This window comes from Enterobacter cloacae complex sp., from assembly GCF_900322725.1.
In the GTDB taxonomy this organism is placed as follows: domain Bacteria; phylum Pseudomonadota; class Gammaproteobacteria; order Enterobacterales; family Enterobacteriaceae; genus Enterobacter; species Enterobacter quasihormaechei.
Window position 1 is genome coordinate 4,454,382 of the sequence record NZ_LT991957.1, and the last position, 56,060, is coordinate 4,510,441.

The 56,060-nt window shown below is 53.9% G+C and carries 59 protein-coding genes and 2 pseudogenes (2 of these 61 cut by a window edge); 21 read left to right on the top strand and 40 right to left on the bottom strand.

Annotated features, from left to right (window positions below):
* On the top strand, positions 1-28 hold the final stretch of the coding sequence (nifJ, locus tag DBR02_RS21830) for a pyruvate:ferredoxin (flavodoxin) oxidoreductase (RefSeq protein WP_107535441.1). 3,497 nt of this gene lie to the left of the window's left edge; only the last 28 of its 3,525 coding nucleotides appear in the window; the start codon falls outside the window, past its left edge; its stop codon occupies positions 26-28.
* Between the two features lie 387 nt (positions 29-415).
* Positions 416-1,525 carry a porin OmpC gene (gene ompC / locus DBR02_RS21835; RefSeq protein ID WP_107535442.1) on the top strand — a complete coding sequence of 370 codons (1,110 nt, stop codon included), beginning with the start codon at positions 416-418 and terminating at the stop codon, positions 1,523-1,525.
* 34 nt (positions 1,526-1,559) lie between these two features.
* Here the strand turns inward: ompC and DBR02_RS21840 are convergent, their stop codons facing one another.
* The 3 genes from DBR02_RS21840 to DBR02_RS27125 all read right to left on the bottom strand — a co-directional run bounded on the left by DBR02_RS21840 (position 1,560) and on the right by DBR02_RS27125 (position 2,389).
* Complete coding sequence (locus DBR02_RS21840) at positions 1,560-1,982, bottom strand: GFA family protein (protein WP_107535443.1); 423 nt, start codon at positions 1,980-1,982, stop codon at positions 1,560-1,562.
* A gap of 3 nt (positions 1,983-1,985) precedes the next feature.
* Positions 1,986-2,183: a hypothetical protein gene (locus tag DBR02_RS21845; protein ID WP_107535444.1), complete on the bottom strand. Its 198-nt coding sequence runs from the start codon at positions 2,181-2,183 to the stop codon at positions 1,986-1,988.
* Between the two features lie 74 nt (positions 2,184-2,257).
* On the bottom strand, positions 2,258-2,389 hold the full coding sequence (locus DBR02_RS27125) for a hypothetical protein (RefSeq protein WP_255507681.1): 132 nt from the start codon (positions 2,387-2,389) through the stop codon (positions 2,258-2,260).
* A gap of 33 nt (positions 2,390-2,422) precedes the next feature.
* Between DBR02_RS27125 and DBR02_RS21850 the strand changes: the two are divergent.
* Together DBR02_RS21850 and ttcA are read left to right on the top strand one after the other, a co-directional pair.
* A pseudogene (locus DBR02_RS21850) lies at positions 2,423-2,668 on the top strand (tyrosine-type recombinase/integrase); the annotation flags it as partial.
* Between the two features lie 49 nt (positions 2,669-2,717).
* Complete coding sequence (gene ttcA / locus DBR02_RS21855) at positions 2,718-3,653, top strand: tRNA 2-thiocytidine(32) synthetase TtcA (protein WP_107535446.1); 936 nt, start codon at positions 2,718-2,720, stop codon at positions 3,651-3,653.
* 42 nt (positions 3,654-3,695) lie between these two features.
* Here ttcA and dbpA read toward each other — a convergent pair whose 3' ends face one another.
* The 6 genes and pseudogenes from dbpA to DBR02_RS21880 form a co-directional block, all read right to left on the bottom strand.
* Positions 3,696-5,069: an ATP-dependent RNA helicase DbpA gene (gene dbpA, locus DBR02_RS21860; RefSeq protein ID WP_107535447.1), complete on the bottom strand. Its 1,374-nt coding sequence runs from the start codon at positions 5,067-5,069 to the stop codon at positions 3,696-3,698.
* 57 nt (positions 5,070-5,126) lie between these two features.
* A complete protein-coding gene (ynaL, locus tag DBR02_RS26630; RefSeq protein ID WP_154817044.1) occupies positions 5,127-5,279 on the bottom strand; it encodes a proline-rich small protein YnaL in 153 nt (50 codons plus the stop codon).
* A gap of 275 nt (positions 5,280-5,554) precedes the next feature.
* The gene (gene zntB, locus DBR02_RS21865; RefSeq protein WP_102751095.1) at positions 5,555-6,538 is read right to left on the bottom strand and encodes a zinc transporter ZntB; all 984 of its coding nucleotides are present in this window, start codon (positions 6,536-6,538) and stop codon (positions 5,555-5,557) included.
* Between the two features lie 90 nt (positions 6,539-6,628).
* Entirely contained in the window at positions 6,629-7,759 is a 1,131-nt protein-coding gene (locus tag DBR02_RS21870) for a methyl-accepting chemotaxis protein (RefSeq protein ID WP_107535448.1), read from the bottom strand.
* A 314-nt stretch (positions 7,760-8,073) separates the two neighbouring features.
* A pseudogene (locus DBR02_RS27025) lies at positions 8,074-8,289 on the bottom strand (hypothetical protein); the annotation flags it as partial.
* Between the two features lie 178 nt (positions 8,290-8,467).
* Positions 8,468-10,084: a peptide ABC transporter substrate-binding protein gene (locus tag DBR02_RS21880; protein ID WP_107535449.1), complete on the bottom strand. Its 1,617-nt coding sequence runs from the start codon at positions 10,082-10,084 to the stop codon at positions 8,468-8,470.
* A gap of 183 nt (positions 10,085-10,267) precedes the next feature.
* On the opposite strand from DBR02_RS21880, the gene mpaA reads away from it, so the two are divergent.
* Complete coding sequence (gene mpaA, locus DBR02_RS21885) at positions 10,268-10,981, top strand: murein tripeptide amidase MpaA (RefSeq protein ID WP_107535450.1); 714 nt, start codon at positions 10,268-10,270, stop codon at positions 10,979-10,981.
* Here mpaA and ycjG read toward each other — a convergent pair.
* Entirely contained in the window at positions 10,972-11,937 is a 966-nt protein-coding gene (ycjG, locus tag DBR02_RS21890) for an L-Ala-D/L-Glu epimerase (RefSeq protein WP_107535451.1), read from the bottom strand. The two genes, mpaA and ycjG, sit on opposite strands and share 10 nt — an antisense overlap.
* Positions 11,938-12,043: 106 nt before the next feature.
* On the opposite strand from ycjG, the gene tpx reads away from it, so the two are divergent.
* Complete coding sequence (gene tpx, locus DBR02_RS21895) at positions 12,044-12,550, top strand: thiol peroxidase (protein ID WP_063452311.1); 507 nt, start codon at positions 12,044-12,046, stop codon at positions 12,548-12,550.
* Positions 12,551-12,584: 34 nt separating this feature from the next.
* Here the strand turns inward: tpx and tyrR are convergent, their stop codons facing one another.
* The 3 genes from tyrR to DBR02_RS21910 all read right to left on the bottom strand — a co-directional run bounded on the left by tyrR (position 12,585) and on the right by DBR02_RS21910 (position 16,684).
* The gene (gene tyrR, locus DBR02_RS21900; RefSeq protein WP_063452310.1) at positions 12,585-14,126 is read right to left on the bottom strand and encodes a transcriptional regulator TyrR; all 1,542 of its coding nucleotides are present in this window, start codon (positions 14,124-14,126) and stop codon (positions 12,585-12,587) included.
* A 111-nt stretch (positions 14,127-14,237) separates the two neighbouring features.
* The gene (locus DBR02_RS21905; RefSeq protein WP_107535452.1) at positions 14,238-15,290 is read right to left on the bottom strand and encodes a YcjF family protein; all 1,053 of its coding nucleotides are present in this window, start codon (positions 15,288-15,290) and stop codon (positions 14,238-14,240) included.
* Positions 15,287-16,684, bottom strand: a complete 1,398-nt coding sequence (locus tag DBR02_RS21910; protein WP_107535453.1) for a YcjX family protein — start codon at positions 16,682-16,684, stop codon at positions 15,287-15,289. The genes DBR02_RS21905 and DBR02_RS21910 overlap by 4 nt, the downstream gene beginning before the upstream one ends.
* A 155-nt stretch (positions 16,685-16,839) precedes the next feature.
* Between DBR02_RS21910 and DBR02_RS21915 the strand changes: the two genes are divergently transcribed.
* Entirely contained in the window at positions 16,840-17,850 is a 1,011-nt protein-coding gene (locus DBR02_RS21915) for a LacI family DNA-binding transcriptional regulator (protein ID WP_107535454.1), read from the top strand.
* A gap of 33 nt (positions 17,851-17,883) precedes the next feature.
* On the opposite strand, the gene DBR02_RS21920 is transcribed toward DBR02_RS21915, so the two are convergent.
* The 15 genes from DBR02_RS21920 to pspA all read right to left on the bottom strand — a co-directional run bounded on the left by DBR02_RS21920 (position 17,884) and on the right by pspA (position 32,304).
* Positions 17,884-18,798: an OmpG family monomeric porin gene (locus tag DBR02_RS21920; protein ID WP_063866586.1), complete on the bottom strand. Its 915-nt coding sequence runs from the start codon at positions 18,796-18,798 to the stop codon at positions 17,884-17,886.
* 66 nt (positions 18,799-18,864) lie between these two features.
* Positions 18,865-19,947, bottom strand: coding sequence for an ABC transporter ATP-binding protein (locus DBR02_RS21925; protein ID WP_107535455.1), 1,083 nt, complete (start codon positions 19,945-19,947; stop codon positions 18,865-18,867).
* A gap of 13 nt (positions 19,948-19,960) precedes the next feature.
* Entirely contained in the window at positions 19,961-20,626 is a 666-nt protein-coding gene (gene pgmB, locus DBR02_RS21930; RefSeq protein ID WP_107535456.1) for a beta-phosphoglucomutase, read from the bottom strand.
* Positions 20,616-22,895 carry a glycoside hydrolase family 65 protein gene (locus DBR02_RS21935; RefSeq protein ID WP_107535457.1) on the bottom strand — a complete coding sequence of 760 codons (2,280 nt, stop codon included), beginning with the start codon at positions 22,893-22,895 and terminating at the stop codon, positions 20,616-20,618. The genes pgmB and DBR02_RS21935 overlap by 11 nt, the downstream gene beginning before the upstream one ends.
* Positions 22,889-23,947, bottom strand: a complete 1,059-nt coding sequence (locus tag DBR02_RS21940; protein ID WP_107535681.1) for a Gfo/Idh/MocA family protein — start codon at positions 23,945-23,947, stop codon at positions 22,889-22,891. The genes DBR02_RS21935 and DBR02_RS21940 overlap by 7 nt, the downstream gene beginning before the upstream one ends.
* An 11-nt stretch (positions 23,948-23,958) precedes the next feature.
* Positions 23,959-24,747, bottom strand: coding sequence for a sugar phosphate isomerase/epimerase family protein (locus DBR02_RS21945; protein ID WP_107535458.1), 789 nt, complete (start codon positions 24,745-24,747; stop codon positions 23,959-23,961).
* Between the two features lie 17 nt (positions 24,748-24,764).
* Positions 24,765-25,817 (bottom strand): zinc-dependent alcohol dehydrogenase, encoded by a 1,053-nt coding sequence (locus tag DBR02_RS21950; RefSeq protein ID WP_063866580.1) that lies wholly within the window; start codon positions 25,815-25,817, stop codon positions 24,765-24,767.
* Between the two features lie 28 nt (positions 25,818-25,845).
* A complete protein-coding gene (locus DBR02_RS21955) occupies positions 25,846-26,688 on the bottom strand; it encodes a carbohydrate ABC transporter permease (RefSeq protein ID WP_107535459.1) in 843 nt (280 codons plus the stop codon).
* The gene (locus DBR02_RS21960) at positions 26,675-27,556 is read right to left on the bottom strand and encodes a carbohydrate ABC transporter permease (protein ID WP_102750156.1); all 882 of its coding nucleotides are present in this window, start codon (positions 27,554-27,556) and stop codon (positions 26,675-26,677) included. The genes DBR02_RS21955 and DBR02_RS21960 overlap by 14 nt, the downstream gene beginning before the upstream one ends.
* 21 nt (positions 27,557-27,577) lie before the next feature.
* The gene (locus DBR02_RS21965) at positions 27,578-28,870 is read right to left on the bottom strand and encodes an ABC transporter substrate-binding protein (protein ID WP_107535460.1); all 1,293 of its coding nucleotides are present in this window, start codon (positions 28,868-28,870) and stop codon (positions 27,578-27,580) included.
* A gap of 13 nt (positions 28,871-28,883) precedes the next feature.
* Positions 28,884-30,581: a sugar phosphorylase gene (locus DBR02_RS21970; RefSeq protein WP_107535461.1), complete on the bottom strand. Its 1,698-nt coding sequence runs from the start codon at positions 30,579-30,581 to the stop codon at positions 28,884-28,886.
* 184 nt (positions 30,582-30,765) lie between these two features.
* Complete coding sequence (pspD, locus tag DBR02_RS21975; protein ID WP_063866575.1) at positions 30,766-30,990, bottom strand: phage shock protein PspD; 225 nt, start codon at positions 30,988-30,990, stop codon at positions 30,766-30,768.
* 12 nt (positions 30,991-31,002) lie between these two features.
* A complete protein-coding gene (gene pspC, locus DBR02_RS21980) occupies positions 31,003-31,362 on the bottom strand; it encodes an envelope stress response membrane protein PspC (RefSeq protein ID WP_107535462.1) in 360 nt (119 codons plus the stop codon).
* Complete coding sequence (gene pspB, locus DBR02_RS21985; RefSeq protein ID WP_107535463.1) at positions 31,362-31,586, bottom strand: envelope stress response membrane protein PspB; 225 nt, start codon at positions 31,584-31,586, stop codon at positions 31,362-31,364. Before pspB ends, pspC begins: the two co-directional genes overlap by 1 nt.
* A gap of 49 nt (positions 31,587-31,635) precedes the next feature.
* Positions 31,636-32,304 (bottom strand): phage shock protein PspA, encoded by a 669-nt coding sequence (gene pspA, locus DBR02_RS21990; protein WP_063452293.1) that lies wholly within the window; start codon positions 32,302-32,304, stop codon positions 31,636-31,638.
* A 166-nt stretch (positions 32,305-32,470) separates the two neighbouring features.
* On the opposite strand from pspA, the gene pspF reads away from it, so the two are divergent.
* The 6 genes from pspF (at position 32,471) to sapF (ending at position 38,822) form a co-directional block, all read left to right on the top strand.
* A complete protein-coding gene (gene pspF, locus DBR02_RS21995) occupies positions 32,471-33,454 on the top strand; it encodes a phage shock protein operon transcriptional activator (protein WP_107535464.1) in 984 nt (327 codons plus the stop codon).
* An 88-nt stretch (positions 33,455-33,542) separates the two neighbouring features.
* The gene (sapA, locus tag DBR02_RS22000) at positions 33,543-35,183 is read left to right on the top strand and encodes an ABC transporter substrate-binding protein SapA (RefSeq protein WP_107535465.1); all 1,641 of its coding nucleotides are present in this window, start codon (positions 33,543-33,545) and stop codon (positions 35,181-35,183) included.
* The gene (sapB, locus tag DBR02_RS22005; protein ID WP_063452290.1) at positions 35,180-36,145 is read left to right on the top strand and encodes a putrescine export ABC transporter permease SapB; all 966 of its coding nucleotides are present in this window, start codon (positions 35,180-35,182) and stop codon (positions 36,143-36,145) included. The genes sapA and sapB overlap by 4 nt, the downstream gene beginning before the upstream one ends.
* The gene (sapC, locus tag DBR02_RS22010) at positions 36,132-37,022 is read left to right on the top strand and encodes a putrescine export ABC transporter permease SapC (RefSeq protein ID WP_063452289.1); all 891 of its coding nucleotides are present in this window, start codon (positions 36,132-36,134) and stop codon (positions 37,020-37,022) included. The genes sapB and sapC overlap by 14 nt, the downstream gene beginning before the upstream one ends.
* Positions 37,022-38,014: a putrescine export ABC transporter ATP-binding protein SapD gene (sapD, locus tag DBR02_RS22015; RefSeq protein ID WP_063866571.1), complete on the top strand. Its 993-nt coding sequence runs from the start codon at positions 37,022-37,024 to the stop codon at positions 38,012-38,014. Before sapC ends, sapD begins: the two co-directional genes overlap by 1 nt.
* A 1-nt stretch (position 38,015) precedes the next feature.
* A complete protein-coding gene (gene sapF, locus DBR02_RS22020; RefSeq protein ID WP_003856838.1) occupies positions 38,016-38,822 on the top strand; it encodes a putrescine export ABC transporter ATP-binding protein SapF in 807 nt (268 codons plus the stop codon).
* Here the strand turns inward: sapF and DBR02_RS22025 are convergent.
* Entirely contained in the window at positions 38,819-39,409 is a 591-nt protein-coding gene (locus DBR02_RS22025) for a TetR/AcrR family transcriptional regulator (protein ID WP_107535466.1), read from the bottom strand. The two genes, sapF and DBR02_RS22025, sit on opposite strands and share 4 nt — an antisense overlap.
* Before the next feature lie 133 nt (positions 39,410-39,542).
* Between DBR02_RS22025 and DBR02_RS22030 the strand changes: the two genes are divergently transcribed.
* From DBR02_RS22030 to osmB, 7 genes are all read left to right on the top strand, one after another.
* Positions 39,543-39,959 (top strand): RidA family protein, encoded by a 417-nt coding sequence (locus DBR02_RS22030; protein ID WP_107535467.1) that lies wholly within the window; start codon positions 39,543-39,545, stop codon positions 39,957-39,959.
* A 260-nt stretch (positions 39,960-40,219) separates the two neighbouring features.
* Positions 40,220-41,008 (top strand): enoyl-ACP reductase FabI, encoded by a 789-nt coding sequence (gene fabI / locus DBR02_RS22035; RefSeq protein ID WP_003856831.1) that lies wholly within the window; start codon positions 40,220-40,222, stop codon positions 41,006-41,008.
* Between the two features lie 152 nt (positions 41,009-41,160).
* Positions 41,161-42,147 (top strand): CMD domain-containing protein, encoded by a 987-nt coding sequence (locus DBR02_RS22040; RefSeq protein WP_107535468.1) that lies wholly within the window; start codon positions 41,161-41,163, stop codon positions 42,145-42,147.
* 88 nt (positions 42,148-42,235) lie between these two features.
* Positions 42,236-44,170 (top strand): exoribonuclease II, encoded by a 1,935-nt coding sequence (locus DBR02_RS22045; protein ID WP_107535469.1) that lies wholly within the window; start codon positions 42,236-42,238, stop codon positions 44,168-44,170.
* A 407-nt stretch (positions 44,171-44,577) separates the two neighbouring features.
* Positions 44,578-44,760 (top strand): YciZ family protein, encoded by a 183-nt coding sequence (locus DBR02_RS22050; protein ID WP_063867062.1) that lies wholly within the window; start codon positions 44,578-44,580, stop codon positions 44,758-44,760.
* Positions 44,761-44,797: 37 nt separating this feature from the next.
* A complete protein-coding gene (yciT, locus tag DBR02_RS22055; protein WP_107535470.1) occupies positions 44,798-45,550 on the top strand; it encodes a DNA-binding transcriptional regulator YciT in 753 nt (250 codons plus the stop codon).
* A 262-nt stretch (positions 45,551-45,812) separates the two neighbouring features.
* Positions 45,813-46,031, top strand: coding sequence for an osmotically-inducible lipoprotein OsmB (gene osmB / locus DBR02_RS22060; RefSeq protein WP_017384212.1), 219 nt, complete (start codon positions 45,813-45,815; stop codon positions 46,029-46,031).
* Positions 46,032-46,135: 104 nt separating this feature from the next.
* On the opposite strand, the gene yciH is transcribed toward osmB, so the two are convergent.
* The 5 genes from yciH to pgpB form a co-directional block, all read right to left on the bottom strand.
* Positions 46,136-46,462, bottom strand: a complete 327-nt coding sequence (gene yciH, locus DBR02_RS22065; RefSeq protein ID WP_107535471.1) for a stress response translation initiation inhibitor YciH — start codon at positions 46,460-46,462, stop codon at positions 46,136-46,138.
* Positions 46,462-47,199, bottom strand: a complete 738-nt coding sequence (gene pyrF / locus DBR02_RS22070) for an orotidine-5'-phosphate decarboxylase (protein WP_107535472.1) — start codon at positions 47,197-47,199, stop codon at positions 46,462-46,464. Before pyrF ends, yciH begins: the two co-directional genes overlap by 1 nt.
* Positions 47,200-47,383: 184 nt before the next feature.
* Complete coding sequence (gene lapB / locus DBR02_RS22075) at positions 47,384-48,553, bottom strand: lipopolysaccharide assembly protein LapB (protein ID WP_063452279.1); 1,170 nt, start codon at positions 48,551-48,553, stop codon at positions 47,384-47,386.
* Positions 48,554-48,559: 6 nt separating this feature from the next.
* Positions 48,560-48,868, bottom strand: a complete 309-nt coding sequence (locus DBR02_RS22080) for a LapA family protein (protein WP_006810839.1) — start codon at positions 48,866-48,868, stop codon at positions 48,560-48,562.
* 148 nt (positions 48,869-49,016) lie between these two features.
* Positions 49,017-49,784 (bottom strand): phosphatidylglycerophosphatase B, encoded by a 768-nt coding sequence (gene pgpB / locus DBR02_RS22085; RefSeq protein ID WP_063866562.1) that lies wholly within the window; start codon positions 49,782-49,784, stop codon positions 49,017-49,019.
* A 197-nt stretch (positions 49,785-49,981) separates the two neighbouring features.
* On the opposite strand from pgpB, the gene ribA reads away from it, so the two are divergent.
* Positions 49,982-50,572: a GTP cyclohydrolase II gene (gene ribA, locus DBR02_RS22090; RefSeq protein ID WP_013096372.1), complete on the top strand. Its 591-nt coding sequence runs from the start codon at positions 49,982-49,984 to the stop codon at positions 50,570-50,572.
* 37 nt (positions 50,573-50,609) lie between these two features.
* Here the strand turns inward: ribA and acnA are convergent, their stop codons facing one another.
* From acnA to topA, 6 genes are all read right to left on the bottom strand, one after another.
* A complete protein-coding gene (gene acnA, locus DBR02_RS22095) occupies positions 50,610-53,285 on the bottom strand; it encodes an aconitate hydratase AcnA (RefSeq protein WP_107535473.1) in 2,676 nt (891 codons plus the stop codon).
* A 165-nt stretch (positions 53,286-53,450) separates the two neighbouring features.
* Complete coding sequence (gene ymiC / locus DBR02_RS27030) at positions 53,451-53,552, bottom strand: small membrane protein YmiC (RefSeq protein WP_063452276.1); 102 nt, start codon at positions 53,550-53,552, stop codon at positions 53,451-53,453.
* A gap of 134 nt (positions 53,553-53,686) precedes the next feature.
* Positions 53,687-53,851 carry a hypothetical protein gene (locus tag DBR02_RS26700; protein ID WP_162301170.1) on the bottom strand — a complete coding sequence of 55 codons (165 nt, stop codon included), beginning with the start codon at positions 53,849-53,851 and terminating at the stop codon, positions 53,687-53,689.
* An 8-nt stretch (positions 53,852-53,859) separates the two neighbouring features.
* A complete protein-coding gene (locus DBR02_RS22100; RefSeq protein ID WP_216858842.1) occupies positions 53,860-54,000 on the bottom strand; it encodes a YmiA family putative membrane protein in 141 nt (46 codons plus the stop codon).
* Positions 54,001-54,336: 336 nt separating this feature from the next.
* Positions 54,337-55,311, bottom strand: coding sequence for an HTH-type transcriptional regulator CysB (cysB, locus tag DBR02_RS22105; RefSeq protein WP_006810844.1), 975 nt, complete (start codon positions 55,309-55,311; stop codon positions 54,337-54,339).
* A 186-nt stretch (positions 55,312-55,497) separates the two neighbouring features.
* Positions 55,498-56,060, bottom strand: the 3' portion of a protein-coding gene (gene topA, locus DBR02_RS22115) for a type I DNA topoisomerase (protein ID WP_063866559.1). The gene runs 2,035 nt beyond the window's last position; only the last 563 of its 2,598 coding nucleotides appear in the window; the start codon falls outside the window, past its right edge; its stop codon occupies positions 55,498-55,500.

Sequence of the window (56,060 nt, forward strand, 5' to 3'; positions counted from 1 at the left end):
GAAAGCGGAAAAATCCACCAGCGAATAACCTTTATGCCCGGCTTGTCCGGGCATTTTTTTGCCATAAAAAAAGCCCGATGCATGCGCACCGGGCGAATCCAAAGATCGGTGAAAATTGTCTCAATCTTCTGAACAGTATTCACGGTAATTATGGATGAAAAAATCTTAAAGGCATATAACGCCGTGAAGATTACCTTGTTTACCCCGTAATTAATAATTTTTATTTTGTATCTGTCGCTGTAATTTATTCACGGCATCAATCATCATTTCAGTCGCATTATTTGTTTGAGATTTTACTTAACCCGTAACAATTATAATTTATTCATCCGCCATCAGAGTGATTTAGCATGGGACAGCTTTCCAGTCCGGAAAGTTCACGAAGTAATAAAAAAATAACCGCAAAGGAATAATCCAAATGCAAAGAAAAGTACTGGCACTGATGATCCCCGCTTTGTTAATGGCTGGAACCACTCACGCAGCTGAAATTTATAATAAAGACGGCAATAAACTGGATCTGTATGGCAAAGTCGATGGTCTGCATTATTTCTCTGACGACGCGTCGAAAGATGGCGACCAAACCTATATGCGTCTGGGTTTTAAAGGTGAAACCCAAATCAACGACATGATGACCGGCTACGCGCAGTGGGAATACAACATTCAGGCAAACAACACCGAAGGTTCTGACAATCAGTCATGGACGCGTCTGGCCTTCGCGGGTGTGAAGGTGGGCGACTATGGCTCCTTCGATTACGGCCGTAACTATGGCGTACTGTACGACGTAGAAGGCTGGACCGATATGCTGCCTGAATTTGGTGGCGATTCTTATACTTATGCCGACAACTTTATGACCGGTCGTGCCAATGGCGTTGCGACCTACCGTAACACCGACTTCTTTGGTCTGGTGCAGGGCCTGAACGTTGCGGTGCAGTATCAGGGTAATAATGAAGATGCCAGCAACAATCAGGAAGGCACCAACAATGGTCGCGATGTGCGTCATGAAAACGGTGATGGTTACGGTATCTCCGCCACCTATGATTTCGGCATGGGCTTCAGTGCGGGCGCCGCATACGCCTCTTCTGACCGTACCAACGATCAGGTAAATTACACCACTGCGGGCGGCGACACTGCGGATGCATGGACCGCAGGTCTGAAATACGATGCCAACAATATCTACCTGGCGGCAATGTATTCCGAAACCCGTAATATGACGCCGTACGGTGACAATGCGGATGCGGTAGCAAATAAAACGCAGAACGTAGAAGTCACTGCGCAATATCAGTTTGACTTTGGCCTGCGTCCGGCTATTTCGTATTTACAATCCAAAGGCAAAGATCTGGGCAATGGCCAGGACGATAAAGACCTGGTGAAATATGCTGACGTAGGTGCTACCTACTATTTCAACAAAAATATGTCCACCTATGTTGATTATAAAATCAACCTGCTGGATGAAGATGACTCATTCTACAAAAACAACGGCATTGGTACAGATGACGTTGTCGCATTGGGCCTGGTTTATCAGTTCTAATGGTATCAGCCCGCAGAAATCTGCGGGCTAACGTTTAATGATGTTTCGAGGCTTCTTTACGGAATGAGAGGTAACCAACCACCCCGCTGTCACCATCCATGGGATGATTTACCCCATCCATCACCACCACTTCCGGGAAGTCGAATGGCGTGACATTTTCGAGGCAGGCGACATTGACACCGTATTCGTTGGGATTGGAGCGTCGTTGATGGAACGTGTAAATACCGCAGACCGAGCAGAAGAAATGGCGCGCAGTGCCGGTGTTGAAGCGGTACTCAGTGAGCCTGTCTTCCCCCTGTATCACCTTAATGCCCGTCAACGGCGCAGATACGACTACCGCCCCACGCATACGACAAAATGAGCAGCTACAGCGGCGTGCGGTATTCAGGCCGTCTGTCAGCTCAACGGTAAACTGTACCGCCCCACAATGGCACTGTGCTTGCCGAATTTCAGCCATCGCTTAAACCCCTTTTCTCACTAACTCAGCTGCTTTTAAAAAGACTTCATCTTCGACACCATCCCCCTTCTGCCTGCCGAGCCTGACCAGCTCATCGATAATACTTTGGCGGTTGATGATCTTCTGTGATGAAACCAGCCCAATAACGGCGGCACCAATCGCCAGCCCAACTAATCCTGTCTGTTCGTCTTTATTCTTCATGGTATCGTAGATAATGGAAAGCTAAGAGGTGCTGTACATTTTGTTAAAACCGCCTTCGTGAAGGCGGCTTGTCATCACTCTGGATCTTTATCGCCCGATTCAGGCGCTGAGCCAGGATCGTCTTTGGACTTACTTCCATCCTTTTCCGGATTATCCGGGATGGGGTTAAAATCAGGATGGTCACCATTAACTGGTCGGTCAGTCATTTTCACCTCCGTTTTATTACTGCGTAAGCTTTAAGTGTAGACAACCCATTCGCCTTGTGGGACTCAATTGTAAAACGTGCTGGCATTCGTCGCTGCAATCCGTACCATACACGGCACACTTTCGCATGCTGGTTTTTACCGGCAGCCGCAAACCCGTCTTTTATTGCTAACCAGATGGGGCACGATAATGCGCAGATGGTGTATGAAATCTATGCTACATGCAGAGAAGAGATGAACAGCGAACAGGTGGAAAAGCGGGATACGAAGCTGACGCTTTGAAATCGTTTTCCTCGCCTTGTGCCCCATTTGAGATCTGAGTAACAAATAAATGCAAGAAAATCAAGAAATTAACAAGAAAGAACAGTACAACCTGAATAAACTGCAAAAGCGACTGCGCCGCAACGTGGGCGAAGCCATTGCAGACTTCAACATGATTGAAGAAGGCGATCGCATCATGGTCTGCCTGTCGGGCGGTAAAGACAGCTATACCATGCTGGAGATCCTGCGTAATCTTCAGCAAAGCGCACCGGTGAATTTTTCCCTGGTCGCGGTTAACCTCGATCAGAAACAGCCGGGCTTCCCGGAGCATATTCTCCCCGAGTATCTGGAGAACCTGGGCGTTGAGTACAAAATCGTAGAAGAGAATACCTACGGAATCGTTAAAGAGAAGATCCCAGAAGGCAAAACAACCTGCTCGCTCTGCTCACGTTTGCGTCGCGGCATTTTGTACCGCACCGCAACAGAACTGGGTGCTACAAAAATTGCGCTTGGTCATCACCGGGACGACATTCTGCAAACGCTGTTTCTGAACATGTTCTACGGCGGAAAAATGAAGGGCATGCCGCCGAAGCTGATGAGCGATGACGGCAAACACATTGTGATCCGCCCACTCGCCTACTGCCGCGAGAAAGACATTGAGCGTTTCTCTCAGGCTAAAGCCTTCCCTATCATTCCATGCAATCTGTGTGGCTCACAGCCGAACCTGCAACGTCAGGTCGTTGGCGACATGCTTCGTGACTGGGATAAACGCTATCCGGGCCGTATCGAAACCATGTTTAGCGCGATGCAGAACGTGGTGCCTTCGCACCTGGCCGACGTTGAGCTGTTCGATTTTAAAGGCATTAACCACGGTTCAGAAGTAGTGAATGGCGGGGATCTGGCCTTTGACCGCGAAGACATCCCGATGCAGCCTGCCGGCTGGCAGCCGGAGGAAGAAGAGGCACAGTTCGATGAACTGCGCCTGAACGTGGTGGAAGTGAAATAACCTGACAGCGTCTCAGACACTGCTTCTGAGACGCTTTTTTCCTTACTTCAGCAGCCGAACGCGGCAGGTTTTCCCTTTAATCTTCCCGCCCTGCAACTGTTTCCAGGCCTTGTGGGCAACCGACTGGCGAACCGCGACGTAGACATGTGCAGGATGAACCGTGATCTTGCCAATATCTGCCCCGTCGAGACCGATATCTCCTGTTAACGCCCCCAGAACGTCACCGGGACGCATTTTGGCTTTTTTACCGCCGTCGATGCAAAGCGTGGCCATTTCCGCCGCCAGCGGAGCAACGCTGGTGTTCACCGGGGCATTTACCCAGTTGAGTTTAAGTTGCAGCATTTCCGCAAGAATATTGGCGCGCTGCGCCTCTTCAGGGGCGCAGAAGCTGATAGCGAGACCGCTGTTACCCGCACGCGCGGTACGTCCGATGCGGTGGACATGCACTTCCGGATCCCATGCCAGTTCGAAATTCACCACCAGCTCAAGCGATTTGATATCAAGGCCACGGGCTGCCACATCCGTTGCAACCAGCACGCGAGCGCTGCCGTTTGCGAAACGCACCAGCGTTTGATCGCGATCGCGCTGCTCCAGATCGCCATGCAGCGATAACGCACTCTGCCCGGCATCGTTCAGGGCATCGCACACCGCCTGACAGTCTTTTTTGGTATTACAGAACACTACGCAGGACGCCGGCTGGTGCTGGCTCAACAATTTTTGCAGCAGTGGAATTTTGCCCTGTTGAGAGGTTTCAAAGAACTGCTGCTCTATCGCCGGCAAGGCATCGACAGTATCGATTTCAATGGTCAGCGGATTTTTCTGCACACGCCCGCTGATCGCCGCAATGGCCTCAGGCCAGGTGGCAGAAAAGAGCAGCGTCTGACGTGTGGCCGGGGCAAAGCGGATCAATTCGTCAATCGCATCGCTGAAGCCCATATCCAGCATGCGGTCAGCTTCGTCCATTACCAGCGTTTGCAGTGCATCGAGTGACACGGTGCCTTTTTGCAGATGATCGAGCAGACGGCCCGGCGTCGCCACAATGATATGCGGCGCATGCTGAAGAGAATCACGCTGCGCACCGAACGGTTGCCCGCCGCAGAGCGTTAAAATTTTAGTGTTTGGCAAAAAACGCGCCAGGCGACGCAGCTCACCCGCGACCTGGTCGGCCAGCTCACGCGTCGGGCAGAGTATTAAGGACTGGGTCTGAAACAGGGTTGCATCAATGTGCTGCAACAGGCCGAGTCCGAAGGCAGCCGTTTTTCCACTGCCGGTTTTCGCCTGCACGCGCACGTCACGGCCTTCGAGGATAGCCGGCAGGGCGGCGGCCTGGACGGGGGTCATAGTGAGATAGCCCAACTCATTCAGGTTAGTCAGTTGGGCTTCAGGCAGAACATTCAGCGTGGAAAAAGCGGTCACAATATACTCTCGTGGTAATGATTGCAGTCAGTTGGCGCGTATCCTCGCAGATCTCCGCTAACGATGCGACAATTTAATCGGTTCTTCGTCCGGTGGCGGATCCGGCATCGGCTGCGGACGTGGGATGGGATCGGGTATCGGGGTCGGATCGGTGGGCACCGGATCGGACTGCCAGGTGGTCAGGCGTTGCAGGGCAAGTAGCATACTCATCTTTTCCTCCAGATTTGGGTGCTGACCCCTAAAGGGTAGACGCAGACAAACAGGAGGCAAAAAAAAAGCCGACTATAAAGTCGGCGTCGTACGAATCAATTGTGCTATGCAGTAATTCAAAAAAAGGAAGTAAGACAATATGGAGCGCAACGCCCATCGCTTGACGTTGCATTCACCTGCGGGAGTAATATTGCACCTAACATGGTCGGAGTTTATTGACTTCGCTCAATTAAAATGTCGTTTTGAAGCAGACGCTGCATCATAAAAACGTAAATTTACAGCCATTTACTGCGATGCAACCACCATGCAACACCCCCAATCAAAACCACTAACATGACGCAAAACGTGGTAAAGCCATAGTGGTATTCCCCGCCGGGTATCCCCCCCAGATTGACGCCAAAAAGCCCGGTTAAGAACGTACTCGGTAAAAAGACCATCGCCATCAGCGACATGGTGTACGTTCTCCTGGCTAGTGATTCCTGCATCACCTGCGCTATCTCATCCGCCATGACCGCCGTTCTGGCGATACATGAATCGATCTCGTCCAGACCACGGCCAAGCCGGTCGGCAATATCCTGCATTCTGCGACGCTGATCGTCATTCATCCAGCTCATGCGTTCGCTGGCCAGACGCGCATATACGTCGCGCTGCGGGGTCATATAGCGGCGCATCACGATGAGCTGTTTACGCAGCAACGCCAGAAAACCACGCGGAGGAATTTGCTGATCGAGCAGGTTATCTTCCAGATCGATGATTTTATCGTGGAGTTCTTCAATAAACTCGCTGGCATGATCGGTTAGCGCATCACATACATCCACCAGCCAGCTTCCGCAATCCGTAGGCCCCGTGCCCTCTTTCAGATCGTTAATGACGTCATCAAGCGCCAGCACTTTACGCTGCCGGGTAGAAACAATCAGTTGTTCATTCATGTAAACACGCATTGCCACCAGCTGATCCGGACGTTCATCCGTACTGCCATTTATGCAACGCAGCGTGATTAACGTCCCCTCACCCATCCGGCTTACGCGGGGTCTGAGACTTTCTCCCGCCAGCGCATCCCGGACATTGTTGGGCAATAGCGGCGTGGACGCGAGCCACTCGGCGCTGTCCGGATGCGTGTAGTTAAGGTGCAGCCAGCACGGATGTTCGCTGTCGATTTGATCCTGATCTTCAAGCGGCCTTGCGCCCCCGCGTCCATCAAATACCCATGCAAAAACCGCGTCAGGTACGTTAACTTCAGACCCTTTAATGCTCTCCACAGCGCCTCCACCGTTTTATCGCTTTCGGTGTCAGTCTAGCTTTCGTCGAGGGTTAAGCAATAATTATGTGAGGCATCGTCCTGAATACGCTCAGGAATTCACCACCCACTCGCGGCGTGTTAACGCATTGTCAGTCTCGTACGCATTTTCCAGACGGAAATTGCGTGTTCGCGCCTGTAACTCTATCACCTGATTGCGCAGCACATCAGACGAACCATTAAGTTCTTCAACCATCGACACGTTGCTTTGCGTTACGCGTTCCAGCTCCGACAATGCCTGCGTGATTTGTGAAATGCCCTTTTCCTGTTCTGACGTTGAGGCGGAAATTTCGTCCATCAGTCGGCTCACGTTGCCAGAACCGGTAACAATGTCGTGCATGTTTTTTTCGGCCTCAGAGACCACGTTCACGCCCTGCGTCACGTTATGGCTGGTAACTTCAATCAGTGATTTAATATTTTTTGCCGCCTCGGCGCTACGATGCGCCAGGCTTCTGACCTCACCGGCCACCACAGAGAATCCTTTACCATGGTCGCCCGCTCTTGCCGCTTCAACGGCGGCATTTAGCGCCAGAATATTGGTCTGGAAAGCGATCCCGTCAATCAGGGATATAATCTCCGTCATTTGCTGGGCGCAATCGGTAATTGATTGCATATTGTTTGAGACCTGACCCATTAACTCTCCGCCTTTACGCGCCTGCAACGTCGCGATATTTGCCTGCTCGCTGGCTAAACGGGTATTGTCGGCATTATTTTTTGTACTAGCAGCCATCTGTTCCATGCTGGCTGCCGTTTGCACCAGCGAGGCAGATTGCTGTTCTGTTTTGACCGAAAGCTGCGCGCTGCGTGAAGAGAGCTGATCTGAAAGCGTCATCGCGGTTTGCGCGGAGGCGCGGATCTCACGGACCAGCGTTGCAATGTTGCTGGACAGACTATTAATGCCCGGGATCAGCCGTCCCGCACAGTTATTGCCAAATTCAGGTATCGACACGCCGAGATTCCCTGACGTCACTTCTTCAATACTTTTTTTCACAGTATTGATCGGCGTCACAAGATATTTTGTCATATACGTCCAGAGTAAAATCAAGGCGATGCATTGTACGATAACGACAGCAATAAAAAGCGAAAAACTCCCTGAAAATAGCGCTATAACTCCATCACTTACCAAAAATACACATAAAAGGAAATAGACAATGAAGGTTCTGACACTAATATTTCTTAGCATAGTTTTTCCTACAGCTTTATATTTTGGTGGGCACTTAGGGTTATAGCATTGCCACAGAAATTTGTCCTCACGTTCGTCGCTGGTTTGTTGTTTTGCAGTTTGATTTGCGCAGTTTCACTTAAGGTAGAGAAAAAGCATGCTATATGGTAAATATTCGGTTTGTAATTTGGTTACCGCTTCCCTTAAATATTAGCGTTTACCTATTTTAGGATGAGTACCGTTGGGCAACAGTGTTTAGTCATGCTTAATAAGTTAACGTGGTTAATATATATTAACTACGTTTCAGTGACGTCTCCCGCGAGGGTGGCTTACGTTCAGGCCAGACAGTCGACGGCATGGAAAAAAAAGTCCTCTGTCATGAGGACATTCTCTTTCGCACTTTGATGTTCGCGACGTATATACCAGCCTGTTTCAGGTGCCATGCTTAAATGGTATATCCTCTCCCCCGATATACTGCCGGGGGCTTTAATGCACATTGTCACACATCCCTTCTCGGATCCCCTGATTACCTGTTCTGGTATAATGCTGACAAGTGAGTGACAGTTCTTGAAGTATTGTTGCTGGAAGCATTCATCAAAAGAATGAATGCGGTTTTTTATGAAGGGATTTTTGGTAATAACTCGCCTGTAAATAGCATTAACCCTGCATTCAGGCGCTTAAGCGATGTACGACTATTTGCCTTAGCCACTTAAGCGCCTTACCTGGTTTTTAATGTTTTTCAATGTACATTGTACGACTGTACGCAACATCCTCTGGGTTATTTATCGGATACCCTTTAACCCAGGGCTTAATGAGACGGCCATTGGTGTACTGATAAATCGGGGCAATCGGCGCTTTCTCGGTGAGGATCTTCTCGGCCATGTTGTAGTCTGCATTACGCGCTTTTTCAGTCGTTTCAAGCGTCGCCTGATGAAGGATCTTATCGTAAGCAGGATCGTTAAACCGGGAGATGTTGCCGGTGTGTGAGGACGTCAGCAGCGACAGGAATGTCGACGGCTCATTGTAGTCTCCTACCCATGACGCACGGATCACGTCAAAATTCCCGGTATTGCGGCTGTCGATGTAGGTCTTCCACTCCTGATTCTGCAACTTAACGTCAACGCCCAGATTTTTCTTCCACATAGATGCGACGGCAATTGCGATTTTCTGGTGGTTTTCAGACGTGTTGTACAGCAGTGTTAATTTCAGCGGGCGCTGGGGACCATAGCCTGCCGCCTGCAATAACGTTTTCGCCTGAGCATTCAGCTCCTGCTGCGACATCTGCTCGAATGGCGAGGGTTCCGGCGTAAAACCGGCAGTGACATCAGGAGTGAAATGCCAGGCCGGTTTCTCACCGGTTCCCAGAACTTTTTCCGCCATAATGCGCCGATCGATAGTCATGCTGAGCGCCAGACGCACGCGCGCATCAGCGGTTGGGCCTTTTTGCGTGTTAAACGCGTAGTAATAGGTTCCAAGCTGTGGCGGGGTATACACCTGCCCCGGAATATCCTTTAGCAGCTTCTGGTACATGTTTTTCGGAAATGATTCCGTGATATCAATGTCGCCCGCCAGGTAGCGTTTGGTCGCTGAGGACTCCTGGTTGATCGGCACGAATGTGACTTTTTTTATCACCGTATTGGCGTTATCCCAGTAGTGAGTGTTCGGCTCAACCACCAGCTTTTCATTCACCACGCGATCTTTCAGCACGTATGCACCGTTGCCGATGAGCGCGCCAGGGCGCGTCCATTCTTTACCGCTTTCCACGTTTGCCTTTTGAACCGGATAGAACGCAAAGTTCGCCGTGAGGTTGCTGAACCATGGCAGCGGTTTGTCCAGCTGCACGCGCAGCGTTTTAGCATCAACTGCCGTCACGCCAAGCGTATCCGGAGCAGCTTTACCATCAATAATGGCCTGCGCATTGTTAATGCCCGCCAGCGCTGCAAACCAGGCGAAAGGTGACGTCGTTTTGGGATCAACCAGGCGACGCCAGCTGTAAACAAAATCTTGGGCCGTCACAGGGCTACCGTCAGACCATTTAGCGTTATCCCGCAACGTGAACGTCCAGACACGGTTATCGTTGCTCTGCCAGCGCGTCGCCACGCCGGGAATCAGCTCCCCTTTTTCGTTCTGATTCACCAGCCCTTCATAAAGGTCGCGGATCACCTGTATCTCGGGTAAACCCACCGCTTTTGCCGGATCGAGCGAAGCGGGTTCATCTTTAATGTGTCGAACCAGCTCCTGCTTTTGCGCCAGAACCGTTCCTTTGGGAACCTCCGCGGCATATGAAAGTGAAGAAAGCCCGCACAGCCACAGCGCAGTACAAAGAAGCGAAACAGGATGCTTCATACGATCCCCTTAATGATGTCAGGTAACAGGCAGATGCGTAATTATTTGTTTCGACACGGAGAAATGCAAATGCTTCCTCTGGAAAGTTGATGTCAGGCAATTTTCCATCCAGACGGAAACTATTTGATTAAGCGCGGGTTTTGCACAACACTGCCAGAAGCGACTTCATCATCAGGGTTTACTATGGCAACCACCCGACCAAGAACGGAACGCGGCGCCTTCCCGCCCGGGACTGAACATTATGGCCGCTCATTTTTAGGCGCCCCACTGATCTGGTTCCCCGCACCCGAGCCCGATCGTACTAGCGGCTTAATCATTGCGGGCACGCATGGCGATGAAAACTCGTCCATCGTGACGCTTTCGTGCGCGCTACGTACGCTGGCCCCCGATTTACGGCGACATCATGTGATTTTGACCGTCAACCCGGACGGTTGTCAGCTTGGATTACGGGCAAATGCACGAGGCGTTGACCTAAACAGGAACTTTCCGGCAGCAAACTGGCGCGCGGGTGAAACGGTGTATCGCTGGAACAGTTCGGCGCAGGAACGCGATGTGGTCCTGCTCACGGGCGACAAACCGGGTTCCGAGCCCGAGACTCAGGCGTTGTGCCAGCTTATTCATAAGATCCACCCGGCCTGGGTAGTCTCTTTCCACGATCCCCTCGCCTGTATTGAAGATCCTCGTCATACGGCGCTCGGGCAGTGGCTGGCGGATGCGTTTGCTCTTCCGCTGGTAACCAGCGTCGGCTATGAAACTCCCGGGTCGTTTGGAAGCTGGTGCGCCGATCTCGGCCTGCACTGTATCACCGCAGAATTTCCGCCGATCTCCTCGGATGAAGCGAGTGAAAAATACCTCAAAGCGATGACAGATCTTCTGCGCTGGCAGCCTCAAAGATGAAGAACGCCAGAGGTAAAACTCAGGGCGGGTGAAACGTCAACCGCCAGCCAGGTTGGGCCATCCAGATCGGCAAAACGCACGCTGTTCACCAGCGGGAGTGCAGCGCCGATCGCTCTGGACGTGCACAACATACAGCCCAGCATCAGGGTAAAGCCTTGCGCCTGCGCATGCTTTGCCAGCGCCAGGGCTTCGGTTAACCCACCTGTTTTATCCAGCTTGATGTTCACCATCTCGTAGCGGCCTTTGAGATCTGAAAGACTCTCGCGCGTATGACAGCTTTCATCTGCACAGACGGGAAGCGGATGAATAAAATTCGCCAGCGCGGCGTCGTCGTCTGCCGGGAGAGGTTGCTCCAGCATGGCAACGCCCAGATCGGCAAGCAGCTGACAGCGGGCCGCCAGCCCTTCGCTGTGCCATGACTCGTTCGCGTCGACTATCAGGGTGGCATCTGGAACCGCCGCACGAATGGCGACCATGCGTTCGCTAATCAGACGATCGTCGAGCTTCACCTTTAATAAGGTTGCACCGGTGGCATATAACGCCTGAGCGCTGGCCGCCATTTGCTCGGGTTCACCGATGACGACCGTTTGCGCGGTGACGATCGATTGCGGAAGCGTAACGTCCAGCAGTGAAGGCAGCGGTTTGTGTTGCTTCGCCGCTTCCAGACTCCAGAGTGCGCAGTCAATCGCATTGCGTGCCGCGCCGGCCGGCAACCTTTGCTGAAGGGACTCACGCGTCAGGCCCGCCTGCAAGTCGGGCACCACCGTCATAATTTGCGCCATGACTGAGGCCAGGCTTTCTCCGTAGCGAGGATAAGGGGTACATTCCCCGACGCCTTTTACGCCATCCTCTTCACATTCAACGACCACCACGCAGGCCTCATTACGGCTGCCGCGCGAGATCACAAACGGGGTGTGCAATGGCCAGGCTTCTTCATAGACCTTAACGCTTCTCATCACTGACTCCTTGCAGGCCGGTAAGGCATAAAATTGGTTTGCCGTGCTAACTGCGGATGACATACACTAGCCACGACGTTAACTATTTGTAAACAGGAAGATATCTATGTCACAACTCGTTCATTTCCAGGGCAACCCGGTTGCTGTTGCAGGTTCCATCCCTCAGTCTGGCAGCAAAGCACAGCCTTTTACTCTGGTGGCTAAAGATCTGTCTGACGTCACGCTGAGCCAGTTTGCTGGCAAACGTAAAGTCCTGAACATTTTCCCAAGCATCGATACGGGCGTTTGCGCGGCATCCGTGCGTAAATTCAACCAGTTGGCGACCGAAATGGACAACACCGTGGTGCTGTGCATTTCTGCTGACCTGCCGTTTGCCCAGTCCCGCTTCTGCGGCGCTGAAGGCCTGAGCAACGTCATCACCCTTTCCACTCTGCGTAGCCCGGATTTCCTGGAGCAATACGGTGTTGCCATTTCCGAAGGCGCGCTGAAAGGTCTGGCTGCACGTGCGGTGCTGGTCATCGACGAAAACGACAACGTTGTTTTCAGCGAGCTGGTTAACGAAATCACCACCGAACCGGATTACACCGCTGCACTTGAGGCACTTAAAGCCTAAACGTAAAAAAGCCTCTGCAAAGAGGCTTTTTTGTTTATTCGTCACCCTTCTTCTGATTCAACCCATACTCGCGCAGCTTATTCGCAATCGCGGTATGTGAGACCCCAAGACGTTTCGCCAGCTTGCGCGTGCTCGGATAGCTACGATAGAGCTGCGTTAACACCGAACGCTCGAAACGGCTGGTGATGTCGTCCAGCGAGCCTTCCATGGCCTCTTCGCCTACCGATACCGTCCCGGCATCGTAATCCGGCAACAAAATATCCTGAGGACGCAGTTCATACCCTTCAAGCTGAGTTAATGCGCGATAAACCGCATTTTTTAGCTGACGAATATTGCCCGGCCAGCCGTAACGCGTCAGCACGGTGCCGAGGTCGGCAGAAAGCTTCGGACGCGGCACGCCCTGTTCGTCGGCAAAACGGGCGACGAACAGCTCCGTCAACGGCATGATGTCCTGCGGACAATCGCGCAGTGGCGGGATATTGAGCGTCAGAACGTTCAGACGATAGTAGAGATCTTCGCGGAACACCCCTTTCTGCACCAGCTCCACCAGGTTTTTCTGGGTGGCGCAGATGACGCGTACATCCACGTGCACTTCATGATCTTCCCCCACGCGACGGAACGTGCCGTCATTCAGAAAGCGCAGCAGCTTCGCCTGCATGCGGGGCGACATTTCGCCAATCTCGTCCAGCAGCACCGAACCGCCGTTTGCCTGTTCAAAGAAGCCTTTTTTACCTTCCGGCGCATGCCCGAACAGCTCGCTTTCCACCGCATCTTCCGGAATCGATGCACAGTTCAGCGCCAGATAAGGTTTTGCCGCGCGCGGGCTGGCCATGTGCACAGCATGCGCCAGCAGATCTTTCCCCGTGCCGGTATCACCGGTAATTAGCAGCGGCGCGGTCAGATTAGCCAGCTTGCGCGCCTGGTCGATCACGTGACGCATCTTCGGGCTTACCGCAATAATCTGGCTGAATGCGCCAACGTCCTGGCTGGACAGATTCTGTAACTGGCGGCCCATGCGCACCGTGGAGCGCAGCATGATCACTGCGCCGGTCAGCACCCGCGCGGCATTTTCGCCTTTCAGGTAGACCGGCGTGATCTCCATCAGGAAATTCTGTCCGTTGATGACGACGTGCTCGCTATGGGTATTTTGCGGGCTGCTGTCCAGCCAGCGCTGGAAATTAAACCCCGGGATCAGCTGCGTAGCGTGGTGACCGATGAGCTTTTCCTGGCTCTGCGCAAACAGCTGGCAGCTGGCCTGGTTAACGCGCTCGACTTTATTTTTCAGATCGAGAGACAGAAACGGCTCCGGCATCGCTTCCAGCAGCGCGCTCAGCGCGAGATGTTCTCGCTCGGACGGCATCCAGGGGATGGTGCGAACATCCGTAACGCCAGCGATACGCCGGATTTCCGCCATCAGGCTACTGAAGGTATTGAATTCAATTTCGGCAAAGTTGAGGTAAATTCGCCCGACAGGGTCGATCTCAATGCCACGTAAATCAATGCTACGTAAAACAAGAAGATCGAGTAACTCGCGGGTCAGACCGAGACGGTCCTCACAAAAGACTTCCAGACGCATGGGAAATTCACCGTTTAAGCCATTAACAGTAAAATGATATGTCAGATCACGGTGTTCGGGAAGGTGGCTGTCAACAAATATTGACAGCCCGCACGATTAGTAAACAAATCCTCACTGCACAGGTTTTTTACTGAGCGTCTCTTTAAGCTGACCTACCAGCTCGCGGCGGAAATCGCCCAGTCGCGGCTTGTCGCCATCGATCCAGGGAAGTGGACGACAGACCTCCATCGCTTTAATGCCTAAGCGTGCTGTCAGCAGACCGGCACCGATCCCCTGCGCCGCCCGCGCGGAGAGACGCGCCGCGAGATCCTGCGACATCCAGTCCATTCCGACCTCGCGCACCAGTTCGCTGGCCCCGGCAAAGGCGATATTCAGCAACACCAGTTTGAACAGGCGCAGACGGCTGTAATAGCCAAGCTCAATGCCGTACAGCCTGGCGATGCGGTTAATCAGGCGCAGGTTGCGCCAGGCGATAAAGGCCATGTCCACCATCGCCAGCGGGCTAACGGCGATCATCAGCGTGGATTCCGCCGCCGAACGGCTGATCTCACGGCGAGCCTGCGAATCCAGTACCGGCTGGACAATATGGGCATACAGCGTGACTACCTCCTGGTCATTCTGGGTTTCGTGGATCGCCGCATACCAGCGCTGTAGCGCCGGATGAGAGTGATCTATCCCGGCCTGAGCCGCCAGCTTTTCACAAAATGCACGCCCTTTTCCCGTGCCGTGGCTGTGCAGCAGATCCCGCGCTTCATCGCGTTCGTGCGCGCGCTGACGCAAACGCCAGAGGCGACGCCACTCGGTGACGACTGAGCCTACGCCCGCACCAACGATCAACACTCCGGCGGCACAGCCACCCAGCGCCACCCAATCCTGGGTTTGCCAGGCATTGATGCCCCACTGCACGCCCTGCCCGATTACGCTCGCGCCAAAAAGGGCCAGCCCGGCGGTGACCATCTTGCGCCACAGGCTGCGTTTCGGGCGCAGTGCCGCGTCAACGACCGCTTCCGCCTGCCCCTCTTCAACCAGCGGCTCCTCTGTCAGCACGGGAGCAAAGTTGTCGGCCTGCGGGCCGCTGAAGGTTTGCGCCGTTTTAAACGCTTCCTGCGGTGTCTGATCAAGCTGACCGGTAAAATCAATGCGTGGTTTCAACGGTTCCGTCATCGCAATTTATCTCCAATCAAAAACTCCAGCGCCGCATCCAGACGGATGTGCGGCAGTGGCTGGTCAACGTTCATCCTCTGCGGACGGAAGGCTTCGAACTGAAAACCCTGGCTTTGCCAGAAGGCCTGGCCCGGCAGACGCGCGGGAACTTCCCCCGGATAGACCGTGAGCGGCTCCCCGTCGCTGAGGCGGTTGCCCCGAAGGGCCGGAATTTTCTCGCCGTTAATGTCAATCAAACCGCTTTGCGTAGCCTGTACGGACGCCAGCCCCAGACAATCCATGCCGATCCCTTCGAAAGCCGCATTCTGCCAGGCATCCTGCACCAGCTGTTGTAGCAGGGAAACCATATTGGCGTGCTGATCGACTGTCACATGGTCCGCTTTTGTGGCGGCAAATAACAGCTTATCGATGACCGGAGAGAACAAACGGCGAAACAGGGTGCGCTGTCCGTAATGGAAACTCTGCATCAGCTGCGTCAGCGCCAGCCGCATATCATTGAACGCCTGCGGCCCGCTGTTGAGCGGTTGCAGGCAGTCCACCAGCACGATCTGGCGGTCAAAGCGTAAAAAGTGATTTTTATAAAAACCCTTAACCACCTTTTCACAGTAGTAGTTGTATCGCTCGCGGAGCATACCGGCGTTGGTGGTCTTGTCCGCCTGCGCCAGCTTCGATTCGCCGATGCTGTCAACGTCCGGCCACGGGAAAAACTGGAGCGCGGGAGCGCCGGCTAAATCACCCGGCAGCACAAAACGGCCCGGCTGGATAAAATGAAGCCCCTCCTGTTTGCACTGGTGCAGGTAATCCGTCCAGGCTTCGGCTATAACGGCCAGACGATTTTCATCCGCCGGCGCCAGCGGATCCAGCCCTTCGCAAAGCTGGCGCCATTTGGTCGACCACTCTGCCCGCTGCCCCTGCAACAGGCCGGTCATCTGTCGGGACCAGCTCAGGTAATCCTGCGCCAGCATCGGTAAATCAAGCAGCCATTCACCCGGATAATCCACAATTTCGAGGTACAGCGTGGACGTTTCTTTGAAGTGACGCATCAGGGATTCATTCGAGCGGAATCGAAGCGCAAGGCGAATTTCGCTCACGCCACGCGTCGGGGTGGGCCAGGCGGGAGGCTCCCCGTATAACTGCGCCAGACCTTCATCATAGGTGAAACGGGGGATACCAAAATCACGTTGCGGTACGCGTTTCACGCCCAACAGCCGCTCCTCACGCACCGCGCTTAGCAGCGGCAGCCGCGCTCCCGCATGCAGGTTCATCAGCTGATTGACCATCGCCGTAATGAATGCCGTCTTACCGCTGCGGCTCAGCCCCGTCACGGCAAGACGCAGGTGGCGATCAACGCCACGGTTCACCAGAGAACTGAATTCGTTTTTAAGTCGCTTCATCGCCGTCCTTCATTGCCTGGAACCCTGAAAAGAGTCACTTCAGAATACAGTAAATTGGGGCAGATCGTTGATTATCAATTCTTAATTATTGCTATTGCCGTTTTCTCTCCAGTAAGATGGGCGCAATTGCTGTCCGTCTGGAGTGAGTAAGGTGTATGTCACCCACCATCTATGATATTGCCCGCGTTGCTGGCGTTTCGAAATCAACCGTGTCACGCGTTCTGAATAAGCAAACGAATATTTCTCCTGAAGCGCGTGAAAAGGTGTTGAAGGCGATAGATGAATTAAATTACCAGCCTAATAAACTTGCCCGCGCACTCACCTCTTCTGGCTTCGACGCCATTATGGTTATTTCGACCCGCTCAACCAAAACCACTGCTGGAAATCCCTTTTTCTCTGATGTACTGCATGCCATAACGGCAAAAGCAGAAGAGGAAGGTTTTGATGTTATTTTACAAACGTCCAAAAGCAGTGCAGACGATCTGCAAAAATGCGTGGGTAAAATAAAGCAGAAGATGATCAAAGGGATCATCATGCTAAGCTCGCCGGCGAACGAGTCTTTTTTCTCGACGCTGGATGAATACGGTGTGCCCGTGGTTGTTATTGGTAAAGTAGAAGGGAATTACCAGAATATCTATTCTGTCGATACGGATAATTTCCGCGACAGCGCCATATTAACAGACTCGTTTATCAAGCATGGCCGCACCAAAATTGCCTGCCTGCATGCCCCGCTCGATTATCACGTTTCTATCGATCGTCTGGCGGGCTATAAGTCCAGTCTTAAGAAACACGGCATCGAAATTAACCCGGCCTGGGTTATCGATGGCGGATATACCCATGAAAGCGCGCTTCAGGCGGCCAGCCAGCTCCTCTCCTCAGACAACCCGCCCGATGCGGTTTTTGCAACTGACAGCATGAAATTGCTGAGTCTTTACCGTGCCGCCGATGCGCTAAATCTGACGATCCCGGAGCAGGTTGCCATGGCAGGATACAGCGATTCGATGCTGTCTCTCATCTTGACCCCTGCACCCGGCGGCTTTGATATCCCAACGAGAAAGCTGGGCGAAGAGAGCTGCACTCTTTTATTCAAGTGCATTGCAAGTAAACCTGCGCCGCATAAGGTGTTGGTTGAAACCCACTTTACAGATGCGGCTTCGTTACGCTAAAAACCAGGGGCAAACGCCCCTGGTATCACGTCATCAGAACGCGTAATTCACGCCGACACCCGCATAGTGGAAGCGGTCGCTGTCACCTTCGTCATGATTTTCCCATTCGTAGGCATACTCGAGCGTCATGGAAAGACCATTCGCAAAGTCGTAAGCATAGAGCAGCCCCAGTCGGTTGAAGTCATGCCCTTCGCGGGTTGGATCGTCCTGCCAGTCCCAGTTTGACCAGCGATCGAGCCCCAGACGGGTATAAGGCGTAAGCGTTGTCTGGCCTAATGAAACAGGCAGGTAGGCACGAATTTCCTGGGTCGAGAATTCACCGTTATTACGTGAACTGTCCATATTGAAACCACGCTCTAAATAGTAGTTAACTTTTGCAGAGACGGTTTCGTTTATTGTCCAGGTAAAACCGGTTTCCGTTTCAACACGGCTGTCAGAATAACCGGTTTTTCCCAGGTCATTCGCAAACTGGTACATGGCAAACCAACCGCTAAAACGCCAGTCATCGGTTAATTTCAGATCCCAGTCTGGCTGAATTTTGTAGCGCTGCATATTAGCACTGCCGTCTTTCGCACCGTGTTCATCTTTAAAATGATATCCATAATTACGGAAACCGCCCGTAAGACCCAGCGTAAAATCATCGGTGCCAATGAAGCGATACCGTAATTCGAATTCAGGGCGATCGAAATAGGTGCCGCGCGTCATGCTGCTGTAATCAACCGGGCCTTCCTGATACATGGCCAGTGAAATGGTCCACGCATCATACGTGGCGTTAAACCACACGGAAGGTTCATATAATCCATCTTTATCGTCACCCTGCCCTTCGACGTTTTCAATTTCATACATGGCACCAATATTAAACTCCCAGTGTTTTGCTGTTTCTGTTGCTTGCGCGCAGCTAACCCCTGCGCACAGAACGAGCGCAGCACTTCTTAGTAGAGTACTCATTAAAATATTCCTTTATAATTAACTCACAAAAAAACCGGAAATTTTCATTTCCGGCGAACACCTTTCTTATCTAATTGCTGCTTCAGTTTCAGCATCGAAGAAATGGCACTTACTCATATCGAACTGGATGCCGATAATATCCCCTGCGACGTAATCATCCGCTGCACCCGCACGGACCACCAGTTCATGCCCACCCACGGTGGCATACAGCATAAATTCTGCCCCGGTGAGTTCCGCGACGCTGATTTTCGCCGTAACGTTTTCACCGCTACGCTGTAGAGTAAGAATGTCTTCAGGACGGATCCCAAAGACGACCGCTTTACGCTGGTAACCCTGCGCATTCAGTTCGGCGAGCTTGTCTTCCGGGATCTCCAGGCGCAGCGTTTCCGTCACGAAATAGCGATCGTCGATCGCGCCACGAATAAAGTTCATCGCCGGTGAACCAATGAACCCTGCCACAAACATATTCGCGGGCTCGTTGTACACCTGTTTCGGCGCGCCCACCTGCTGAATGATGCCATCTTTTAAAATCACGATGCGGGTCGCCATGGTCATGGCTTCCGTCTGATCGTGCGTCACGTAAATCATGGTGGTATTGAGCTTCTGGTGCAGCTTGCTGATTTCAGCGCGCATCTGCACACGAAGCTTGGCATCAAGGTTTGACAGCGGTTCATCCATCAGGAAAACCCCGGCTTCGCGCACTATCGCCCTGCCTAACGCCACGCGCTGGCGCTGACCGCCGGACAACGCGCCGGGCTTACGCTGAAGATAGTCGCGTAAGCCCAGGATCTGGGCCGCCCAGCTAACGCGTTCTTCGATGATGGAGGGGGCAATTTTTTGCATCTTCAGGCCAAACGCCATGTTGTCGTAGACCGTCATATGCGGATAGAGCGCATAGTTCTGGAAAACCATCGCGATATCACGGGATTTGGCGGGAACATCATTCATGCAAACCCCGTCAATAATCAGTTCACCTGCGCTGATCTCCTCGAGGCCGGCAATCATTCGCAGCGTCGTGGATTTACCACAGCCCGATGGACCGACGAAGACAATAAATTCTTTGTCCTCAATTTCGAGATTGAAATCCTTAACCACGTGGACCTGGTTATCATAGATTTTCTGAATGTGTTTCAGTGACAGTTGAGCCATTATAAATTCCTTATCAATACGCCCGGGATGCCCAGAACGCCGTCAGGCGTTCCCAGGTCAGCTCCTGCGTTGAATGAAGTTGTAATCCCGCATGGTCCAGGCCAGGTCCAATCCCGACCGACAGCATTCCTGCGGCGTTGATCGCATCCACCCCCGCGGCGGCATCTTCGATACCGATGGCCTCTTCAGGACGCACGTTCAGTCCTTTACATGCCGCGTGGAAGATCTCCGGGTCCGGCTTTGAGCGGCGGATCCGGGAAGCATCGGCGCAAAAATCGAAGGCCTGATGAATACCCAGCGCATGCAAAATCCCCGGGGCGTTAAGCGATACGGATGCCAGCCCAATTTTGACCTTCGCAGCACGAATATCCGCCAGTACCTCGCGAATACCCGGAAGCAGCGAATCCTGCGTCAGAGACGCCAGCGACTGGACATAGAGCGCGTTTTTCCTGGCTGCAAGCGCCAGACACTGCTCTTCACTGAACATCCCCGCTTTCCCACCGTGCTTCAGGATGCGCTGAAGAGAATCCATGCGGCTTATTCCCTTCAGCTGTTCGTTAAACACTTCGTCGAAGGTGATCCCGATCTCCTGGGCCACGGCACGCCAGGCCAGAAAGTGAAGATGCGCGGTATCGGTGATCACCCCGTCCAGATCGAATACAACAGCGTTAAGCATCATGGCGCCCCTCCGTGGTAGCGGTCCCATTAACAGGTGCAAGAAAGTCCTGATGCGCACATACCTTCCGCCCCGATACGTTCAGCGTTTGACCCCACAGCGTCAACGTGACGGGGGCGGTAGTTTCAATGGTTAACAGATCATCTTCAAAGGTGATGTGTATTGTTGCGTCGCGCCACCGCAGCGGGAAGGCGAGTTTCCGCCAGTGAGCGGGCAGCTTCGGCGCAAGATGCAGTTCCCCGTCGCTAATGTGCATCCCGGCAAACCCCTGAATCGCCCCCAACCAGATCGCGCCGGTGGCCGCAGCATGTATACCGTCATCGCTGCTGTGCGGGTCGTCCCCCAGATCGATGGCGATACCGTCACGCCAGAACGCATAGGCCCCCTCGGTGTCACCGCAGCGCGCGAGCACAATGCCGTGGATGGCTTTACTCAGCGACGAATCATGAATCGTACGCGGCTCGTAGAACGCCAGATTGACGGCACATTGCTGCGGCGTAAACCGTTCCGGCAGCAGGTAGTTAAGCATCACGACATCGGCCTGCTTCAGGATCTGCATCTCGTTCACTTCCGCGCGGGAGTAATCGAGCAGAATGGTCTGTTTACCCGCTTTGGCCTTGTAACGGCTCAGATCGATAGCCGGTTTTGTCATAAAGGTATCATCCTGCGGGATCACACCCTCTGCATCGGCCTCCGGTAACCACAAACGCGCCAGAAACGTCTCGGCATTTTCCGTAAAACGCGCATCGTCACGCCCAAACATCGCCATAAACTGGCGCGCGCAGGCCACGTTGTGCCAGGCCAGATAGTTGGTGTAGGCGTTGTTGTTAACATGCTCGGTGTATTCGTCCGGTCCGATCACGTCATGGATCTCCAGACGACCATTGACGTCCGTCGCGCGTCCCATCCAGAACGAAGCGGTTTCCATCAGCAACGTCAGGCCTTCGTGACGCATAAAGGCATCATCATGCGTCGCCTGCCAGTAAGCGACGACAGCCCAGGCGATATCTGCCACGATGTGGTGTTCAGCAAGTGCGGAAGCCACCTTCTGGCGAACCCCGGTACGAATGTTAATTGCCGCGAACTCAGGCGTCTCTTCCTGTCCGCTGGCGGCGCTTTCCCACGGGAACAGCGCGCCGGGCCAGCCGTTACGACGCGCTTTTTCACGGGCGCCTGAGAGATTAAGCCAGCGATAGCGCAGCAGGCTGCGGGCAATCTTTGGACGGGTAAACAGATGGAACGGCAGCAGGAAAATTTCGGTATCCCAGAAGACGTGCCCCTTGTACCCCTCACCCGTCAGCCCTTTTGCGGCGATACTGCTTCGCTCATCATGGGCAGGCGTCATTGTCGTCAGGTGCCAGACGGCGTAATCCAGCGCCAGCTGATCCTGTTGCTCCGGGGAAGTCACTTCCACCCGGGCGTCGCGCCAGACGTCTTTCCAGGCATACGCTGAGCTCTCACGCAGCGCCTCGTAGCCTCTTGCCGCACAGACTTTGAGATCGGCCAGCGCGTTGCGCGCGAAAGTTTCCTGCGATAGCGCTTTATCGCTGCGATGCGTTACCCAGACGATCTTCTCAAGCGTGACAGTGTCACCCTGAGCAATCGTCAGCGAATGATGCACGCTGAGCCGACGATTTTTGGCGGCGAAACAGCTGTCGCTCTTCGTCGAGAGCTGGCAAAACGCCGAAACCACAATCTCTGAAGCCCGGTCGTGCGTTTCATACACGCCCTGCATGTAATGCTGGTCAAAGACCCTGACCGAGATTTCATCCAGATGCTGCCTGCCGCTGTTCGTTTGCGTCGCATCAATGCCGGTTTTCAGCACGGCCTGCGCGGGGGCATCAAGGGGGGTAATTGCAAGCTGCATAGCCACTAAAGGCAGCTGGTCCAGCGACACAAAACGGCGACTCTCCAGCCGATAGCGTTTGCCGTTGGGTGAACGCCAGACAACGTTGCGATGCAGTTCGCCGTTTGCAAAGGCCAGCTCGCGCTGCCACTCAAGTATTTCCCCTGAAAGAAGGGTGAAATTGACGCCGTCCAGCTCAACATCAATACCGGTGATATCCGGCAGGTTGACCAGTTCAGTGGTCTCGTTGCGACCCGCGCGATGATAAAGGCCGGCAAGATACATGCCCCTGGTTTGCAGGGTGTAATCTTCTTCATGCGCAGCGCGAATGCCCATGTAGCCATTACCGCAGGTCATGACTGAGGCATATTTATTCAGGCTGTGAGGACAAAATCCCGGATCGGTTAATACAGATACGTTCAGCATAATGTCACGCTTTCCCCTGTTTCTGCGGATTCATAAAGCGCGGCGACAAGCTGTTGAATAACCAGTCCCTGCTCTGCGTCAGCGATCATCACGGGCTCACCCAGGACATGCCGTACGAAGGCATCCATGCTGCGCAGATGGCGCCGATCGTCCGCCTCTTCACGCTGGGCAAGGGTTTCCAAAACTCCGGCTTCGTCGTTATAGATATGCGCCGGGAACAGCGTTGCGCCCGCTTTCTCACCGCAGAAGGAAACGTTCATGACGGACTGCTCGCGGATGTTAAGCGCAAAGGAGGTATCCAGACGCAGAACGCCGCCGTTGCAGAATTCGATCGTGCCAAACAGGGCATCTTCAACGGTAAACTGCGTGGGATCCCACTCGCCAAACTGGCCGCTGTGTTTCTGGTTTCCGAGCTTCTGGAAGCTGTGCGCGGTCACCCGCTTCACCGCCGGGAAACCCAGGACGTACATGGCGGCATCCAGCATATGAATGCCAATATCAATTAGCGGTCCGCCGCCCTGGAGCGATTTGTTAGTAAATACGCCCCAACCCGGTACACCGCAGCGGCGCAGCGCCTGCGCCGAGGTAAAGTAGACTTCACCGAGCGTGCCGTTCATCACCGCATCACGCAGCAGCTGGGTATCCAGGGCAAAGCGATGATGAAAATCATACGCGAGGACTTTTCCAGCCTTACGCGCCGCAATACGCATCTGGTCGGCCTGTTCCGGCGTCATCGCCGGCGGCTTTTCACACATCACATGACAACCCGCTTCGAGGGCCGCCATGACGTGTTCAAAATGGAACCGGTTAGGCGAACAGACGCTCACCACATCCGGTCTTACTATCTGCAACATCTCGTGAGCGTCCTGCCATGCCGATGGAATAGCATAACGTTCCGCGAACGCCTGTGCCTGTTCAGGGCGGCTGTCCATGACAGCCACCATTTGAACATCACTGCGCGTGGCGTAATACGAGGCATGCACTTTGTCTGCAACCTGCCCGGCGCCAATGATGGCGACGCGCAGAGGCAAAGGTGTAGAAGCACTCATCACGCTCGTCATCCTTAGCAATCACGCAGGTAATTGAGTGAGTCCTGATAGGCCTTGGCCGGATCGTCGGCACGAACCCGGCATTCGTACACCACATAACCCTGATAGTTATCGGCACGCAGTCGATCGAACAGGCTGGCGAAATCGAGGCTGCCGCTGCCCGGCTGATAGCGGTGGTTATCAGCAATGTGCACATGGCCCAGCAGATCGCGGTTCTGATGCAGCGCATCCGTCAGCGAGTCTTCTTCAATGTTCATATGATAGAAATCACCGATGATCTGCACGTGCTTCAGGCCGTTCTCTTCGATATAACGACGCGCGTCGGCCAGGGTATTGATCATATGATCCTGATAACGGTTCAGCGGCTCCAGGTAGACGGTGGTCCCGGTGCGCGCGGCGACCTCATCCAGCCAGCGCAGGGAGGCGCTTACCGCTTTGCGGTCACCGTACAGGCTGCGTGGCGAGGTCATTGGCGGCAGACGGAAGGTAAACATCCCCCAGGCCGCCGGCACGATGATCCCCTTTCCGCCCACTTCCGCCAGCGCTTCCAGAATGCGTTCAATCTGCTGTAAACCGTTCAAACGGCGTTCTTCGATGAAATCCCCGATCCAGCCGTCGTATCCCCCACACGCCGTCGTCACCGGCAGGCCAGTGGCTTTGATAGCGGCTTTCACTTCATCGAGATTTTCCACCAGCAGGCGGCCATCAATTTCATAGCCATCAAACCCCATCGCTTTGATGTATTTGAATTTTTCCATGATATTGGTTGGGAAAAAGGCCTGGTTTTGTGTTGCGATTTTCATGATTTGCTTTCCTTAGCTTAAAAAGTGACGCCCATTTTGATACTCAGTTCCGGGTGCTGATCGACATACTTCATATAGCTGTCCGGGCTGGTGGCGAAGGTGACGACCGGGTCGATGAGATCCTCACAGTTGAGATAACCGTTCATCAGCAGTTCCCAGCAGGTCTCTTCAATGCGCTTGCGGCTCCAGCGCGGATAGTCCGGGTTCGGTTCACTGCACGCGCGGGAGAAGACAATCTTCGCGTTGTTGAAGTGTGCTTCGCGGCCCAGGTTGAAGCCCGCCGCAAACGGTTTGGCGAACGCCACGTAAGAGATCGTGCCGCCGTAGGCGAGCCCGCGCAGCGCAGATTGCAGTGCATCCGCAAAACCGCTGGTTTCGATGATCACATCCGCACCCTGTTTGCCGGTCAGTTTCTTAATTTCAAGACCGACATCGGTACCGATTGGGTTCAGGCAGTGGTCAGCACCGTGACGGCGGGCGATGTCACAGCGATGTTCGATAGGATCGACACCAATCACCACGGACGCACCGGCCTTTTTCGCCAGCTGAATGGCGATCTGGCCAATCGCGCCCAGCCCGACAACCACAACGAAATCCCCCACGCGGACGTTAGCATCACGCACGCCGCTCATGGCGAACTGCGCCGGATCGTAGCAAACGGCGTTTTTCCAGGACGCGCCCTGCGGCATTTTGCGCAGCTTATAGTTGTTCACCGCGTTGACGATGACCGTCTCCTGCAATGGGCCGTAGCAGCAGACGCTGTCGCCGATCTGGTATTCCGTCACGTCTGCACCACACTCGATGATGTCGCCGACGATCATGTTCCCCAGCTGAAATTTGCCAAATTCGATGCCGCGCGCTGCCCCTTCCTCACGTGGGGTAAACATCTGCCACTCGGCGTTGAACTCTTCATCGATGAACGGGCTTGCCGCACGAAAATCCACGACTTCGGTGCCGTGCTTCGGCGCGCCATAACGGGCACGAATTTTCACCTCATGCGCTGCAACAGGACGATCTTCGTATTCAACCAGCGCCGCTACACGGGGCGCTGTCGCAACTAATTTTTTCATGACTCACTCCTTGTTAAAATCGGCCGCCTCAGCCCTTCACGCCGCCGGCGGTCAAACCACTTTTAATAAAACGTTCAGACAGGGCATACATAATGACGACCGGGAGCGCCGTCACCAGCGATGCCGCCATCATTCGGCCCCAGATGTAATCTGGCGTACTGAAGAGCGTGTTCAGCCCAACCGGCAACGTGAAGTTGCTGGAGCTGGACAGGAAAATGGAGGCGAACAGATAGTCATTCCACGCCACCATGAAGCAGTAAACAAAGACCGACACCAGGCCAGAGATCGCCAGCGGCATGGTGATGCGGAAGATAATTTGCAGGCGGTTCAGGCCGTCCATCATGGCGGCTTCTTCAATTTCGTCCGGGATGGTGTCGAAGTAGCTGCGCAGCATAAAGACCGCTGTCGGTAACGTCTGAGTCACCATAGTGACGATCAGCGCCAGCTCGGTGTCATAAATGCCGAGCGCGGTGATGATTTTGAACAGCGGCACCACCAGCAGGATCCCGGAGAACATATAGACGGTGTAAAAGCTCGCATTGATCGTCGTGCGCCCCTTAAAGCGCAGTTTGGACAACGCATAAGCGCCCAGCGTGCCGAGAAACACCGCAATGACCGAGGAGGTCAGCGACACCACCATGCTGTTACGGAAGTAATCCACAAACGGGAAAATCAGCGGGTTAAAAATGTCGACGTAATGCTGAAGCGTCCACTCCTGCGGCAGAATTGTCGGATGCAGCGATATCGCCTCTTTCGCGCTTTTAAACGACGTCATTAACATCACAAAAAACGGAAACAGCGTGATAATCAGAAATACCGCCAGCCCCAGATAAAAACCGATGCGGCCCAGTACGCGTTTATTTGTTGCCATTGAGGTTTACCCTTTTTCTGGTCAGCAGAATGACGGCGAAGATGATCACAAACAGCACAACGGAGATCGCAGCCGCTTTGCCCAGGTCATTGAATGCGAAGGCCGTTTTGTAAAGATACACGCCCAGAATATCGACCTTCGTGGTCAGCAGATAAACATCCGCGAACATGTAGAACATCCAGATGGTTCGCAGCGTGACCACCGTTGCCAGCACCGGCATGATGGCGGGCAGCGTGACGATGCGAAAACGCTGCCAGGCATTGGCGCCATCCATCTCTGCCGCTTCGTACAGTGATTTATCAATGGTCTGCAAAATCGCGAGGAACGAGATAAAGGCATACGGGAAGTAGCGCCAGATGGCGAACAGCACCACCAGCACAAAGCTGCTGCCCGGATTGTCGAACCATAGCGGTGCCTGGTCATAGAGATGCAGCAGGTCAACGCCCAGATAGTTCACAATCCCGTAGCCGTTGTTGAACATGTATTTCCAGGCAAACACCAGGGAAATAGACGGCGTCACGTAGGACAGAATCACCAGCGAACGCGCCGTTTTCCGCATACGGAATTCACGGTTAAAGAAGATCGCCACGGCCAGCCCCAGCCCGGTACTGCCGATCACTACCAGCGCCGTGTACCAGAACGTCATCCACAGGGAGTGCCAGAACGCGGCATCGCCCAAAATGCGAATGTAGTTATCCAGGCCGACGAACGCCGCATCAATACGCGGGTTCAGCGGTAAACGTAAAAAACTGATTTCAATATTGGAAATCATTGGCCAGGCCACCAGGCCCCCCAGCAAAATCAGGCTGGGGGCCAACAGCAGCATGGCGAAAGGCATATCTGAACGACCAGAAAACAACGTCTTCATAATTCCCTTCGCAAAGCGCTCCTATCGTTGTGATATCAGGTCAGTCAGTTTTTTCTGGCTGTTGCTTAAAGTCGCATTGAGATCTTTTTGTCCCACCGTCACGTTATGCACCATGGAACTGATAATGCCGGACCCGGTAACGTCTCCCATGCGGGTAAAGTTTTTGTCGCCCACGGCACCAAACACCTGGACGTTCGGGAACTGCGCAATCAGCTCATATGGCAGTTGACCAAAGGCCCTGATCACGTCGTTGTTTTTCCAGGAATCTGTGCCCACCACGAGTTTATTGACCGGTAGCGCGGCGCCCGGAGACATCATGACCCAGTCAGAGGCGTTCTGAGCCTGCTCCATCCAGGTGACAAATTTCTCGGCGGCCTGCGTTTCTTCTTCGGTCTGACCGGTGGTGATGGTCAATGAGGTAATCATGCCGTAGACGGCTGAGGATTTTTCCGTCGGGACCACGAAGCCCAGGTTGGCCGGCGAGCCATCTTTGTAGACCGCAGGCAGGATATAGGTGGAATACACGGCCATAGGCGCAGAGCCGTTCATGAAGGCGTCTTTGATCTCCATGACATCGTTCGAACCCGGCATTGTGGTCGCGGCCAGTGCCTTATAAAATGCCAGCGCTTTCGACATTTCAGGGGTATCGATTTCCACGTTGCCGTTTGCATCAAAGACGTTGGCGCCGCCCGACAAGGCAAACTGCGAGAAGGCCTGCTCGGTCATAACGCTTTCTGCGGTTGGAAGCGCAATACCGTAATGTTTTTTAGCCGGATCGTTGAGCGCCTGACTGGCTTTCAGCAGTTGCTCCCAGTTGTGCGGCTCTTCAATACCCGCGGCTCCGAGCGCATCTTTGTGATACCAGATGCCGGACAGCCAGGCGCTAACCGGCACCCCCGTCCATGCGCTGCCATCTTCCGTGCGAACCACACGTAAAATGCCGTCGTAAAATGTCTCTTCGCCCACCGACTTGATGGCGCGGCCGATGGCGTCACGATCCAGCAGTTGCTCTTTATCCATGACTTTGGCGTAATCATGGCTGATCTCAATCACCTCCGGCAGCGCACCGGTACGGGCCAGCGTAATGACCTTGGTGTTGTAGGCATCTTCTTCAACGGGTACCTGCTTCACCGTAATTGACGGGTTCTCTTTCTCGAATTTCTCGATCAGTTTCGTTATCACCGCCTGGCGTTCCTGTTCCACCGACGAGTGCATAAACTCAATGGTGACCTGAGATGCTTTATCGTCCTTACAGCCTGATAACAGGGCGCACGAAACCAGTGCTGATAACAGCACAATTTTGGGCATTTTCATTTTAGGGTCCTTTTTAGTTTTCTTTAATCCACATTACCTGCCATGGATTGAGGGTCAGATCCGTACCGCTAATATGTTGTCCTGATAGTAATTCCTTACCAGATAGCGTTTGCTCATAAACGGTCTGCATTTTATTGCTAAAATTAAATAATGCTGTAATACGTTCGCCATTTTCAGCAACGCGGATAATTTTAAGAATTTGTTCACCCACTGCGTCGAAAACAGCCTGACTGTCTGGATGGAATGCACTTTCCCCGCGACGAATAGCGATAAGCTCACTCAAACGAGAATAAATTTGAGAACGAATACTCTTCTTATTATTCAGTTCGCTATCGACCTGCCCCGCCGTGTATTTTTTCCGGTTAATCGCGCGGTTATAGCCAAGGCGTTCAACACCTTCATAATCGTTACGCGAACCAAGAATGCTCTGAATATAAACGGCCGGTACACCTGGAAAACTTAACAACACGGCATGCGCGAGGATGAACCGGGCAATACGCTCATCATCTGAACTGTCTTGTAAACTTAAGGCATCAAGATAGGTGACATTAATTTCGTAGGGGCTTCGCGTTCCATCAGGGTTATTTTTCCAGTTGACCAGCGCGCCTTCCTGCTGAAGCTTCTCGACCAGCGAGAGGATCTCTGATTCCGGAAGAATGCCGCGCAGCGGGTTCAAACCGATACCATCATGCGAGGCCAGGAAGTTAAACCAGGTGGTGTGTGTTGAAGGCAGCGCCAGCGACCCCGCCCACTGGCTGAGGGCTTTAACGTCCTGACAATGAACGGCATGCAGCACCAGCGGAGGTAAGGAGAACTGATAGACCATCTGGGCTTCATTTTCACCATCACCGAAGTAAGAGATATTGTCTTTGTGCGGAACATTTGTCTCAGTGATGATCACCGTTCCGGGTGCAACGGCATCCGTAATGGCGCGGAATAACTGGATGAGGCAATGGGTTTGTTCCAGATGGATGCAGCTTGTTCCAGGGATCTTCCACATAAACCCGACCGCATCCAGTCGGATGTAACGCGCCCCTTCTGCAAGGTAATGGAGCAGTACGTCCACCATGGCAATCAGCACCTGCGGCGAGGCAAAGTTGAGGTCGATCTGGTCTTCACTGAATGTGGTCCACAGATGACGAACGCTGCCATCATGCAGCGTAAACGGCGTCAGCAGCGGCAAGGCACGTGGACGCGTCACTGCGGATAAATCGGTTTCGGGGTCGACTGAAATAAAGAAATCTTCATAGCCGGGCTTCTGCGCCAGATAATGAGCAAACCATTCGCTTTTCGCTGACATATGGTTGCAAACGAAGTCAAACATTAAGCTGGCTGACTGTTTTAATTCCGCGACATCCTGCCAGGTACCCGTTTCAGGTGCAACGTTGTGATAATCGATAACGGAAAATCCATCGTCTGACGACCACGGATAAAAAGGTAAAAGATGGACATGGGAAAACGTGCTAGAAAGCCATTCATTATAGAACCGGGTAAATACCGGCAATGCTTTCTCCCCTTTCGCGGAGAACTGATCGGCATAGGTAATCAGAACAACGTCTTTTTCATCCCAGCCTGACTTACGCTTTTCCGTAATATTAACCGCCGCCTGTTCAAGCTTCGTTAATAACACGTTCAGGTGTGCATCTGAAAATGATTCACCGTAAATATGATTGATGATTTTTTTAATTTTTGCGTTCACTTTATTTTCCATGGTAGCGGTCCCACGGACTGGCAATCTACTCCCATGAAAAATATCTGTCAACGCACCTGTGGGCTGAAAAAGGAATTCTCAAAGCAGCGCAACGCAGTAATGTGAGCTGCCGCAAAGAACGAGAAAAAGCAGAGGGGAAATTCATGCCCTCTCTCTGAGCGAGAAAGGGCTTTTGCGCAAGGGATTAGCGTGAAAGGTAGCGGCGGGAAACGCGTTTCGCCAGTTTCTTTAATAGCGGCTCCAGTGCGACCGCCAGCACCATTCTGACCGGCTTACGGGCAACAGACTTGATCGCCCAGCCCGCCACACCCGCCGGACCATAACGTAACGCCGTCATCAGAACCAGTTTACCTGCGATTTTCAGGCCGGGTTTTACCTTCTGACCGGCCTGTTGCCAGTTTTGTTTCATGTATGTTCTCTCTTAAAGCTGACGAAAACGACTTCTCAGCGTAAAGGTATCGGAGGTGACGTAACGTTCCATCTCGCGCAATCGCTTCTCCCCTGCGCTCAGCTGCTCGTCTACCGCATTGAGGAGATCGCTGCTGGTAGGCGTGTTCTCTGCATCCAGTTCACCGTCCGGCATAGGATCGAGTACAAACGACAGAATGACGTATGCCACCAGAGTAATAAAGGCCAGGCCAAAGAAAATCGACAATACGGTGACCACGCGCACCAGTTTTACCGGGACATCCAGATAGTGTGCCAGCCCGGCGCAAACGCCCCGTACCGTGCCCTGCTGTGGAATGCGCCACAGTTTTTTATTCAGATTCAGTCCAGCCATTAACGCTCCCTCCAGTTCGGGTGTTCCGCATCCAGGATAGATTCCAGCGCCTGAATACGTTCGCGCATTTTGTTTGCCTCAGCAGAGAGCTGCGCCAGCCGCTGCTGTTCACTCTGCGACAGCTCACCGCGTGAAGTGCGGTTGCTGTAGTGCAGCCATAACCAGATGGGCAGAACAAACAGCACAAAAATTGTCAGGGGTATTGCCAGAAAAAGCGCGCTCATGTGTACTCCTTGTCTTGCGATGCGGCACGCTCAGGTGCCGCAGGAATTATTATTGATTATCTTGTTTCATTTTGGCTTTCAGCGCAGCCAGCTGCTCGCTAATTTCATCATCGGCTTTCAGGTCAGCAAACTGCTGATCGAGGGTTTTCTGCTTACCGATGCTGTGGCTTTCGGCTTCCGCTTCCATGTGGTCGATACGGCGTTCAAACGATTCGAAACGCGCCATCGCTTCATCCAGTTTGCCGCTGTCCAGCTGGCGACGCACGTCGCGGGACGAGCTTGCAGCCTGATGGCGCAGCGCCAGCGCCTGTTGACGCGCACGGGTTTCGCTGAGTTTATTTTCAAGCTCACCGATCTCTTTCTTCATGCGGGTCAGGGTATCATCCACCAGCGTCACTTCATGTTCCAGCGTGGCAACCATCTCGGTCAGCTTCTGCTTCTCAATCAGCGCAGCGCGGGCCAAATCTTCTTTATCTTTGCGCAGCGCCAGTTCAGCTTTTTCCTGCCACTCGTTGAGCTGGGCAGTCGCCTGCTCGATACGACGCGTTAACTGCTTTTTCTCTGCCAGCGCGCGGGCGGAGGTGGAGCGTACTTCAACCAGCGTGTCTTCCATTTCCTGAATCATCAGGCGCACCAGCTTCTGCGGATCTTCCGCTTTCTCCAGCAGCGAGTTGATGTTGGCGTTCACGATGTCGGCAAAACGAGAAAAAATACCCATAATTCAATCCTCATAGTTCTGTTATCGGGCGATGCCCTGCTGTGTAGTAAATACAATTCCCGTGCCAACTTTTTATCTTATTGATTTTACTGAATCTGATTGATATTTACCCAGCCAGAGACTATTCTCACCTGGTGAATATCACTAAGGAGTGGTTAATTTCATCATGGCTGAATACAAAGACAATTTGCTTGGCGAAGCGAATAGCTTTTTGGAAGTGCTTGAACAGGTGTCACGCCTCGCGCCGCTGAATAAACCGGTGCTAATCATCGGGGAACGTGGAACCGGTAAAGAACTCATTGCTAATCGCCTGCACTTTCTGTCTGGCCGCTGGGACGGTCCCTTTATTTCGCTTAACTGCGCGGCACTGAATGAAAATCTGCTCGATACGGAGCTTTTCGGTCATGAAGCCGGCGCCTTTACCGGCGCACAAAAACGCCATCCCGGCCGTTTTGAGCGCGCCGATGGCGGAACGCTTTTCCTCGACGAGCTGGCCACCGCGCCGATGCTGGTGCAGGAAAAGCTGCTGCGCGTCATAGAGTATGGCGAACTGGAACGCGTTGGCGGTAGTCAGCCGCTCCAGGTCAACGTTCGCCTGGTGTGCGCCACTAACGCCGATCTGCCCGCGATGGTGGCAGAGGACAAATTCCGCGCCGACCTGCTGGACAGGCTGGCTTTCGATGTCGTTCAGCTGCCGCCGCTGCGGGAGCGACGTAGCGATATCATGCTGCTGGCCGATCAGTTTGCCATTCAGATGTGCCGGGAACTGGGCCTGCCGCTCTTTCCGGGCTTTAGCGAACAGGCCACCGAGACCCTGCTCGGTTACCACTGGCCGGGAAATATTCGTGAACTCAAAAACGTGGTGGAACGGTCCGTTTACCGTCATGGCAGCAGCGAGTCCGAGCTGGACAACATTATACTCGATCCGTTTCGGCGCGAGGTTAAACAGGCCCCTGCCCCTGCCCCGGCAGCGCGCCAGCAGGGTCCGGCGTTGCCGCTCGATTTACGCCAGTTCCAGCATCAGCAGGAGCAGCAGCTGCTCGAGCAGAGCCTGAAAGAGGCGAAATATAATAAGAAACGGGCGGCTGAACTGCTGGGTCTGACCTACCATCAGTTAAGGGCATTGCTCAAAAAACATCAAATGCGCTGACATTATCAGCACTTACCCCCAGACATTTTTACGAAGCAGGCGTAAGTGCGATACACTTTGCAGATCGAATCTAAAAACCTTAAAAACTATGCGCCTGGTTTTATCGTCCCTGTTTGCACTCGGTCTGTTCAGCAATCTGGCCTTTGCTGCGCCCGATCGCGCTGTGCCCCCTGATATCCGTGAGAGCGGTTTCGTCTATTGCGTCAGCGGACAAGTTGATACCTTTAATCCGCAAAAGGCCGGGAGCGGCCTGATTGTTGATACGCTGGCCGCACAGCTCTACGATCGCCTGCTCGACGTCGATCCTTATACCTATCGGCTGGTTCCGGAGCTTGCCGAAAGCTGGGAAGTGATGGATAACGGCGCCACGTACCGCTTCCGTCTACGCGATGATGTTGCTTTTCAGCACACCCCGTGGTTTACGCCAACCCGCAAGCTCAACGCGGATGACGTGGTTTTCACCTTCCAGCGCATCTTCAACCGCAATCATCCCTGGCATAACGTCAACGGCAGTAACTTCCCCTATTTCGACAGTCTGCAATTCGCGGACACGGTCAAAAGCGTGCGCAAGCTGGATAACCGCACCGTTGAGTTTCGCCTGACGCACCCGGACGCCTCCTTCCTCTGGCACCTGGCGACGCACTACGCCTCCGTCATGTCAGCGGAGTACGCGGATCAGCTGACGAAAAAGGATCGTCAGGAACGCCTCGATCGTGAGCCCGTGGGCACAGGGCCGTTCCAGCTGGCTGAGTACCGCGCCGGACAATACATTCGCCTGCAACGTCACGATAATTTCTGGCGCGGCAAACCGCTGATGCCGCAGGTTATCGTTGATCTGGGATCAGGAGGAACTGGCCGCCTCTCCAAACTGCTGACCGGCGAGTGCGACGTCCTTGCGTGGCCGGCGGCCAGCCAGTTAACGATTTTGCGCGACGACCCCCGCCTGCGCCTGACTCTGCGCCCGGGGATGAACATCGCTTATCTGGCATTTAACACCGATAAGCCGCCGCTGAATAATCCGGCCGTGCGCCATGCGCTGGCGTTGGCGATCAACAATCAGCGTCTGATGCAGTCGATTTACTACGGTACCGCGGAAACCGCCGCCTCGATTCTGCCGCGTGCCTCATGGGCCTATGACGGCGAGGCGAAGATCACGGAATATAATCCGGCCAAAGCGCGCGAACAGCTTAAAGCGCTGGGGGCAGAAAACCTGACGCTACAGCTTTGGGTGCCTACCAGCTCTCAGGCGTGGAACCCCAGCCCGCTGAAAACCGCCGAGCTGTTGCAGGCAGATATGGCGCAGGTGGGCGTTAAGGTGATCATCGTTCCGGTCGAGGGCCGTTTCCAGGAGGCGCGTCTGATGGACATGAACCACGACTTAACGCTGGCTGGCTGGTCTACCGACAGTAACGATCCGGACAGCTTCTTCCGTCCGCTACTGAGCTGTGCGGCGATAAATTCCCAGACCAACTACGCCCACTGGTGTAACCGTGAATTTGATGCCGTGCTGCAAAAAGCGCTGGCTTCTCAGCAGCTTGCGTCACGCATTGAAGCCTACGATGAGGCGCAAAATATTCTGGCCAGAGAGCTTCCCGTATTGCCGCTTGCCTCATCCCTGCGCCTTCAGGCCTACCGTTACGATATTAAAGGGCTGGTACTTAGCCCGTTTGGTAACGCCTCCTTCGCGGGCGTGACCCGTGAGAAAGAGCAAGAGGTGAAAAAGCCATGATTATCTTTACCTTGCGTCGGCTGCTGTTACTGCTGGTCACACTGTTCCTACTGACCTTTGTCGGCTTTAGCCTTAGCTACTTTACGCCGCACGCTCCGCTTCAGGGCTCATCCCTCTGGGACGCCTGGCTGTTCTGGTTTAACGGGCTGCTGCACTGGGATTTTGGCGTGTCCAGCATCAACGGACAGCTCATCTCCGAGCAGCTTAAGGTGGTGTTCCCGGCCACCATGGAGCTGTGTATACTCGCCTTCGGCTTTGCCCTTATGGTGGGGATCCCGGTGGGGATGCTGGCGGGAATTTATCGCAATAAATGGCAGGATAAATTCATCAGCGCGCTTGCCTTAATTGGCTTCTCTATCCCAGTCTTCTGGCTGGCGCTGCTGCTAACCCTTTTCTTCTCATTGACGCTGGGCTGGTTGCCGGTGTCGGGGCGTTTTGATCTGCTGTATAACGTGCAAACGGTGAGCGGCTTCGCCATCGTTGACGCCTGGCTTTCTGATTCAGTCTGGCGCGACGAAATGATCGTAAGCGCGTTGCGCCACATGGTGCTGCCGGTGCTCACGCTGGCCGTCGCGCCCACCACCGAAGTGATCCGCCTGATGCGTATCAGCACCATCGAAGTCTTCGAGCAAAACTATGTTAAAGCCGCGGCCACGCGCGGGCTGTCTCGTCTGACGATTTTGCGCCGCCACGTGCTGCACAATGCATTGCCGCCGGTGATCCCCCGTCTTGGGCTGCAATTCTCAACCATGCTGACGCTGGCGATGATCACCGAGATGGTCTTCAGCTGGCCGGGCCTTGGGCGCTGGATGATCAACGCGATTCGCCAGCAGGACTATGCGGCTATCTCCGCCGGCGTGATGGTGATTGGCTCACTGGTTATTATTGTTAACGTTGTTTCCGATATTTTGGGTGCCATGGCCAACCCGTTGAAGCATAAGGAATGGTATGCCTTACGATAACGTCTACAGCGAAAAGCGCACGCCCGGTGCGCTACGTACCGTGTGGCGTAATTTTTACGGCGACACCACGGCAATGATCGGCTTTTACGGCTGCATTGGCCTCGTGTTGCTGTGCGTTTTGGGTTCGTGGTTTGCGCCGTATGGCATCGATCAACAGTTCCTTGGTTACCAGCTTTTACCGCCGTCATGGTCGCGCTACGGGGAGGTTTCTTTCTTCCTCGGTACTGACGATCTCGGACGCGACGTGCTAAGCCGTCTGCTGAGCGGCGCGGCCCCCACGGTGGGCGGCGCATTTGTGGTGACGCTTGCCGCGGCGATCTGCGGCCTGGCGCTGGGTATTTTTGCCGGATCAACCCACGGGCTGCGCTCAGCCGTGCTTAACCATATTCTGGATACCCTGCTCTCTATTCCTTCGCTGCTGCTGGCGATAATCGTCGTGGCCTTCGCGGGGCCGCACCTGACGCACGCGATGTTTGCCGTCTGGCTGGCGATTCTGCCGCGCATGGTGCGCTCGGTTTACAGCCTGGTTCATGACGAACTGGAGAAAGAGTATGTCGTCGCCGCCCGTCTGGACGGTGCCACCACGTTCAATATTCTGTGGTTTGCCGTGCTGCCTAATATTGCCGCCGGGCTGGTGACGGAGATCACCCGCGCCCTGTCGATGGCGATTCTGGATATCGCGGCGCTGGGCTTCCTTGACCTGGGCGCGCAGCTCCCTTCTCCGGAATGGGGCGCTATGCTCGGCGATGCGCTGGAGCTGATTTACGTTGCGCCGTGGACGGTCATGCTGCCGGGCGCAGCCATTATGGTGAGCGTTCTGCTTATCAATCTGCTGGGCGACGGGATCCGCCGCGCAATCAATGCGGGGGTGCAATAATGCCGTTACTTGATATCCGCAACCTCACCATCGAAATCAAAACGGGTGAAGGCTGGGTTAAAGCCGTGGATCGCATCAGCATTACCCTTGCAGAAGGCGAAATCCGCGGTCTGGTGGGCGAATCGGGTTCAGGTAAAAGCCTGATCGCCAAAGCCATTTGCGGCGTGTCGAAAGACAACTGGCGCGTCACAGCCGACCGTATGCGCTTCGACGACATCGATCTGTTGCGTCTCTCACCCCGCGAACGCCGCAAGCTGGTGGGCCATAACGTCTCGATGATTTTCCAGGAGCCGCAATCCTGTCTTGACCCGTCCGAGCGCGTGGGCAAACAGCTGATGCAGAACATCCCCGGCTGGACCTATAAAGGCCGCTGGTGGCAGCGTTTCGGCTGGCGTAAGCGCCGTGCCGTTGAGCTATTGCACCGCGTCGGGATCAAAGATCATAAAGACGCAATGCGCAGCTTTCCGTATGAACTGACCGACGGTGAATGCCAGAAAGTGATGATAGCTATCGCCCTGGCCAATCAGCCGCGTCTGCTGATTGCGGATGAACCCACGAACGCGATGGAGCCAACGACCCAGGCGCAGATTTTCCGCCTTCTTACGCGTCTGAATCAGAATAACAACACCACCATTTTGCTGATCAGCCATGACCTGCAAATGCTCAGCAAGTGGGCGGATAAAATTGACGTGATGTATTGCGGACAGACGGTAGAAACCGCGCCAAGTGAAGACCTGGTGACGACGCCGCATCATCCCTACACGCAGGCGCTGATTCGGGCGATCCCTGACTTTGGCAGCGCGATGCCGCATAAGAGCCGTCTGAATACCCTGCCCGGCGCGATCCCGCTGCTGGAGTCGCTGCCCATTGGCTGCCGTTTGGGTCCGCGTTGCCCGTATGCTCAGCGTAAATGTATTGAAACACCGCGCCTGACAGGGCCGAAAAACCATCTGTTTGCCTGTCATTTCCCGCTGAACATGGAGAGAGAGTGAAATGGTCGAAACCTTACTGGAAGTGCGTAACCTGAGTAAGACCTTTCGCTATCGTACAGGCCTGTTTCACCGTCAGACCGTCGAGGCGGTTAAACCGCTGAGCTTCACGCTGCGCGAAAAGCAGACGCTGGCGATTATCGGTGAAAATGGTTCGGGCAAATCGACCCTCGCAAAAATGCTCGCGGGCATGGTAGAGCCGAGCGGCGGTGAAATACTGATTGACGATCATCCTCTGGAATTTGGTGACTACTCTTTCCGCAGTCAGCGCATCCGGATGATTTTTCAGGATCCGTCGACATCCCTCAACCCGCGCCAGCGTATTTCGCAGATCCTGGACTTCCCGCTGCGGTTGAATACCGACCTGGAGCCGGAAGCGCGTCGCAAACGGATTGTCGAAACACTGCGTCTGGTAGGCCTCCTGCCCGACCACGTGAGCTATTACCCCCACATGCTGGCTCCGGGCCAAAAGCAGCGTCTCGGTCTGGCCCGCGCGCTGATCCTGCGCCCGAAGGTGATTATCGCCGACGAAGCGCTGGCGTCGCTGGATATGTCGATGCGTTCGCAACTCATCAACCTGATGCTGGAGCTACAGGAAAAGCAGGGGATCTCGTATATCTACGTAACTCAGCACCTGGGCATGATGAAGCACATCAGCGATCAGGTGCTGGTGATGCACCAGGGTGAAGTGGTTGAGCGCGGCAGTACCGCTGACGTGCTGGCCTCCCCGCTCCACGACCTGACAAAACGCCTGATTGCCGGACACTTTGGTGAAGCGTTGACGGCGGACGCGTGGCGGAAAGATCGTTAGCCGTTGCGTAACCCGCTTGCCAGCAGAGTAAACACCCCAATAGCATGCGGCAGCGCCTTCTGCGGCTCATCGCTCGCGGCAATCATCAGGGCAGCATTCAGCGCAGCGCCGTTTAGCAAATGGGCTGCGACTTTTGCATCCATTTTTTTAAGCACGTTGCGTTCGATTAATGTTTCAATGGTCCGGCGGGTCGACTCAAGACAGCTGTTCTGGCTGGGCCATTGCGCCGGATCGCCCAGTACGGCCGGGCCGTCAAGCAGCACAATGCGCTGAACTTCCGGAACGAGCGCCATGTTGATGTAGGCGATACCTTCCGCCAGCAGTCGCTCCCAGTCATCGTCTGCGGCCGCGGCAACGGCTTTCGCGTTAGCCGCCATTTCGCTGTCTATCTGCGCGACTACCGCCGCCAGTAATCCTTTCTTATCGGTAAAATTATGATACAGCGCGCCGCGCGTTAACCCCACGCTTGCCGTCAGTTCATCCATCGACGCTGCGGCATAGCCTTTTTCAGCAAAAGCCTTCCGCGCCGCCTGAATCATTTTTTCGCGATTTTCCTGAGCCGTTTCAGCACGACGTTTCGTAGCCATAGAACTTCCTATAAAAGCGGTATTTTTAATTTGACATACGCGGCGTATGTGAATTACCTTTTTTTCACATACATCGCGTATGTTACTTCTCTTAAGTAACCACAACAACACCTCTGACAGAAAAGGAAATGCCATGCCTACACGTAATCCTGTCTTCCCTGCCAGTCGACATGCCCTTTATGAGGAGCATGGCTATTCGGCTGCCATTCGCTCTGGCGATCTGTTATTTGTTTCCGGTCAGGTCGGCAGCCGCAGCGATGGCACGCCTGAACCTGACTTCGCCGCTCAGGTGCAACTCGCATTCGATAATTTACAGGCGACTCTGGCCGCCGCAGGATGCACGTTTGACGATCTGATTGATGTCACGACGTTTCATACCGATCCTGAAAATCAGTTCCCCGTCATCATGGAGGCGAAAAAACGGGCCTTTCCGCAGCCACCTTACCCCAACTGGACGGCTATCGGCGTTAACTGGCTGGCCGGATTTGATTTTGAAATTAAGGTTATTGCCCGAATCCCCTCGCCAGCGAATGAATATCCACCCCTATAAGCGTGAAGGCCAGCTTCTGGTTGGATGAGGCGAACCCAGCCCCCGGTGATATACTGCTGGAATACGCACGAAACAGCCTGATGAAGCGTCAGTTCAACGTCTTCCATGAGCCCAGTCAACGCCCTGAAGCGAGAAATATCGTGACACAAGGGGCTGTGAGTGGGCTATAATTTCGAGCTAATTTCGAATGATTTTGAAATACTGCCTGTAACGCTATGAATTACAAGGCAAAATAAGCAATGAATATAAGGATTAAAGCTATGGGTTTTCTTTCCGGTAAGCGCATTCTGGTGACTGGCGTTGCCAGCAAACTGTCCATCGCATACGGCATCGCACAGGCTATGCATCGCGAAGGCGCTGAGCTGGCGTTCACCTACCAGAACGACAAGCTGAAAGGCCGTGTTGAAGAATTTGCCGCGCAGCTGGGTTCCAGCATTGTTCTGGAATGTGACGTTGCACAAGACGAAAGCATTGATGGCATGTTTGCTGAACTGGCAAAAGCATGGCCGAAATTCGACGGTTTTGTTCACTCCATCGGCTTCGCTCCAGGCGATCAGCTGGACGGCGACTACGTGAACGCGGTTACCCGTGATGGCTTCAAAATCGCGCACGATATCAGCTCTTACAGCTTTGTTGCGATGGCAAAATCCTGCCGCGCAATGCTGAACCCGGGCGCAGCCCTGCTGACCCTGTCCTACCTGGGCGCAGAACGTGCTATCCCTAACTACAACGTGATGGGTCTGGCGAAAGCGTCTCTGGAAGCCAACGTTCGCTACATGGCGAACGCAATGGGTCCTGAAGGCGTGCGTGTTAACGCCATTTCTGCGGGTCCAATCCGTACCCTGGCCGCTTCCGGCATCAAAGATTTCCGTAAAATGCTGGCACACTGCGAAGCGGTTACCCCGATTCGTCGTACCGTTACCATTGAAGATGTGGGTAACTCTGCGGCATTCCTGTGCTCTGACCTTTCCGCGGGTATCTCCGGCGAAGTGGTTCACGTTGACGGCGGCTTCAACATCGCTGCAATGAACGAGCTGGAAATCAAATAAGCCTGTAACTCTCTTCCCGCCAGGGGAGAGAGTTTTCTCCCTCCCCGCACGTCGTTATTCCGTTCTGCTATTTGTTATCACCTAACAATATTTTTCCCCTCATCCGCCTTACGCCAGGATATTGATCGCCATTTTGAGATCAAGGAACGCCCATGGAACAACGCCGTTTTTCCGGCAAAGGCCACTGGTATCATGAAACCCAGTCGAATCATTCGCAGACGGATGTTCTGCCGCTGGTGCCTGAAGCCGCTAACGTCGACGATCGTTTTTTGCTCGATTTAGCCCTGCCTGATGAGATCCTCGCAAGCTGCGCTGGCTGGCTCACACCTGCACGAGCTCTCTGTCACCTCCTGTTCCCGCTTGATACTCCTGTTAACCGTCTGCACACGCTTAGCGCCTACGACAGGCTGAGCACGGCCTTAACGGTTGCGCAAGCGTGTGGCGTCCAGCGGCTCTGTAACCACTACGCGGCGCTGCTCGCCCCCCTTCCGGGCCCCGACTCTTCCCGGGAAAGCAATCGACGCCTTGCAGAAATCACCCAGTATGCCCGCCAGTTAGCCAGCTCGCCCGATGTCATCGACGATAAAGCCCAACACCAGCTTGATGAGGTTGGGCTCACGACGTATGACATTGTGCTTATCAACCAGATCATCGGTTTTATCGGTTTTCAGGCACGCGTAGTTGCGGTGTTTCAGGCGCTGCTCGGCCATCCGGTACGCTGGCTGCCCGGACACCACATTCAGCCCCATACGCTACCGATCAGCTTCCGCAGATGGGCCGCCACGCTACCCGCGGTTGAACTAAAATATGCCAGCGCGCTTCAGCTTGAGGCACTCTCACGCTGGCAGGCGGAACCGGCGCTACAGGCGCTCACGCCGGTGCTGTGCCATGAACCGATGCTGCTTAATCTGACGGGCGACATTCTGGTTAACCATCCGCAAAGCGAAGGTCCCTCCTCTTCGATGCTCTCAGCCGCCCATACGCTGCTCGCCGCTTCGCCGGATCGCTTTAGCGCCGCCCAGTTAACGCCCCTGACCGAGTCGGGTATCCCGCCAGAAACCGCCATTAATTTGCTCACCCGACACGCGTTTTACGGCTGGCTGGACCGCCTGCGCGTGGCGCTCGGCAGAGAGGAATAACCGTACTCTTTACCTAAAGAGCGCTTGCTGTAGCAGTGAGAATCGCGTAAAACTGTCAGCCGCTCAATGGCTACGAAAATAGAACATTATGTTTCAGGACAACCCGCTGCTTGCGCAGCTTAAACAGCAACTGCATTCCCAGACGCCGCGTGCAGAAGGGGTCGTAAAAGCCACGGAAAAGGGCTTTGGCTTTCTGGAAGTTGACGGACAAAAGAGCTACTTCATTCCGCCTCCTCAGATGAAGAAAGTGATGCATGGCGACCGCATTTCGGCCGTTATTCATACCGAAAAGGAACGAGAGTCTGCCGAGCCGGAAGCACTGATCGAGCCTTTCCTGACCCGCTTTGTCGGGAAAGTGCATAAAAAAGACGATCGTCTCTCTATCGTGCCGGATCATCCTCTCCTGAAAGAGGCTATTCCGTGCCGCGCCGCGCGTGGCGTTGAGCATGATTTTGTAGAGGGTGACTGGGCCGTTGCTGAGATGCGCCGTCATCCATTAAAAGGCGATCGCGGCTTTTACGCCGAACTGACCCAGTTCATCACCTTTGGCGACGACCACTTCGTGCCGTGGTGGGTGACGCTGGCGCGCCATAACCTGGAAAAAGAGGCGCCGGATGGCGTGGCGACAGAAATGCAGGACGAGGGCCTGGAGCGTCGCGATCTGACCGGGCTGGACTTTGTCACCATCGACAGCGCCAGCACCGAGGATATGGACGACGCGCTGTACGCGGAAGAAGCCGCGGATGGCAAACTGCATCTGACCGTTGCCATCGCCGACCCTACCGCATGGATTGTCGAAGGCAGCAAGCTGGACGAGATGGCCAAAGTGCGTTCATTCACCAACTACCTGCCGGGCTTCAACATCCCGATGCTGCCGCGCGAACTTTCTGACGACCTCTGCTCCCTGCGTCCCCATGAAGTGCGTCCGGTACTGGCGTGCCGCATGACCATCGCGGCTGACGGTACCATTGAAGAAGATATCGAATTCTTCGCCGCCACCATCGAATCCAAAGCCAAGCTTGCCTATGACAACGTCTCCAACTGGCTGGAGAACACCGGTAGCTGGACACCTGACTCTGAGAATATTGCCGCGCAAATTCGCCTGCTGCACCGCGTCTGCCTGAGCCGCAGCGAATGGCGTCAGACCCACGCGCTGGTCTTCAAGGATCGCCCGGACTACCGTTTCGTGCTGGGTGAAAAAGGCGAAGTGCTGAACATCGTCGCTGAGCCACGCCGTATTGCCAACCGCATCGTTGAAGAAGCGATGATTTCCGCCAACATTTGTGCCGCACGCGTGCTGCGCGACAAATTAGGCTTCGGCATTTACAACGTGCACACTGGGTTCGATCCGGCGAACACCGAAGCGCTGGCTGCCCTGCTGAAAACCCATGACGTACACGTCGATCCTGAGGAAGTGCTGACCCTGCAAGGTTTTTGCAAACTGCGCCGCGAGCTGGACGCGCAGCCGTCAGGGTTCCTTGACAGCCGTATTCGCCGTTTCCAGTCCTTCGCGGAAATCAGCACCGAGCCAGGCCCGCACTTTGGTCTCGGCCTTGAGGCGTACGCCACCTGGACCTCCCCGATCCGTAAGTACGGCGACATGGTTAACCATCGTCTGCTGAAAGCGATCGTTAAAGGGGAATCTGTTGCCCGCCCACAGGATGATACGACGTTGCAGATGGCAGAGCGTCGCCGTCTGAACCGTATGGCGGAGCGTGATGTCGGTGACTGGTTATACGCGCGCTTCCTGAATGATAAGGCAGGAACTGACACCCGTTTCCCGGCTGAAATTATCGACATCAGCCGAGGCGGTATGCGCGTACGTCTGGTGGATAATGGCGCCGTAGCCTTTATCCCTGCCCCGTTCCTGCATGCCGTTCGCGACGAGCTGGTTTGCAGCCAGGAAAACGGGACCGTGCAAATTAAAGGCGAAACGGTTTACAAGGTCACTGACGTGATTGATGTCACCATCGCTGAAGTTCGTATGGAAACCCGCAGCATTATCGCGCGCCCTGTCGCCTGATAATCACCTGGAATATCGGCCATCTTCTTAATGGATGGCCGATACTTCTCTCCCGTAGTATCTCCCGCAAAATCATCGTTTTTACTCACACTTTTCAGTATTCCACCGCCATGTATACCGCGGGGTGGAGAGCGCGAAAGAAGACGCCTTTCTGACGAAGAACGGCAGGGTTATCTTTTTGCTCAGCGCATGCCTGCTGCCGAATTCGGGCGATGGCTAAAGCACTATCAGGCCAGGAATGCCCGTTAGCGCCGTTTTACACTAATCCCCCCTGGAACCCGCAGCCTGAGGGGTTTACATTTGTCACTTTCATTTAACGAATTTAGTTATTGCATTTTTTTACCTTCTCTTTTGAACCAATTTTCTGCATCATTGATAATATTAACTTTTCGCTTCAGGGTGAGCTTATGTCTAACATTGATGCAGCAGCCGTGGCACAGCGTATCGATACCGTGCTGGATATTCTTGTCGCGGGTGATTATCACTCTGCTATCCGTAATCTTGAGATCCTCAAGTCTGAACTGCTGGCTGAGAACGGCGCCGATAACGCACCAGACTCCACTCAGCCAAAAGCCCCGTGGGAAGTTTAACCACGTCTTTTCCGCCTTTGTCTTTTAAATGGATGCTATGAATTCCCGACAACAAATCATTTTGCAGATGGTGATCGATCAGGGACGCGTTAGCGTGGTCGATCTCGCTAAAGCCACCGGCGTTTCTGAAGTCACCATCCGTCAGGATCTGAATCTTCTGGAAAAACAGAGCTACCTGCGTCGTGCGCACGGTTATGCCGTTCCACTGGACAGTGACGACGTCGAAACCCGCATGATGAACAATTATGCGCTCAAGCGGGAGCTGGCGGAGTTTGCGGCATCCTTAGTGAATAACGGTGAGACCGTCTTTATTGAAAATGGCAGCAGTAACGCCCTTCTGGCACGCACGCTTGCCGATCAAAAAGACATTACCATCATCACCGTCAGTAGCTATATCGCCCACCTATTGAAGGAAACTCGCTGCGAGGTGATCCTGCTGGGCGGTATTTACCAGAAGAAAAGCGAAAGCATGGTCGGGCCTTTAACGCGTCAATACGTTCAGCAGGTTCACTTCAGCAAAGCCTTTATTGGTATTGACGGCTGGCAGCCTGACACCGGTTTTACCGGCCGCGACATGATGCGCTCCGATGTGGTTAACGCCGTGCTCGCCAAAGAGTGTGAAGCAATTGTGCTGACCGACAGCTCTAAGTTTGGCGCCGTGCACCCGTATACGATGGGGCCTGCTTCGCGCTTCAGCCGCGTAATTACGGATGAGCGTTTGCGCGAGGAATACCGCCAGCAATTAGAACAGGACGGCCTGACTGTTGATATTGTGAAAAAAACGGCCTGATTATCCTGCTGCGCCCGAATAAAGGGCGCACTTAAACCTTTCTCTGAGATTATTCCGATCCCTCCTTTAAGAGTTTTTACCTGTTGAAACCTTTCTAAATACGTAAAATTAATATTAGCGATATAACAGGAAGTGACTATCACCTGCGTGATGATGAAACGCCTGCGCGACCAGCTTTCACGGAAACAGAATTTAAGTATGAATATTGTCTATACTTAATATGCATTCCTTTCCGTGAATCGATAATTCAGGAGAAAGTATTATGACCTTTACCAGCAAAAAATTAGCCGCCGCTGTTCTGGCAATCACTGTAGCAATGTCCCTTAGCGCCTGCTCTAACTGGTCTAAACGTGACCGTAACACCGCAATTGGTGCCGGTGCTGGTGCGCTTGGTGGTGCAGTGTTAACGGATGGTAGTACGCTGGGTACGTTAGGTGGTGCTGCCGTAGGTGGTGTTATCGGTCACCAGGTGGGCAAATAATCACCATAACGGTTCTCACCGGTATAATAATATATTTTGTATTTTCAGGTCTGACTTACGCACGTAAAAAAAAGAGCCACGGCAATGTCCGTGGCTCATTTATTTTAGCCGCCCGCCAGTTTGACTTTCATGCCTTTGGCTTCCAGCAGCGATTTAATTAAATCGCGTTTATCGCCCTGAATTTCAATAATGCCGTCTTTCACTGCCCCACCGCATCCGCATTTCTTTTTAAGCTCAGCGGCGAGTTTTACCAGCTCTGTATCATCCAGATCGACGCCGGTGACCAGGCAAACGCCTTTGCCCTTTCTGCCGCTGGTCTGGCGCTGGATCCGCACGATGCCGTCGCCTTTCGGGCGTTCCGCTTTTTCTTTTGGCTCTTCGATGCGCCCGGTATCCGTTGAATAGACCAGACGACTGTTGGCGTCACGCATTATGCCCCCTTTTTCAGTGATGCATTAATCGCTTTCAGGGTCTCTGCCGGATGAGCAGATTGCGTCACTGGGCGACCAATCACCATATAGTCTACACCCGCGCTCAGCGCCTGCTCTGGCGTCATGATGCGTCGCTGATCTCCTGACTCACTGCCCGCCGGACGAATACCCGGCGTCACCAGCTTAAAGTCGCGGCCTAACTCAGTTTTGAAGCGAACCGCCTCCTGAGCGGAACAGACCACCCCATCAAGGCCACACTGTTGCGTGAGGCGGGCGAGACGCTCCGCATGTTCGGTAGGTGACAACGTCACACCCAGGTCGCGCAGATCGGATTCATCCATACTGGTCAGGACGGTGACGGCGATCAGAAACGGTGCATCATTACCAAACGGCATCAGCGCTTCGCGCGCCGCTGTCATCATCCGTGCCCCGCCGGAAGCATGAACGTTAACCATCCACACTCCCAGTTCAGCCGCCGCAGCAACGGCGTGCGCAGTGGTATTAGGAATATCGTGAAATTTCAGGTCGAGGAAAACGTCGAAACCACGCTGGTGCAGATCGCGAACGATTTGCGGACCGAACAGCGTAAACATCTCTTTGCCGACTTTCAGACGGCAATCACGGGGATCAATACCATCAACAAAGGCCAGTGCGGCATCACGGTTATTGTAATCCAGAGCAACAACAACGGGAGAATCGGTAACTACGCGGGAAGTGGAGGAAGTAACAGACGTCATGACCAGCCCTTTTCGTCTATGGGCGCACAGCGGCGCGGAACAGATAAACGGCGTGCATTCTACCTGCCATCGGCATAAATGAACAGAATCGAATGCTTTTCCTGCTGAACCACAGACCGCACGGTGCTGATGGAAGAGATGCAGTCATTAGTATGTTGTAACTAAAATCAGGTGTTTTAAAAAATCACTGCCCGTCCAGACCACGGATTGGCTTAATGGTGGACCACGCACGGCATGAAGGGCAATGCCAGTAGAGCGAGTAAGCGGTGAAGCCACATTTCTGGCACCGATAGCGCGGTTTACTCCGCACCTGCTCGCCCACCATGTCTCGCAGCACCATCAGGCTCTCTTTAGCGCGCCCCTCTTCTGCATCGTTAAGGTGGTAATCCATCAGCTTGTGGAAGACGCGCATCGTCGGATGGCGCTGCAACTGACGGGTAATATACACCTGGGCGGTATCACTCCCTTCGTGCTGTTCGACGACGTCGGACAGCATCAGCTCGGCGGTAGCCCCGGTGTTCTCTTCAACGCAGCGGCGCAAAAACGCAACCCATTCATCCTGCTTACCCAACTGTTGATAGCAGGTTTGCAGCATTTCCAGCGTTTCGCTGACCAGCTCTTTGTCCTGATCGATAACGCGAAGCAGGCTTTCCACCGCTTTAGCGTAATCACCGTTTGCCATAAAGACCCGCCCCATCATGATCGAGATGCGGGCGCTGTTGCGATCGGCCGCGGCGCCTTTCTTGAGCAATGCCATGGCTTTATCCATGTCATCGCTACCCATTTGCTGAAGGGCCAGCTCGCAGTAAAAGTGGGCAATCTCAACGCGCTGTTTGTCTTTGCCGAGTTTGACCAGCCGTTCAGCTGTATCAATCGCTTTTTGCCAGTCGCTGGTAGCCTGGTAGATTTGCAGAAGCTGCTGAAGCGCACCGATACGGAAATCGGTCTCATCCACCAGCTGGGAGAACATGTCTTCAGCGCGATCGTAAAGCCCCGCCGCCATATAATCTCTGCCCAACTGCTGCACGGCCAGCAAGCGTTGCTCATAGGTCAACGACGCGCTTTCCATCAGGGTCTGGTGGATACGGATGGCACGGTCAACCTCTCCGCGCGAGCGGAACAGGTTTCCCAGGGTGAGATGCGCCTCCACGGTGCCGGTATCCTCTTTGAGCATGTCGAGGAACAGATCGACCGCTTTATCCTGCTGATTGCTCAGCAGGAAGTTCACCCCCGCAACGTAGTCACGGGAGAGTCGGTTTGCTTCATCCTGTTTTGTTTGTTGCGCGCTTCTGCGGCCCATATACCAGCCATAGGCTGCGGCGACAGGCAAAAGCAGAAACAACAACTCCAGCATATTCGATTATTCCTTGACTACCGGCACACCAGAGCTCGCCGGAATGTCAGTCGCAGGCGTAAGTTGATGTTCAAGTCGTTTAATTTTACGTTCAGCGCGAACAAGAGAAACACGAACCTTAAGCCAGAACAGGCCGCATACGAGCCAGCCAATGACAAAACCCGCTGCGAATAACACGGCCAGCAGGCTCGACACCCGGTACTCGCCCTGCGCCAGCAGATAGTTGAAACTGACCTGTTGATCGTTTTGCGCGCCCAATGTGACTGAAATGACAAAAATCGCCAGTACCAGTAAGAAAATGAGTAAATATTTCACATGACTTCCCGTTATGTGGTTCGAGCGTATAAAGCGTGTTCAACTCACTGCAATCAGCCTTATAAGCTACCATTTTAGTGGCGGGCGCGAAATGGAAAAAGTGACGCGCCCTTCATGGATTTATGGTCAAATTGCGGAATATCAACCTTCAGGTTCCGCCAGACTCCCTTTCGGCTATTTCTTGCTCCTCTTGCGGCGGCGGCGTCAGTGGTCCACAAAAACGTTGTGCAAGCCATGTCGCCAGCGTCACCAGTATCCACGAGATCAGCGTTGCCACCACTAAATCACGCGGCCAGTGCATCCCGAGCAGCATTCGGCTGCCCATTACGCCTGTCGCCCAGACAAGCAAAATCGCAATCGTGAGGGTACGCCGACGCGGCCACAGAAGCCCCACGCCGAGCAACGCCCAGCTGGCAGCAAACATTGTATGACCGGAAGGAAAGGCAAAGCCGGTCTCTTTTTGCCAGTGTTTGCGTAAAAAGGCCGGGATATCCTGCTGTTCCGCAAGCTGTTCTTTCACCAGCGCCCCGCGATCCTTACGCTTTAAAGTGTAGAACTCATCTACCGGAATATGGTGCGTTTTTTCCAGCCAGACAACAAAGGGACGGGGCTCCTGCACGCGATCCTTCACCCATGACTTCACACCCTGCCCCACAAGAATGGCGCCACCGAGAATGGCAAACAGCACCAGCGCCGCGCGAAGGCGAAAGCGCAGGCACCACAGAAACCATGCACAGAGCAGCACATGCGTAATAATCCCCCACGGCTGGGTAACCGTTTCGGTTATCCAGTATAAGGCTTTCAGCCATGTCCCGTTATGTCCAGGCTGCCACATCCAGCCGGAGAACCAAACGACAAGGGGTATAACTAGCAATACGGCGGCCCCGGCGGCCGTACGTCTGGCAATTGAAAGCATGTCCTCTCCTTTTTGACTAAGCACCACAATCATAACTGAATTTCATCATTCTGGTGGATATGTCGGATCGTGCGTTTAACGTCCGTATAGCGTGGTGGTGATTAGGTGAAGTTGCCGGGCTTGTGGCAAAATAGGCGAATACAGAAAGCAAAATGGGGCACAGGCACGAAACGTGTCAGCCTTCTCTGGAGAATCACATGCAGCTTAAACGTGTGGCAGAAGCCAAACTGCCAACCCCATGGGGCGATTTCCTGATGGTGGGTTTTGAAGAACTGGCAACCGGACAAGATCACGTCGCGCTCGTATACGGTGACATTTCAGGACAGACGCCGGTACTGTCTCGCGTTCATTCAGAGTGTCTGACCGGTGACGCGCTGTTCAGCCTGCGCTGTGACTGCGGTTTCCAGCTCGAAGCCGCCCTTTCTCATATCGCAGAGGAAGGCCGTGGCGTACTGCTTTATCACCGCCAGGAAGGACGCAATATCGGGCTGCTGAATAAAATCCGCGCCTATGCGTTGCAGGATCAGGGCTACGATACGGTCGAAGCCAACCATCAGCTCGGCTTTGCTGCTGACGAGCGCGATTTCACCCTGTGCGCGGATATGTTCAAGCTGCTGGGCGTGGACGAAGTGCGTCTGTTGACCAACAACCCGAAAAAAGTAGAGATCCTTACTGAAGCGGGCATCAACATCGTTGAGCGCGTGCCGCTGATTGTTGGCCGCAACCCGAAAAACGCGCACTACCTCGATACCAAAGCCGCCAAAATGGGCCATCTGCTGAGCGAGTAATCGCAAAACGCCCGGCACGTCTGCCGGGCGAGTTTTATCAGTCCAGCATCTTACGAATCACATAATGCAAAATGCCGTCGTTCTGGTAATAGGTCAGTTCTGTTGCGGTATCAATGCGACACCGGCACTCCAGCACCTCAGTTCGACCGTCTGCTCGCGTTAACTTTACGGGCACCGTTTTACCCGGTTGCAGATTTTGCAGACCGCTGATATCAATCTGCTCTTCCCCGGTCAGCCCCAGCGTTTTACGCGTCACGCCCTGCGGAAACTCAAGCGGCAGGATCCCCATCCCGATCAGGTTTGAACGGTGAATACGCTCAAAGGATTCGGCAATGACCACGCGAACCCCCAGCAGACGCGGACCTTTCGCAGCCCAGTCGCGGCTGGAGCCGGAGCCGTACTCTTTCCCGGCAATCACGGCCAGCGGCGTCCCTTCCTGCTGATACTTCACGGCAGCGTCATAAATTGAAATGACCTCCGTATCCGGCAGGTGGCGCGTCATGCCCCCTTCCACGCCCGGCACCATTTCATTACGAATGCGGATGTTGGCAAAGGTCCCGCGCATCATCACTTCGTGGTTACCGCGACGCGAGCCGTAGGAGTTAAAATCACGTCGCTCCACGCCCCGGCTTTGCAGATAACGTCCCGCAGGGCTGTCCGCTTTGATGCTTCCCGCCGGGGAGATATGGTCAGTCGTGACGGAATCCCCCAGCATGGCCAGGATCCGCGCACCCTGAATATCCTTCAGCGGTGCGGGCTCTGCCAGCATCTCATCGAAGAATGGCGACAGGCGGATATAGGTGGAATCATCCTGCCAGTCATAGGTATCGGAACCCACCACGTCGATCGTTTTCCACTCCGGCGTCCCTTCAAACACTTCCGCATACTCTTTGCGGAACATCTCGGTGGAGACTTTCTCGACCGCACGCGCAATTTCACGCGATGATGGCCAGATGTCTTTCAGATAGACCGGTTCATTCTTGCGATCGTGACCAATTGGATCGGTCGCCAGGTTAATGTTCATGTTTCCGGCCAGAGCGTAAGCCACAACCAGCGGCGGCGAGGCCAGCCAGTTGGTCTTCACCAGCGGATGAATACGCCCTTCAAAGTTTCGGTTACCGGAAAGCACCGCGCCAACGGTCAAATCCCCCTGCTTGATCGCCACTTCAATAGGTTCAGGAAGTGGACCGGAGTTACCGATACAGGTGGTACAGCCATAGCCCACCAGGTTAAAGCCCAGCTCGTCGAGATAAGGCGTGAGTCTGGCCTGCGCCAGATAATCAGACACCACTTTCGAGCCCGGCGCCAGAGACGCTTTCACCCACGGCTGTGGCTTGAGCCCCAGCTCGACCGCCTTTTTCGCCAGCAGCCCGGCGGCCATTAGCACGCTCGGGTTGGACGTGTTGGTACAGGAGGTGATAGCGGCGATGACCACGGCGCCGTCAGGGAGCTGATACTGATGCCCGTTGAGCACGTAGTCCACCGGACGGTGATCTTTTTGCGCGGCATTGACCTCCAGCTCATTGCTGGCGGCAAAAGCTTTCGGTACGTTGCTCAGCGCGACGCGGTCCTGAGGACGTTTCGGCCCTGCGAGGCTTGCCTCAACGGTGCCCATATCCAGCTCCAGCGTACTGGTAAATACCGGCTCGTCGCCCGGGTTACGCCACATGCCCTGCGCTTTAGTGTAGGCCTCGACGAGAGCAACCTGCTCCTCGCTGCGACCGCTGAGACGCATATACTCAAGCGTTACGCTATCAATCGGGAAAAAGCCGCAGGTTGCGCCATATTCCGGTGCCATATTAGCGATGGTGGCGCGGTCCGCCAGCGGCAGAGAATCCAGGCCATCGCCATAAAATTCAACGAATTTACCTACCACGCCATGCTTACGCAGCATCTGGGTGACCGTCAGGACCAGATCCGTGGCGGTAATGCCTTCGGACAGCTTACCGGTGAGCTTAAAGCCCACCACATCGGGAATGAGCATTGATACCGGCTGGCCAAGCATGGCCGCTTCCGCTTCGATACCGCCCACGCCCCAACCCAGTACGCCGAGGCCGTTAATCATGGTCGTGTGAGAGTCGGTGCCCACCAGCGTATCCGGGTACGCAACCCACGCCTTATCCTGCAACTCACTCCAGACGGCTTTACCAAGATATTCCAGGTTCACCTGGTGGCAAATTCCGGTGCCCGGTGGAACGACGCTGAAGCGGCTGAACGCCTGCTGACCCCATTTAAGGAATACGTAGCGTTCATGGTTACGTTCCATTTCCAGACGGACGTTTTCGCCGAACGCATCGTCGTCACCGAAGTGGTCGACGGTGACGGAGTGGTCGATGACGAGGTCTACCGGGGAGAGTGGATTAACCTTAGCGGTATCGCCCCCGAGACGCTTGACGGCTTCACGCATGGCGGCCAAATCCACAACCGCCGGCACGCCGGTGAAGTCCTGCATCAGCACCCTGGCCGGGCGATAGGCAATTTCTCTGTCTGCATGTGCATTCTTAAGCCACCCTGCAAGAGCCTGGATATCCTCCTCGGTAACCGAGTCGCCATCCTGCCAGCGTAAGAGGTTTTCCAGTAAGACTTTCAACGACTTGGGTAACCGCGAAATGTCCCCAAGCGTCCTTGCAGCCAGCGGTAAGCTGTAGTAGTGCCAGGTTTTATTTTCCGCCTGTAACGTGTCCTTACTGGCTTCGCGTAGGGTTAACGACATAAGCTCCTCCTTAAAAACAGGGATGTCCTGACAATCATCAGGGCTGTAATTAAAGATAACACAAAGATGTCGTAACGTTTTGATAACAACCCAAATTGATAAATTTCGGAATGGTCCAACGCGAGGGATAAAACAAAAAACCCCGCCGTGGCGAGGTTTTACGATTTAGTGGAGAGCCAGCCAGATAAGCTGACACCAGAAGAGGATCGACGCTGAGAATACGCCGAGCCATGACCAGTATTTTACGGTTGTCATGTTATTTGTCATAGGGACACCAGTCTTTAATTATTTGAGGTTCCGAGGTCTGCCCTCGATCTATATTGCTGATGTGTATTTATTAAAGAGTACAAAAGCGCACAGTCTTTATTCAGACTATTTGCATCATTACGCAAAAAGCAAAATTATTGTTTTTTGGGCTCGTCTTCCGCGAACACATCAATAAAGGCCTGCTGTTGTGGCGTCAGTTTCCAGGAGGCTGGCACGCTGGTTGCTGGCACCTTGCGCGCTTTGTGAGCATTGTCACGAAGCTGACATATCTCTTTTCGCACTTCCGTACGCACCGTCATGACCATATTCAACCCCAGAATTTCCAGAAAAGGAGAGCAACCACCACCCAGAACAGGGCAGAGCCAAGAAAGACCGCCAGCCAGGCTTTACGCTTAAGTGCGGGATCCCTTTGCGGTTCTTCACTTCCTGACGGCATTGCTAACCTCATACAATCGACATCGCTTATCATTTAGAGACCAAACAATTGGCACAAGTAATCATCTGATGAGATAAATCCTAAAGAAACTTTAGCCGAAAAGCCAGTGAATTTACGCATCTGGGTCTGGGAAAAATTCAATCTTTTGACCAGAAATAAATAATTGAAAAGAATAATTTGCACACCTGTAAATTAGTTTCTACTTTTGTCGCAAATTTGCGACAGTAAAACCCCAATCATCAAATGGGTTATGACGATATATGACAGTGGGCGCAAATGAGGTTAATTCTAATTTAGCTTAAAGAGGAATGGCGGTATCTTTCCGCAGGAGAAAGATACCGGATGTGATTATTTGGCGGGAAGTTTGATGTCTTTAAACATCTCTTCGATATCTTCGTTGGAGCGTAACGCTACGGCCGTATCTACCACGTCACGCGTTAAATGGGGCGCGAAGCGTTGAATAAAATCATACATATAGCTGCGCAGGAACGTGCTGCGACGAAAACCAATCTTGGTGGTGCTGTGGCTGAAGATATCATGCGCGTCCAGACGCACCAGATCCGGGTCTGAGACAGGATCCACCGCCATGCTGGCAATAACCCCCACGCCCAGGCCCAGACGCACGTAGGTTTTTATGACGTCCGCGTCCGTCGCGGTGAAGACAATCCGAGGCGTTAATCCGGCGCGGTTAAAAGCGGTGTCCAGCTCAGAACGGCCCGTAAAACCGAACGTATAGGTCACCAGCGGGTATTGCGCCAGCTCTTCTATTGTCACTTCACCCTTACCCGCCAGCGGATGGTCAGGGGTCACGACAATGGAGCGGTTCCAGTGGTAGCACGGCAACATAACCAGGTCATCGTACAGATGAAGGGCTTCCGTCGCGATGGCAAAATCGGCATTACCTTTGGACACGGCCTCGGCAATTTGTGTCGGCGATCCCTGATGCATATGCAGGGAAACGCGGGGATAGCGTTCAATGAAACCTTTAATCACCCCGGGAAGCGCGTAACGCGCCTGGGTGTGCGTGGTGGCAATATACAGTGAGCCTTTATCCGGCCAGGTGTGTTCCCCTGCAACGGATTTAATGGCATCAACTTTGGAAAGCACTTCCCGCGCAATGCGGATAATTTCCTGTCCTGCCGGCGTGACCTGCGTCAGGTGCTTACCGCTGCGGGCAAATATCTGAATACCCAGCTCATCCTCGAGCATACGCACCTGCTTGCTGATGCCGGGCTGCGAGGTATAAAGGCCTTCTGCGGTGGAAGAGACATTAAGGTTGTGATTAACGACCTCAACGATATAGCGAAGCTGCTGTAATTTCATGCCAGACCATCCGATTTAACGCACGCGACAATCGCTTAAGACGATTTAATAATAAGAAACGGGTTAACTATAACCACTATATCATTTATAGCCAGGCTGTATAGTACGGAACAAAAAATAATAACGAGGTAATAAAAAAGGGCCGGAGATCCGGCCCTTTCACAGGTAAGTTACGGTAAGAGATGATTATTTTTTGCCTTCAACCCATTTACCGTCAACAAAGAAGGCTGACCATCCGGTCGCTTTACCCTCTTTTTCTGCCGCCACATACTGCTGCTTCGTTTTACGGCTGAAACGCACCACGGTTTTGTTGCCTTCCGGATCCTGCTGTGGCGCATCGGCCAGGTAACGCAGTTTCTCCGGCAGGCGATCGCGGAAGCGGTACAGTTCTTCGACCAGCGGCGCACGAGTCTCGCGCGATTTCGGGAAGGTATTAGCGGCCAGGAACACCCCGGCAGCGCCGTCACGCAGGACGAAATAGGCGTCTGACTTCTCGCACGGCAATTCCGGAAGCGGAACCGGATCTTCTTTCGGCGGCGCAACTTCACCGTTACGCAGGATCTTACGCGTGTTTTTACAGTCGTCGTTGGTACATGCCATGTACTTACCGAAGCGTCCCATTTTCAGGTGCATTTCGGAACCACATTTCTCACACTCCACGACCGGACCGTCATAGCCCTTAATGCGGAACTCGCCTTCTTCGATCTCATAACCGTCGCAGGTCGGGTTATTGCCGCAAACGTGCAGCT

What these genes read in the sequence shown, in the direction of transcription:
- DBR02_RS22050 (WP_063867062.1), top strand. Translation starts at nt 44,578, where the DNA reads ATGTCTAACATTGATGCAGCAGCCGTGGCACAGCGTATCGATACCGTG.
- pyrF (WP_107535472.1), bottom strand. Translation starts at nt 47,199, where the DNA reads ATGACGTCTGTTACTTCCTCCACTTCCCGCGTAGTTACCGATTCTCCC.
- DBR02_RS21960 (WP_102750156.1), bottom strand. Translation starts at nt 27,556, where the DNA reads ATGAAGACGTTGTTTTCTGGTCGTTCAGATATGCCTTTCGCCATGCTG.
- DBR02_RS21880 (WP_107535449.1), bottom strand. Translation starts at nt 10,084, where the DNA reads ATGAAGCATCCTGTTTCGCTTCTTTGTACTGCGCTGTGGCTGTGCGGG.
- pgmB (WP_107535456.1), bottom strand. Translation starts at nt 20,626, where the DNA reads ATGATGCTTAACGCTGTTGTATTCGATCTGGACGGGGTGATCACCGAT.
- DBR02_RS21935 (WP_107535457.1), bottom strand. Translation starts at nt 22,895, where the DNA reads ATGCTGAACGTATCTGTATTAACCGATCCGGGATTTTGTCCTCACAGC.
- pspD (WP_063866575.1), bottom strand. Translation starts at nt 30,990, where the DNA reads ATGAAACAAAACTGGCAACAGGCCGGTCAGAAGGTAAAACCCGGCCTG.
- pspA (WP_063452293.1), bottom strand. Translation starts at nt 32,304, where the DNA reads ATGGGTATTTTTTCTCGTTTTGCCGACATCGTGAACGCCAACATCAAC.
- tpx (WP_063452311.1), top strand. Translation starts at nt 12,044, where the DNA reads ATGTCACAACTCGTTCATTTCCAGGGCAACCCGGTTGCTGTTGCAGGT.
- DBR02_RS26700 (WP_162301170.1), bottom strand. Translation starts at nt 53,851, where the DNA reads ATGACGGTGCGTACGGAAGTGCGAAAAGAGATATGTCAGCTTCGTGAC.
- sapB (WP_063452290.1), top strand. Translation starts at nt 35,180, where the DNA reads ATGATTATCTTTACCTTGCGTCGGCTGCTGTTACTGCTGGTCACACTG.
- ribA (WP_013096372.1), top strand. Translation starts at nt 49,982, where the DNA reads ATGCAGCTTAAACGTGTGGCAGAAGCCAAACTGCCAACCCCATGGGGC.
- ycjG (WP_107535451.1), bottom strand. Translation starts at nt 11,937, where the DNA reads ATGAGAAGCGTTAAGGTCTATGAAGAAGCCTGGCCATTGCACACCCCG.
- DBR02_RS22030 (WP_107535467.1), top strand. Translation starts at nt 39,543, where the DNA reads ATGCCTACACGTAATCCTGTCTTCCCTGCCAGTCGACATGCCCTTTAT.
- DBR02_RS21910 (WP_107535453.1), bottom strand. Translation starts at nt 16,684, where the DNA reads ATGAAGCGACTTAAAAACGAATTCAGTTCTCTGGTGAACCGTGGCGTT.
- DBR02_RS21955 (WP_107535459.1), bottom strand. Translation starts at nt 26,688, where the DNA reads ATGGCAACAAATAAACGCGTACTGGGCCGCATCGGTTTTTATCTGGGG.
- DBR02_RS21840 (WP_107535443.1), bottom strand. Translation starts at nt 1,982, where the DNA reads ATGGCTGAAATTCGGCAAGCACAGTGCCATTGTGGGGCGGTACAGTTT.
- pspF (WP_107535464.1), top strand. Translation starts at nt 32,471, where the DNA reads ATGGCTGAATACAAAGACAATTTGCTTGGCGAAGCGAATAGCTTTTTG.
- yciH (WP_107535471.1), bottom strand. Translation starts at nt 46,462, where the DNA reads ATGCGTGACGCCAACAGTCGTCTGGTCTATTCAACGGATACCGGGCGC.
- yciT (WP_107535470.1), top strand. Translation starts at nt 44,798, where the DNA reads ATGAATTCCCGACAACAAATCATTTTGCAGATGGTGATCGATCAGGGA.
- DBR02_RS22100 (WP_216858842.1), bottom strand. Translation starts at nt 54,000, where the DNA reads ATGAGGTTAGCAATGCCGTCAGGAAGTGAAGAACCGCAAAGGGATCCC.
- ompC (WP_107535442.1), top strand. Translation starts at nt 416, where the DNA reads ATGCAAAGAAAAGTACTGGCACTGATGATCCCCGCTTTGTTAATGGCT.
- DBR02_RS22045 (WP_107535469.1), top strand. Translation starts at nt 42,236, where the DNA reads ATGTTTCAGGACAACCCGCTGCTTGCGCAGCTTAAACAGCAACTGCAT.
- DBR02_RS21845 (WP_107535444.1), bottom strand. Translation starts at nt 2,183, where the DNA reads ATGAAGAATAAAGACGAACAGACAGGATTAGTTGGGCTGGCGATTGGT.
- DBR02_RS21970 (WP_107535461.1), bottom strand. Translation starts at nt 30,581, where the DNA reads ATGGAAAATAAAGTGAACGCAAAAATTAAAAAAATCATCAATCATATT.
- DBR02_RS21965 (WP_107535460.1), bottom strand. Translation starts at nt 28,870, where the DNA reads ATGAAAATGCCCAAAATTGTGCTGTTATCAGCACTGGTTTCGTGCGCC.
- DBR02_RS21925 (WP_107535455.1), bottom strand. Translation starts at nt 19,947, where the DNA reads ATGGCTCAACTGTCACTGAAACACATTCAGAAAATCTATGATAACCAG.
- DBR02_RS27125 (WP_255507681.1), bottom strand. Translation starts at nt 2,389, where the DNA reads ATGACTGACCGACCAGTTAATGGTGACCATCCTGATTTTAACCCCATC.
- DBR02_RS21950 (WP_063866580.1), bottom strand. Translation starts at nt 25,817, where the DNA reads ATGAAAAAATTAGTTGCGACAGCGCCCCGTGTAGCGGCGCTGGTTGAA.
- pspB (WP_107535463.1), bottom strand. Translation starts at nt 31,586, where the DNA reads ATGAGCGCGCTTTTTCTGGCAATACCCCTGACAATTTTTGTGCTGTTT.
- ynaL (WP_154817044.1), bottom strand. Translation starts at nt 5,279, where the DNA reads ATGAGTATGCTACTTGCCCTGCAACGCCTGACCACCTGGCAGTCCGAT.
- ymiC (WP_063452276.1), bottom strand. Translation starts at nt 53,552, where the DNA reads ATGACAAATAACATGACAACCGTAAAATACTGGTCATGGCTCGGCGTA.
- DBR02_RS21945 (WP_107535458.1), bottom strand. Translation starts at nt 24,747, where the DNA reads ATGAAAATCGCAACACAAAACCAGGCCTTTTTCCCAACCAATATCATG.
- DBR02_RS21905 (WP_107535452.1), bottom strand. Translation starts at nt 15,290, where the DNA reads ATGACGGAACCGTTGAAACCACGCATTGATTTTACCGGTCAGCTTGAT.
- tyrR (WP_063452310.1), bottom strand. Translation starts at nt 14,126, where the DNA reads ATGCGTCTGGAAGTCTTTTGTGAGGACCGTCTCGGTCTGACCCGCGAG.
- sapC (WP_063452289.1), top strand. Translation starts at nt 36,132, where the DNA reads ATGCCTTACGATAACGTCTACAGCGAAAAGCGCACGCCCGGTGCGCTA.
- pspC (WP_107535462.1), bottom strand. Translation starts at nt 31,362, where the DNA reads ATGGCTGGACTGAATCTGAATAAAAAACTGTGGCGCATTCCACAGCAG.
- DBR02_RS21920 (WP_063866586.1), bottom strand. Translation starts at nt 18,798, where the DNA reads ATGAGTACTCTACTAAGAAGTGCTGCGCTCGTTCTGTGCGCAGGGGTT.
- DBR02_RS21915 (WP_107535454.1), top strand. Translation starts at nt 16,840, where the DNA reads ATGTCACCCACCATCTATGATATTGCCCGCGTTGCTGGCGTTTCGAAA.
- lapB (WP_063452279.1), bottom strand. Translation starts at nt 48,553, where the DNA reads ATGCTGGAGTTGTTGTTTCTGCTTTTGCCTGTCGCCGCAGCCTATGGC.
- ttcA (WP_107535446.1), top strand. Translation starts at nt 2,718, where the DNA reads ATGCAAGAAAATCAAGAAATTAACAAGAAAGAACAGTACAACCTGAAT.
- DBR02_RS22040 (WP_107535468.1), top strand. Translation starts at nt 41,161, where the DNA reads ATGGAACAACGCCGTTTTTCCGGCAAAGGCCACTGGTATCATGAAACC.
- mpaA (WP_107535450.1), top strand. Translation starts at nt 10,268, where the DNA reads ATGGCAACCACCCGACCAAGAACGGAACGCGGCGCCTTCCCGCCCGGG.
- sapA (WP_107535465.1), top strand. Translation starts at nt 33,543, where the DNA reads ATGCGCCTGGTTTTATCGTCCCTGTTTGCACTCGGTCTGTTCAGCAAT.
- acnA (WP_107535473.1), bottom strand. Translation starts at nt 53,285, where the DNA reads ATGTCGTTAACCCTACGCGAAGCCAGTAAGGACACGTTACAGGCGGAA.
- sapD (WP_063866571.1), top strand. Translation starts at nt 37,022, where the DNA reads ATGCCGTTACTTGATATCCGCAACCTCACCATCGAAATCAAAACGGGT.
- DBR02_RS21870 (WP_107535448.1), bottom strand. Translation starts at nt 7,759, where the DNA reads ATGCTAAGAAATATTAGTGTCAGAACCTTCATTGTCTATTTCCTTTTA.
- pgpB (WP_063866562.1), bottom strand. Translation starts at nt 49,784, where the DNA reads ATGCTTTCAATTGCCAGACGTACGGCCGCCGGGGCCGCCGTATTGCTA.
- osmB (WP_017384212.1), top strand. Translation starts at nt 45,813, where the DNA reads ATGACCTTTACCAGCAAAAAATTAGCCGCCGCTGTTCTGGCAATCACT.
- fabI (WP_003856831.1), top strand. Translation starts at nt 40,220, where the DNA reads ATGGGTTTTCTTTCCGGTAAGCGCATTCTGGTGACTGGCGTTGCCAGC.
- cysB (WP_006810844.1), bottom strand. Translation starts at nt 55,311, where the DNA reads ATGAAATTACAGCAGCTTCGCTATATCGTTGAGGTCGTTAATCACAAC.
- DBR02_RS22025 (WP_107535466.1), bottom strand. Translation starts at nt 39,409, where the DNA reads ATGGCTACGAAACGTCGTGCTGAAACGGCTCAGGAAAATCGCGAAAAA.
- sapF (WP_003856838.1), top strand. Translation starts at nt 38,016, where the DNA reads ATGGTCGAAACCTTACTGGAAGTGCGTAACCTGAGTAAGACCTTTCGC.